Annotated in this window: 54 protein-coding genes and 4 pseudogenes (2 of these 58 running past the window's edge); 24 read left to right on the top strand and 34 right to left on the bottom strand. The window is 40.3% G+C overall.

All coding sequences use genetic code 11. The annotated features are described in order from the left end of the window. From RQ359_RS05875 to RQ359_RS05850, 6 genes are all read right to left on the bottom strand, one after another. Positions 1 to 536, bottom strand: the 5' portion of a protein-coding gene (locus RQ359_RS05875; protein ID WP_457921262.1) for an NAD(P)/FAD-dependent oxidoreductase. The gene continues 496 nt to the left of window position 1, outside the view; only the first 536 of its 1,032 coding nucleotides appear in the window; the start codon lies at positions 534 to 536; its stop codon lies beyond the left edge, outside the window. After that, a complete protein-coding gene (locus RQ359_RS05870) occupies positions 533 to 685 on the bottom strand; it encodes a tryptophan 7-halogenase (RefSeq protein WP_457921261.1) in 153 nt (50 codons plus the stop codon). The genes RQ359_RS05875 and RQ359_RS05870 overlap by 4 nt, the downstream gene beginning before the upstream one ends. Positions 686 to 1,571: 886 nt before the next feature. Then, positions 1,572 to 1,868, bottom strand: a complete 297-nt coding sequence (locus tag RQ359_RS05865; protein WP_054838926.1) for a hypothetical protein — start codon at positions 1,866 to 1,868, stop codon at positions 1,572 to 1,574. A 136-nt stretch (positions 1,869 to 2,004) separates the two neighbouring features. Continuing rightward, positions 2,005 to 2,697 carry a hypothetical protein gene (locus tag RQ359_RS05860; protein ID WP_054838927.1) on the bottom strand — a complete coding sequence of 231 codons (693 nt, stop codon included), beginning with the start codon at positions 2,695 to 2,697 and terminating at the stop codon, positions 2,005 to 2,007. A gap of 591 nt (positions 2,698 to 3,288) precedes the next feature. After that, positions 3,289 to 4,353, bottom strand: coding sequence for a hypothetical protein (locus tag RQ359_RS05855; RefSeq protein WP_156017490.1), 1,065 nt, complete (start codon positions 4,351 to 4,353; stop codon positions 3,289 to 3,291). A gap of 63 nt (positions 4,354 to 4,416) precedes the next feature. Further along, on the bottom strand, positions 4,417 to 5,850 hold the full coding sequence (locus RQ359_RS05850; protein ID WP_457921260.1) for a cytochrome ubiquinol oxidase subunit I: 1,434 nt from the start codon (positions 5,848 to 5,850) through the stop codon (positions 4,417 to 4,419). Positions 5,851 to 6,138: 288 nt separating this feature from the next. Between RQ359_RS05850 and RQ359_RS05845 the strand changes: the two genes are divergently transcribed. From RQ359_RS05845 to RQ359_RS05835, 3 genes are all read left to right on the top strand, one after another. After that, the gene (locus tag RQ359_RS05845) at positions 6,139 to 6,606 is read left to right on the top strand and encodes a hypothetical protein (RefSeq protein WP_054838930.1); all 468 of its coding nucleotides are present in this window, start codon (positions 6,139 to 6,141) and stop codon (positions 6,604 to 6,606) included. Beyond that, positions 6,596 to 6,895 carry a hypothetical protein gene (locus RQ359_RS05840; RefSeq protein ID WP_054838931.1) on the top strand — a complete coding sequence of 100 codons (300 nt, stop codon included), beginning with the start codon at positions 6,596 to 6,598 and terminating at the stop codon, positions 6,893 to 6,895. Before RQ359_RS05845 ends, RQ359_RS05840 begins: the two co-directional genes overlap by 11 nt. Before the next feature lie 268 nt (positions 6,896 to 7,163). Further along, entirely contained in the window at positions 7,164 to 7,454 is a 291-nt protein-coding gene (locus RQ359_RS05835) for an antibiotic biosynthesis monooxygenase family protein (protein ID WP_054838932.1), read from the top strand. A 1,124-nt stretch (positions 7,455 to 8,578) separates the two neighbouring features. Here RQ359_RS05835 and RQ359_RS05830 read toward each other — a convergent pair. Continuing rightward, on the bottom strand, positions 8,579 to 9,697 hold the full coding sequence (locus RQ359_RS05830) for an MFS transporter (RefSeq protein WP_054838933.1): 1,119 nt from the start codon (positions 9,695 to 9,697) through the stop codon (positions 8,579 to 8,581). 759 nt (positions 9,698 to 10,456) lie between these two features. Next, a complete protein-coding gene (locus RQ359_RS05825) occupies positions 10,457 to 11,407 on the bottom strand; it encodes a coiled-coil domain-containing protein (protein WP_156017493.1) in 951 nt (316 codons plus the stop codon). Positions 11,408 to 11,549: 142 nt separating this feature from the next. Between RQ359_RS05825 and RQ359_RS05820 the strand changes: the two genes are divergently transcribed. Then, positions 11,550 to 12,182 (top strand): plastocyanin/azurin family copper-binding protein, encoded by a 633-nt coding sequence (locus RQ359_RS05820; protein WP_156017496.1) that lies wholly within the window; start codon positions 11,550 to 11,552, stop codon positions 12,180 to 12,182. 1 nt (position 12,183) lies between these two features. Further along, positions 12,184 to 12,495 carry a hypothetical protein gene (locus RQ359_RS05815; RefSeq protein ID WP_054838937.1) on the top strand — a complete coding sequence of 104 codons (312 nt, stop codon included), beginning with the start codon at positions 12,184 to 12,186 and terminating at the stop codon, positions 12,493 to 12,495. Positions 12,496 to 13,496: 1,001 nt separating this feature from the next. Here the strand turns inward: RQ359_RS05815 and RQ359_RS05810 are convergent. From RQ359_RS05810 to RQ359_RS05800, 3 genes are all read right to left on the bottom strand, one after another. Beyond that, on the bottom strand, positions 13,497 to 13,913 hold the full coding sequence (locus RQ359_RS05810; protein ID WP_054838938.1) for a type II toxin-antitoxin system VapC family toxin: 417 nt from the start codon (positions 13,911 to 13,913) through the stop codon (positions 13,497 to 13,499). Continuing rightward, on the bottom strand, positions 13,904 to 14,158 hold the full coding sequence (locus tag RQ359_RS05805; protein WP_156017502.1) for a VapB-type antitoxin: 255 nt from the start codon (positions 14,156 to 14,158) through the stop codon (positions 13,904 to 13,906). Before RQ359_RS05805 ends, RQ359_RS05810 begins: the two co-directional genes overlap by 10 nt. A 280-nt stretch (positions 14,159 to 14,438) precedes the next feature. Beyond that, positions 14,439 to 14,633, bottom strand: a complete 195-nt coding sequence (locus RQ359_RS05800; RefSeq protein WP_157043028.1) for a hypothetical protein — start codon at positions 14,631 to 14,633, stop codon at positions 14,439 to 14,441. Positions 14,634 to 14,737: 104 nt separating this feature from the next. Here RQ359_RS05800 and RQ359_RS05795 point away from each other — a divergent pair, with 104 nt between their 5' ends. Continuing rightward, positions 14,738 to 14,875 carry a hypothetical protein gene (locus tag RQ359_RS05795; RefSeq protein ID WP_457921259.1) on the top strand — a complete coding sequence of 46 codons (138 nt, stop codon included), beginning with the start codon at positions 14,738 to 14,740 and terminating at the stop codon, positions 14,873 to 14,875. Positions 14,876 to 15,699: 824 nt separating this feature from the next. Here RQ359_RS05795 and RQ359_RS05790 read toward each other — a convergent pair. Beyond that, entirely contained in the window at positions 15,700 to 15,888 is a 189-nt protein-coding gene (locus RQ359_RS05790) for a hypothetical protein (RefSeq protein WP_457921258.1), read from the bottom strand. A gap of 446 nt (positions 15,889 to 16,334) precedes the next feature. Here RQ359_RS05790 and RQ359_RS05785 point away from each other — a divergent pair, with 446 nt between their 5' ends. The 3 genes from RQ359_RS05785 (at position 16,335) to RQ359_RS05775 (ending at position 17,968) form a co-directional block, all read left to right on the top strand. Next, positions 16,335 to 16,790, top strand: coding sequence for a PIN domain-containing protein (locus RQ359_RS05785; RefSeq protein ID WP_420856783.1), 456 nt, complete (start codon positions 16,335 to 16,337; stop codon positions 16,788 to 16,790). Positions 16,791 to 17,364: 574 nt separating this feature from the next. After that, complete coding sequence (locus tag RQ359_RS05780) at positions 17,365 to 17,622, top strand: antitoxin VapB family protein (protein ID WP_156017511.1); 258 nt, start codon at positions 17,365 to 17,367, stop codon at positions 17,620 to 17,622. Continuing rightward, on the top strand, positions 17,588 to 17,968 hold the full coding sequence (locus RQ359_RS05775; protein ID WP_054838942.1) for a type II toxin-antitoxin system VapC family toxin: 381 nt from the start codon (positions 17,588 to 17,590) through the stop codon (positions 17,966 to 17,968). Before RQ359_RS05780 ends, RQ359_RS05775 begins: the two co-directional genes overlap by 35 nt. A gap of 272 nt (positions 17,969 to 18,240) precedes the next feature. Here the strand turns inward: RQ359_RS05775 and RQ359_RS05770 are convergent. The 4 genes and pseudogenes from RQ359_RS05770 to RQ359_RS05755 form a co-directional block, all read right to left on the bottom strand. Continuing rightward, a pseudogene (locus tag RQ359_RS05770) lies at positions 18,241 to 19,060 on the bottom strand (IS5/IS1182 family transposase). A 489-nt stretch (positions 19,061 to 19,549) separates the two neighbouring features. Next, entirely contained in the window at positions 19,550 to 19,927 is a 378-nt protein-coding gene (locus tag RQ359_RS05765; RefSeq protein WP_338117001.1) for a type II toxin-antitoxin system VapC family toxin, read from the bottom strand. Further along, positions 19,908 to 20,141: an AbrB/MazE/SpoVT family DNA-binding domain-containing protein gene (locus RQ359_RS05760; RefSeq protein WP_156017516.1), complete on the bottom strand. Its 234-nt coding sequence runs from the start codon at positions 20,139 to 20,141 to the stop codon at positions 19,908 to 19,910. Before RQ359_RS05760 ends, RQ359_RS05765 begins: the two co-directional genes overlap by 20 nt. Positions 20,142 to 21,207: 1,066 nt before the next feature. Then, entirely contained in the window at positions 21,208 to 21,372 is a 165-nt protein-coding gene (locus RQ359_RS05755) for a hypothetical protein (protein ID WP_206338993.1), read from the bottom strand. A gap of 110 nt (positions 21,373 to 21,482) precedes the next feature. Between RQ359_RS05755 and RQ359_RS05750 the strand changes: the two genes are divergently transcribed. From RQ359_RS05750 to RQ359_RS05735, 4 genes are all read left to right on the top strand, one after another. Then, complete coding sequence (locus tag RQ359_RS05750; protein ID WP_054839090.1) at positions 21,483 to 21,707, top strand: type II toxin-antitoxin system CcdA family antitoxin; 225 nt, start codon at positions 21,483 to 21,485, stop codon at positions 21,705 to 21,707. After that, positions 21,697 to 22,089: a type II toxin-antitoxin system VapC family toxin gene (locus RQ359_RS05745; protein ID WP_054839091.1), complete on the top strand. Its 393-nt coding sequence runs from the start codon at positions 21,697 to 21,699 to the stop codon at positions 22,087 to 22,089. The genes RQ359_RS05750 and RQ359_RS05745 overlap by 11 nt, the downstream gene beginning before the upstream one ends. Positions 22,090 to 22,613: 524 nt before the next feature. After that, complete coding sequence (locus tag RQ359_RS05740) at positions 22,614 to 22,802, top strand: hypothetical protein (protein ID WP_156017519.1); 189 nt, start codon at positions 22,614 to 22,616, stop codon at positions 22,800 to 22,802. Positions 22,803 to 22,960: 158 nt separating this feature from the next. Beyond that, positions 22,961 to 23,254 carry a hypothetical protein gene (locus RQ359_RS05735; protein ID WP_054839092.1) on the top strand — a complete coding sequence of 98 codons (294 nt, stop codon included), beginning with the start codon at positions 22,961 to 22,963 and terminating at the stop codon, positions 23,252 to 23,254. Between the two features lie 754 nt (positions 23,255 to 24,008). Here the strand turns inward: RQ359_RS05735 and csx1 are convergent. After that, entirely contained in the window at positions 24,009 to 25,283 is a 1,275-nt protein-coding gene (csx1, locus tag RQ359_RS05730) for a CRISPR-associated CARF protein Csx1 (RefSeq protein WP_054839093.1), read from the bottom strand. Between the two features lie 488 nt (positions 25,284 to 25,771). On the opposite strand from csx1, the gene RQ359_RS05725 reads away from it, so the two are divergent. Then, positions 25,772 to 25,942 carry a hypothetical protein gene (locus RQ359_RS05725; RefSeq protein WP_156017525.1) on the top strand — a complete coding sequence of 57 codons (171 nt, stop codon included), beginning with the start codon at positions 25,772 to 25,774 and terminating at the stop codon, positions 25,940 to 25,942. Between the two features lie 270 nt (positions 25,943 to 26,212). Here the strand turns inward: RQ359_RS05725 and RQ359_RS05720 are convergent, their stop codons facing one another. Beyond that, the gene (locus tag RQ359_RS05720; RefSeq protein WP_338117002.1) at positions 26,213 to 26,950 is read right to left on the bottom strand and encodes a CorA family divalent cation transporter; all 738 of its coding nucleotides are present in this window, start codon (positions 26,948 to 26,950) and stop codon (positions 26,213 to 26,215) included. Positions 26,951 to 27,634: 684 nt separating this feature from the next. Then, complete coding sequence (locus RQ359_RS05715) at positions 27,635 to 28,207, bottom strand: hypothetical protein (protein ID WP_240900194.1); 573 nt, start codon at positions 28,205 to 28,207, stop codon at positions 27,635 to 27,637. Positions 28,208 to 28,304: 97 nt separating this feature from the next. Here RQ359_RS05715 and RQ359_RS05710 point away from each other — a divergent pair, with 97 nt between their 5' ends. Beyond that, on the top strand, positions 28,305 to 28,967 hold the full coding sequence (locus RQ359_RS05710; RefSeq protein WP_054839095.1) for a DUF72 domain-containing protein: 663 nt from the start codon (positions 28,305 to 28,307) through the stop codon (positions 28,965 to 28,967). A gap of 164 nt (positions 28,968 to 29,131) precedes the next feature. Here RQ359_RS05710 and RQ359_RS05705 read toward each other — a convergent pair whose 3' ends face one another. Further along, positions 29,132 to 29,992 carry an NAD(P)-dependent oxidoreductase gene (locus RQ359_RS05705; RefSeq protein WP_054839096.1) on the bottom strand — a complete coding sequence of 287 codons (861 nt, stop codon included), beginning with the start codon at positions 29,990 to 29,992 and terminating at the stop codon, positions 29,132 to 29,134. 236 nt (positions 29,993 to 30,228) lie between these two features. After that, positions 30,229 to 30,711 carry a hypothetical protein gene (locus tag RQ359_RS05700; RefSeq protein ID WP_054839097.1) on the bottom strand — a complete coding sequence of 161 codons (483 nt, stop codon included), beginning with the start codon at positions 30,709 to 30,711 and terminating at the stop codon, positions 30,229 to 30,231. Between the two features lie 628 nt (positions 30,712 to 31,339). Here RQ359_RS05700 and RQ359_RS05695 point away from each other — a divergent pair. From RQ359_RS05695 to RQ359_RS05685, 3 genes and pseudogenes are all read left to right on the top strand, one after another. Next, complete coding sequence (locus RQ359_RS05695; protein WP_457921257.1) at positions 31,340 to 32,146, top strand: hypothetical protein; 807 nt, start codon at positions 31,340 to 31,342, stop codon at positions 32,144 to 32,146. After that, positions 32,046 to 33,074, top strand: a complete 1,029-nt coding sequence (locus RQ359_RS05690) for an outer membrane protein assembly factor BamB family protein (RefSeq protein ID WP_457921256.1) — start codon at positions 32,046 to 32,048, stop codon at positions 33,072 to 33,074. The genes RQ359_RS05695 and RQ359_RS05690 overlap by 101 nt, the downstream gene beginning before the upstream one ends. 437 nt (positions 33,075 to 33,511) lie before the next feature. Then, a pseudogene (locus tag RQ359_RS05685) lies at positions 33,512 to 35,123 on the top strand (thiamine pyrophosphate-requiring protein). A 477-nt stretch (positions 35,124 to 35,600) separates the two neighbouring features. On the opposite strand, the gene RQ359_RS05680 reads toward RQ359_RS05685, so the two are convergent. The 3 genes from RQ359_RS05680 to RQ359_RS05670 form a co-directional block, all read right to left on the bottom strand. Continuing rightward, positions 35,601 to 36,572, bottom strand: coding sequence for a DUF973 family protein (locus RQ359_RS05680; RefSeq protein ID WP_156017532.1), 972 nt, complete (start codon positions 36,570 to 36,572; stop codon positions 35,601 to 35,603). 527 nt (positions 36,573 to 37,099) lie between these two features. Beyond that, positions 37,100 to 38,134, bottom strand: coding sequence for a thermopsin (locus tag RQ359_RS05675; protein ID WP_054838864.1), 1,035 nt, complete (start codon positions 38,132 to 38,134; stop codon positions 37,100 to 37,102). A 211-nt stretch (positions 38,135 to 38,345) separates the two neighbouring features. Beyond that, a complete protein-coding gene (locus tag RQ359_RS05670; RefSeq protein WP_170267530.1) occupies positions 38,346 to 39,587 on the bottom strand; it encodes an MFS transporter in 1,242 nt (413 codons plus the stop codon). A gap of 126 nt (positions 39,588 to 39,713) precedes the next feature. Between RQ359_RS05670 and RQ359_RS05665 the strand changes: the two genes are divergently transcribed. After that, positions 39,714 to 41,657 (top strand): hydantoinase/oxoprolinase family protein, encoded by a 1,944-nt coding sequence (locus RQ359_RS05665; protein ID WP_054838876.1) that lies wholly within the window; start codon positions 39,714 to 39,716, stop codon positions 41,655 to 41,657. A gap of 1 nt (position 41,658) precedes the next feature. Beyond that, positions 41,659 to 43,185, top strand: a complete 1,527-nt coding sequence (locus RQ359_RS05660) for a hydantoinase B/oxoprolinase family protein (RefSeq protein WP_338117003.1) — start codon at positions 41,659 to 41,661, stop codon at positions 43,183 to 43,185. A gap of 460 nt (positions 43,186 to 43,645) precedes the next feature. On the opposite strand, the gene RQ359_RS05655 is transcribed toward RQ359_RS05660, so the two are convergent. The 3 genes from RQ359_RS05655 to RQ359_RS05645 all read right to left on the bottom strand — a co-directional run bounded on the left by RQ359_RS05655 (position 43,646) and on the right by RQ359_RS05645 (position 46,509). Further along, positions 43,646 to 44,617 (bottom strand): hypothetical protein, encoded by a 972-nt coding sequence (locus RQ359_RS05655; RefSeq protein ID WP_083476998.1) that lies wholly within the window; start codon positions 44,615 to 44,617, stop codon positions 43,646 to 43,648. 546 nt (positions 44,618 to 45,163) lie between these two features. Continuing rightward, complete coding sequence (locus RQ359_RS05650) at positions 45,164 to 45,427, bottom strand: hydrogenase maturation protease (RefSeq protein ID WP_054838865.1); 264 nt, start codon at positions 45,425 to 45,427, stop codon at positions 45,164 to 45,166. A 248-nt stretch (positions 45,428 to 45,675) separates the two neighbouring features. Beyond that, positions 45,676 to 46,509, bottom strand: a complete 834-nt coding sequence (locus RQ359_RS05645; RefSeq protein WP_054838866.1) for an MBL fold metallo-hydrolase — start codon at positions 46,507 to 46,509, stop codon at positions 45,676 to 45,678. Between the two features lie 282 nt (positions 46,510 to 46,791). On the opposite strand from RQ359_RS05645, the pseudogene RQ359_RS05640 reads away from it, so the two are divergent. The 3 genes and pseudogenes from RQ359_RS05640 to RQ359_RS05630 form a co-directional block, all read left to right on the top strand. Further along, positions 46,792 to 47,017 (top strand): annotated as a pseudogene (locus tag RQ359_RS05640) (zinc ribbon domain-containing protein); the annotation flags it as partial. A gap of 84 nt (positions 47,018 to 47,101) precedes the next feature. After that, positions 47,102 to 48,280 carry a cation:proton antiporter gene (locus RQ359_RS05635; RefSeq protein WP_054838867.1) on the top strand — a complete coding sequence of 393 codons (1,179 nt, stop codon included), beginning with the start codon at positions 47,102 to 47,104 and terminating at the stop codon, positions 48,278 to 48,280. 523 nt (positions 48,281 to 48,803) lie between these two features. Beyond that, positions 48,804 to 49,082, top strand: coding sequence for a hypothetical protein (locus tag RQ359_RS05630; RefSeq protein WP_156017535.1), 279 nt, complete (start codon positions 48,804 to 48,806; stop codon positions 49,080 to 49,082). A gap of 293 nt (positions 49,083 to 49,375) precedes the next feature. Here RQ359_RS05630 and cutA read toward each other — a convergent pair whose 3' ends face one another. Genes cutA through cutB form a run of 3 tightly spaced genes read right to left on the bottom strand, consistent with a single transcriptional unit; the run spans position 49,376 to position 52,940 of the window. Next, positions 49,376 to 51,619, bottom strand: a complete 2,244-nt coding sequence (cutA, locus tag RQ359_RS05625) for a glyceraldehyde dehydrogenase subunit alpha (RefSeq protein ID WP_054838868.1) — start codon at positions 51,617 to 51,619, stop codon at positions 49,376 to 49,378. Continuing rightward, positions 51,616 to 52,098: a (2Fe-2S)-binding protein gene (locus RQ359_RS05620; RefSeq protein ID WP_054838869.1), complete on the bottom strand. Its 483-nt coding sequence runs from the start codon at positions 52,096 to 52,098 to the stop codon at positions 51,616 to 51,618. The genes cutA and RQ359_RS05620 overlap by 4 nt, the downstream gene beginning before the upstream one ends. Further along, positions 52,098 to 52,940, bottom strand: coding sequence for a glyceraldehyde dehydrogenase subunit beta (gene cutB / locus RQ359_RS05615; protein WP_054838870.1), 843 nt, complete (start codon positions 52,938 to 52,940; stop codon positions 52,098 to 52,100). The genes RQ359_RS05620 and cutB overlap by 1 nt, the downstream gene beginning before the upstream one ends. Before the next feature lie 247 nt (positions 52,941 to 53,187). On the opposite strand from cutB, the gene RQ359_RS05610 reads away from it, so the two are divergent. Then, the gene (locus RQ359_RS05610) at positions 53,188 to 54,366 is read left to right on the top strand and encodes a PIN domain-containing protein (protein WP_054838871.1); all 1,179 of its coding nucleotides are present in this window, start codon (positions 53,188 to 53,190) and stop codon (positions 54,364 to 54,366) included. Positions 54,367 to 54,925: 559 nt separating this feature from the next. On the opposite strand, the gene RQ359_RS05605 is transcribed toward RQ359_RS05610, so the two are convergent. From RQ359_RS05605 to fdhF, 4 genes and pseudogenes are all read right to left on the bottom strand, one after another. After that, complete coding sequence (locus RQ359_RS05605) at positions 54,926 to 55,183, bottom strand: hypothetical protein (RefSeq protein ID WP_156017538.1); 258 nt, start codon at positions 55,181 to 55,183, stop codon at positions 54,926 to 54,928. 272 nt (positions 55,184 to 55,455) lie between these two features. Then, entirely contained in the window at positions 55,456 to 56,220 is a 765-nt protein-coding gene (gene fdhD / locus RQ359_RS05600) for a formate dehydrogenase accessory sulfurtransferase FdhD (protein WP_054838873.1), read from the bottom strand. Next, complete coding sequence (locus RQ359_RS05595; protein WP_054838874.1) at positions 56,213 to 56,533, bottom strand: helical membrane plugin domain-containing protein; 321 nt, start codon at positions 56,531 to 56,533, stop codon at positions 56,213 to 56,215. The genes fdhD and RQ359_RS05595 overlap by 8 nt, the downstream gene beginning before the upstream one ends. Further along, positions 56,534 to 57,671: pseudogene (gene fdhF / locus RQ359_RS05590) on the bottom strand (formate dehydrogenase subunit alpha) (it continues 1,770 nt past the right edge of the window).

Below are 57,671 nucleotides of genomic sequence, written 5' to 3'. Positions count from 1 at the left end.
TCTGACAACTCTTGGTTAGTAGCCAATTGAATACCAGCCTTCTCGTAGGTCTGTTTTAACACGTCCATTATGAATGGAGGTTGAGTCTTATCGTTAGCATCAATGTGAACTATGTTGAACTTACCTCTCACCCCCCTATTTGAGAGGACAGTGTGAGCCAGCATTGCCGTCTCCGTTGGTGCTGGAGCACATCTGTAAGGAGCCTTAGGCGCATAAATCACCACAGACCCTTCATTGTCACTCCAGAGCTTGGATTTGAGCACGTTAACCTTTCCCGGGTCATATACGTTAGTGTTCTTCCACCACCACTTGTCATATCCTACAATGTCAGAGCCGTCAAATACTATTCCTGGGGCTAGAACTAGATAGTCATAACTTACCTCACCTACCTTGTTACCGAAGGTTGATTCTGCAACGTAAACTTTCCTGTTATCAGGATCCACCTTGTTTACGTTTCCTGTCATTACTTTTATACCCTTGCTGCCTACGTTTTCATAGCCCCTGATAATTCTTCCGTATTGTTGCTCCCCGGTCAATAGCAGAGCCTACTTGGACCTGATATATAGAAGTCCTCCTTGTTTATAACCGTGATCTCCGCCTTATCCTTCATCTTTTCGGATAAGGTGTTCGCTACTCCCATTCCTGCAATTCCTCCTCCAACCACAACTATCTTCTTTTTCGCCATATGTTAAACTGGCTTTCAAAACTATTTAGAATTTCTCTGGGTAAATGTTATGACGAAAACTTAAATTCGTCCAAAAGATAATTAAGACATTTAAACGATTTCGAATACATTTATAAGTAAAATTCAATGATTAAAGAATTTTAATTAAAGTATAGCAGTTTCCCTACTTTCTCTCGGAAGTAATGACTTTCTGGTTTCTCTAATGTGGTATTCAAGTAAGAGATCTCATGTCTGAACATAAAGAAAATTAACGTCTATTTTCGCCGGAGACTTTTAGTTGACTTGCATTTTGTAATCATATCGATTCAAACAGAATTATATAATATAATTTACTATCTAAAATTTTTTTAATCTATATATTAATAAATATTATGAATACTTTTAAAAGTATTTAGAAAAACAGTCACATAAGAATAATATTTTTAATTTTTTAGTTGATAAGCATAACCGATTAACATATGATTGAAATCTAGGTCTATCAATACTAACTATAAAACGCCAATAGTTAGCGAAGCTCACATAAATCTTCTGACACAAGAGCTTTTGATCTCTTTATCCGTGTATAGTTTACATTCACACCCACTACATCTACTTTTCTTTAAGTTGAATTAATAACAGAAATCTTTACATATTACATAGCTTAAGCGTATAACCTTAAGCTATTTCAGTTAAATTGTTAGTGTTATCCCCACAAAGATAACATATGTCTAAGATATCCCTTCTACTGATGAATTTCAGGTAGAGTATGGAAACGGACTTAATGATTGTTTTGAAATAATTGAAATAGTATAAGTTTGACTAAAAATAATAAAATAGGAATAAATGACACGAACTATTATTGTTTATCTTATTTTCATTCAAAGAAGAAGAGAAAATTTATAAAGGTTTAGGTCGAACATGCACCAATTAGGACTATTGCTTCAAAAGCTAGGAGGACTAATCCTATAAAGAAGTTTAGTGTAGGAACTATAAGGGAAAAGAAGTGTTTCTTCTTCAGGAAATAAAGAGAGAACAATAAAGCGTAGACGGAAGCACTGAAATCTACGTAAAGCATTGTAGAAAAACCGGGGTAAAAGACCTTTTCATAAAGAGCCATAAATAGACCTACGTCTAGTACCCATGATAAGAAGAAAATCCCTACGTAACTCAAAGCCCTAAACCATGGCTTTTGAATTAAAGACATATAGAGAATGTAAGAAAAAAGGATTTTATTTCTATATGACTAATCTTGACATTAAGCTTTGATAATGACATGGAAGATACGTCGTTTTTATGATTTTTCAGCACAAGTTCTACTTAGAAGGCTCTTCTTTCTCAACTCATTTAAACGCTAACACAGAAGTGATAATCAGGATCACTAGGAAGATTGCGTCCCTCTTCGCTATATTCCTTCCCATAGTCGAAATCTCTTTTGTAGACTTTAATTTATCCCCTGGATTTAGGAACCGAATGGAAGGTTCAATCAAGGAAATGAGAAGGAGAGGACTGTCTAAGCTAAGGTAGATTAGCATTGATACAACAACCATCCATACAATTGATGTAACCTTCTTATCAAGGTTCCTGAAGGGTATCTTATACTCCACGTAAAGCGCACCAGTGAGAATATATAATATCCAGTAAACATCAGGTAACAAAAATGGGTTCTCCACGAAATTTCCCCACACGAGGGAGAGCGATACCACAAAGGTAGTACCCATAACGTTTCCCAGCATAGTGTTTCTCTCTTTGAAAAGAAGAAGGGAAAGGAAAAGCGAAAAGACGGGCACAACCATGAGGGGAGATATCATGAAAATGTATGGAACTCCAGCCACTATAGCTAATCCAGCATCCGTCCACCTCATTCTGAGGGACATCACCTTGGGCTGAAGGTACTCCAACACAGGGAGGTTTATCAACACGACGGGAAGCAGAAGGAGAGCCCTTTCGAAGTTGACGTGAAAGGGAACTAGGGACACTATGTATGAGAAAATTCCTACGAAATATAATGCGTGATTCCTTATCTTAATCTTCAAGAGTCACTCCCTCCTGCTTGGATTTGATGTCTTCAACAAGGTATCAATGCCTTGTTTTATATCGGTTTTTATAATATTATAATTTCCGCTGTGTATAATCTTGCTCATACCTTCCGATGATATATCTCATTTTATTAGCAGGTTAATTAAGGAATTCAGAAATTTAGAAATGTCGACCTTCTCACTTGAGTAACTACCCGGGAGAATACAATTGGATGGAACTCCTCCTCGTTACCGACTTCATCGTTATTAAGATCTTAGTTCTGGTTTTTACGCTTATAAAATATCTTAAGGGATAGAAAACTCCACCAAGGTGAGAATCTACCTTCCCTATCTTCCTTCGAATGTAGTCCAAAACTTAGTTGTTAATAGTCGAGTATACATGCATGTCTTTTCCTTCTTTGAGGGCAGAGGAGTTTCTGTGGGCATAATGGATAAGGTTACACATGCATACCATAGGGTATAAACATAAAAATGACTAACAAGAAGAAAAAAATCTAAAGAAGACTAATAAAAATAGATAATATTTCTTTAAAAAAGTGAAAAAACAAAGAAGCTTAGATTTGTAACGTCGCTTTCTTCTTTTGTGACTTAGCTCTGCTGTGTCTTTCTAGTTTCCATTTTTTCTAGAGAATTCTTGAATAATATTTCGTATGAAACGGCAGTTACTCCTCCCATAGCTAGAATCCCTATGAGAACAACCATAATTGCTCCGGCTTCAAGCATGGATGGGTTGGTTAACAACAATGATGCCGGTATACCTCCCTTTACAGTGTCCACCAGTATATTACCCTCTGTGAATAGCCCGAACATCATTCCGCCTAAGAACGTGAGCGTGAATACCCAAGCTTGTTTGAAAGGTAACATGTCGTGGGTAGACAAGTAAAGTACTATGTAAAGCGACACAATATAAATCCAGAAACCAACGTTTCCAACTGCGTTTTGGAAAACTAAAGGTAACCAAAGGTAACTGCTAGCGAGGAAGAGCACGTTAGCTAAGCTCAAGGATAACGCACCTAAAGCGAACCTTTCCTTGATTCCATAGAAAGCCACCGTGAAGAAGACTACGTACATTACAACGCCTAAGAAGAACACCCAGTTAAACGCGTTAAATATCATGGTCATATATTCTGGGTAAAAGACTTGAACTCCAGGAGAGTTATGCATAACCACTGAGAGCTGATGATTCTCCAACACACTTGCCACAGTGGAGAGCGGTAAGCTTAGCCCTATCCCATAACCGCTGAACACTGAGGTGAAGAGACTGTTACCTATGAGAGCTACAATTAATGCAAATGGAGTTGCAAGCAACAGATACTTTTTGGAGCTTTCGTCCTTCTCAACGGATTCGGCTCCTTCAGCCGACCCTATAAGGTAATGATGGAAAGCCAAAATCACTATAAGAACCATGAGAAGTCCGAACAGAGCCTCACCGGTTGCGAACATAACAGGAGCAAAGAGTCCGTCCAATGAAACCACAAGGTAAACTAGCGATGTTGCAATTATAGCCCATATTGAACCTACAACCAGGTTCATCTTCTCCTTGTACTTATCAAACTTGCACACTGGCAGCATAACAAGGGAGCCTACTTCCATCATGAACATGGCGACGAACCAGGAGAGTGGAACGAAGAACAGTAAAACGTAAGGATTCATTTTATCTCACCCTTATCCTTCATTTCTCCTTTATCCTCAACGGTACTCCCCTGTATAGACGTCCTAGGGGCCTGCAGTCTTTACGGATACATCCAATTCATTTTCGCTGATCTTAACGTCCTTGCTCACGTCCCTTCCCATGAACAACTTCCTTAGCATATAAAGAGTTCCCAACACTGCAAGAACTAGAGCTGCCATGATTGCTATTCCTATTGGCAGAACGTCGGGATTGTTGTTGAAACCCTGAGTGGTAAGCATTCCAGCTTGTATGGTATATAAACCGCTTGAGGTCTCCTCCATAGGTCCCCAGATGACGAAGGGTTGTCTTCCTGTCTCAGCTGCTACCCATCCAGACTCCCACGCTAAAAGTTGAAGCCATCCCACAACTAGTGCAACGTATAGAGGAAGCTTCTTCTCTAGCGGGTTGTCAAGACCAAGGAAGCCGAAAGCCTTCTTCATCCTGGGTAGCCTGAAGAACGTGAAAGACGCCAGAATCCAGAACACTAGGGCACCAACAATTCCAAGAGTTGCATGAAGGTCGTAAGCGTCATGAGATATCCACCATATTGGGTCCTGAACTGCTTTTACGAAGCTAGAGTAACCTAGCACTACAGCGTTTGGGTTCGGAGGCCAAGTGGACAATAGACTCAATACACCTGGTATGGAAATTGGACCCACAGTCATAGGAACTCCTGCACCGGTCTTCATAACTCCCTCAAGAGTAGCTAGCTTCAACGGTTGTTCGGAATAAAGTACCTTTCCAGCGTTGTCTCCACTCCAACCAAGGAGGAAAGCGTCAAGAGAAGCAAGGAAGAGTGAAAGCTTAAGTCCTCTATTGTAGTACTCGTTCTGGTCTCGATTTAGTTTACTGAAGAGCTTCCTGAAGGCGAAGTATCCCGTTAAACTGCCGAAGCCAACAAACCATGCGCCTGCTATTACCATTGGGACCTCGGCGCTTGCTGCAGGAGGCCACAGGGAAGCTATGGGATTCACATCGGTTATCTTCCCCGTAGTGACGAACTCCTCCACGTTGAAACCGTTAGGAGTATTCATCCATGAATTCACCAACACTATCAACACGGCTGACATGGTGGAACCAACTCCCACCATGAGCCCAAGTACCATGTGGGCAGTCCTGCTTAGTCTGTCCCATCCGTACAAGTAAAGCGACAGAAATATTACCTCTGAGAAGAAAGCCATTACCTCTATCTCGAAGGGTAGGATGTCGACTTCGTTCACAATGTACATCCATCTATACCAAACTGTTATGAACTCTACTGCGATTGCTGCGCCTGCTGCTGAACCGACAGCGAACAACACAGCCATGACCACGGAAAACCTCTTGGCTAGAGCCATGTAATAGGGATCGTTCCTCTTATAAGCTAAATACTCAGCAGTAACGATGAATATAGGCAAAGAGATAGCCCAGTAAGTGAACAGCATATGAGTTCCCATTGTGAATGCAGCCAGCACTCTATCGAACACGAATAAACCCATTTTCTTTCACCATCTCTAAATTTAGTAAAAATGAATTCGTCATTATAAACTTTTAAAATGATAACACGTTGAACTTGAAGGTAATTTATCCTGTATTAGTCCTACGTCTTTCTGAAAAATTTTTGATTAAGTATACAAAGATTATTTAATTCATTTCTTGAGGTGAGTTACCTTAATTAACTAGATAAAATTAAACTAGGAGATCAATATTATTTTTAATAGAAACCAAAATTTATAGAGAAGAAAGTAATAAAAATCTATAATGAGAAATAGTTATATGTTGTTGCAATGCAGGAGCTATGTTATCAGTTGAGAAGGGAGAAGATAGAGAAAGCCGGTTTGGTTATGTTGAACAGGGAAGAGTTCAGGAAAATAATGGAGAACGAGATTTTCATGAAGGTTTTGGCTGAGCCCGATTACAGGGAGCTTAACATAAGTAAGAGCTACTATTACTACGTCTTGGAGAGGCTTGGAAAGGACAAACTAGTGGAGGACGGGAAGGTGAACTTCAAGGTTGCTGTGTCTTACGAATTCGACTACAGAAATGAGATGTTGAAACTGGACCCATTGTACCTAATAGTGAGAAGAGACGTTGTCCACTTGGTTGACCTAAGGAGAGACTGCAGGATAGATTACGCTCTCCTTGCTGAGCTGGGTTTTTCAGAGGATAGAAGTCCCTCATTATGCAGAAAAGTTAGGAGAGCTCTATGCGAAGAGATAAAGCAATATTTCAAGGGTGCTATTCTTGCCTTCTAAACTGTGGATTGTTGGAGGTGCCATAGCCGGACTTGGCTATGTTGTAGCAATCTTCTACTTCCTCCTCTCTAAGAGGGAGCCATATAGATGGTTAGGTCTCACGTTCTTTCTGGGTCCAGTTGGCTCTGTAGTTAACTACTTGATGACAAGGAAGGATGAACGTGACATAGCCGTCACTTCCCTGTTCCTTCTCTACGGGTTCCTAATATGGATTGTTGTGGCTCTAATGATTGGGATCAACCCGTTCTATCAAGTGTGGGGATATGTTCACGGCTGGATAGGGATTTAATGAAATAAGAATCCAATCCCATTAAGTCTCTCTTGAGACTTCTTTGCAGCGAGGCACGAGGATCACCTATAACATCATTTCCCGAATTCACGTAATGAAAAATTAAGCATATAGACAAGATATATGTCAAGACGTGAAGATGGCACGAACTTCATCTTCCGTACTCTTTAATTTAATAAGTTAGAAATTATAAATTACTAAATAATGTTTATACTATGTTACAATCAATATAGAAAAATTTATAAACTTTAAGGAGATAACTCTTGTTATGATAAATGTAGGTCTTTATTATAGAGTAAAGAAAGGTCATGAAGAGGAATTTGAGAAGTCATTTCAAGGAGTCGTCAACTTCCTCAAGGGCTTTCACGGTTTCATTGACGCTAAACTTTACAAAAGGGTTGACGATCCTCAAGAGTACTTAATATACAGCGAGTGGGACTCCCTTGAGACGTTTAAGAAGTTCGTCTCAAGCAAGGAATACAAGGACACCACTGGATACGGTAAGTCTATACTGGAGGGTATACCTAAACATAGGATCCTGCAGGAGATAAACGGATAACTTTTTCGTCATGATTATCTTTACTTCTTTTCTCCTTAACTAATACTAACAATTTTTGATTCGATTAACATAATTCTGGTGTAAGCCCTTGTTCTCCACATATACCTTCATTCACTTTATAGAGACGTTTACCTACTAATTGAGAGTAATGTTTTACTCTAATCTTTACAGAGAAGGGGGGTTAAGGGGGCGGAAAGCCTCGCCCTTTAGGGCGGGGAGGAAGTCAGTTACTTGTTAATGCAAAACGTAAAACGAATAAGTTAACTCCTCTCTAAGTTGCCAAGGGCAGAGTTTTCATACCTTAAATTAATAATTTTAAGGTATTTCAAAGTTTTAATATTAATGTGTCAAAGAACTTTAACATGATGTAATGCCATAATAATAATTTCTCATGTGTATATGTGTATAAAAAATAATACTTTGAATACAGAAAAACTTGATCATAGTTGTATTACCTTAATGAATCATACTTCTACAAGTTTTCTCTCACGATATAGCCCTCGTCTGTATTCAAATGAATGAAAAAGCCTTGTTTTTGCACGTTCTAGAATTTGATGGATTTCCTCGACTTCTCTCTGTAGTTAAGTTAATTCTTTTCATGAGGATTTTCTCACATAGTAGAGGAACTTTCTTTCATCTAATGACCTTTGTAACCTTTCCTCAGAACTTCGGAGGTCTTAGTGTATCAATCAATTGACCGGTATACTTATACATTGAGTTACAGATAAAGAAACTAGCTGCCTTTCTTCTCTGCTTACATGAGGACAGTTAAAGTAAACAATAGAATGAATTTAGGTAATCTATTTCATAAGGCTTTTTGAAATGAAACTTCAACTCCACTTTTCTAAATCGATTTCATGTCTTTTAACGTAAGCCAGATACGAACCTTTTCATGATTGAATGGTTAAATTCTCGATACTATATTGCCCCTTAAATGAACATATAACGTGTGTACAGCAATCTCAATATTTTGCATTCGAAAAAAGCACATAAAAATACTATTAAGTGGAGTGTCACTTAGAGATTGATGACTTAATCGAAGACAGCGGAGGAGAGTAAAGAAAAAGGAAAGAAAGAAAGAAAAAGAGAAAAAATACATAAACATAGAGAAAAAGTATGTTCGCCTATAACCACCAAGCCAATGCCAGAGCCACTAACTGCATTACCGATATGACTAAGAATCCTTCCAGCGGGAATGACAGGAACACTAAGGTGAGCTCTGACGGAATCAACGCTACGCCTAAGTTACTTACAACGCTATACATGGAGGTGGCAAATCCACTGAGGGTAGGGTCCTTCACGTACTTGATTACGGACGATAGCGCTAACGACCAGAAGGCATTGCCGAAGAACCCGTAAAGAAAGTAAGATACAATTAAGACGAAATTTTCAGGTGCAAACAGTAGGGAGTAACTTATAACGATAGCGAACACGAAGGCTAGAAATGCGCTCAAGATCATCCCGCCTTTCACGAACTTCTTTATTTCAAAGATTGGTAATAGTACAGCTGCGCCGAGTCCCGATCCAACGAAGGAAAGGCCTCCTAAAAGGCCTCCAAAAGAAACCGCGTTAGGCACATGATGCACGTTCAAAAGAGTAGACGCAACTCCGCCGAAAAATACGGAGAACGTAGCTATTACTAACCCAACATACCAGTTCCTTACCATTAACGGAGAGAATGAACCTCTCAAGTTCCTGGTGTAGTTCTTAGGATAACCTCTGGTGAATACCAACACCAACGCTAAAGAGATCAGCGACAGCACAGTGGCAAATCCCAGATCGCCTTGCACACCGAAGGTAAGAAGTAGAGGAGAGATGAAGCTTCCAACCCCCATACCTATAAAGAGAATTCCCACGCTTAAACCGGTCACAGTTCTCTGGTTCTTGAAGGAAGATGCTACCGATCCCACGGGCGCTATTGCAAGGGGGTATCCCACAGCTGCCAACGTCTGCATGATAAGGAAGAGGAAGAAGTTGTGAAGGAAAAACAACCTCAAGGTAAGGCCTAAAAAGGTGAAAATGGATGACGCTATAAGCACATTCCTCACCGTGAACCTAGCCGAGATGTAACCTGCAAGTAGGCCTACCAAAACAACTGCATAACCGTAGATTGAGATCAGTAAAATAACTGAAGCGATGCTTACATAAAAATCAGCTGATAGGATGGGAACTAGGGGAGCAATTATGAACCAACCGAAACCTATTGTGAAGAGAAGAAACAAGTAAGGGAAAAGCTTTGGCATGAAAAGGAAAAAATAGATTTCGTCTTATAAAGTTTAGTGTTGAAGAGTGGAAAGCTTATGTAAAACTGAATGGTTTAAACGTGATCACCTTATTTAGTCGCAAGTTACGTTACGATGCACATATAGATAACAAAGGAAGCATTGAACAGATCTATTCGGAGAAAGTTTATTATTTATTGTGTAATAATAACGTAGAGAAATACGACATTAACATTAGGATGTTAAATATAGCTATCTTAGATGTTATGCTGGAAACTTTGTTTGATTGTACCAAAACTTGATGAGATGTCACAAGAATAATGTAAAGATATTGAAGATGTATTAACACAAGTAAACTACCCTCACCCTAAAGGACGTCAGTGAGAAGATGAAAAGGCAAAGATTGATGTTTTAGCGCCGAAGAGAATTCTTGAGAATAGATGTTATGCTAGAGGGCTTTATATAGAAACGAAATTATAAGGAAAGTTGAAAAGAGTGTTGGAGCCCTTTGACTCAAATTCGTGTTTTCTTCAAGGTTTGACCAAGAAAAAAAATGACGATATCTTATGGGCTCAATGTTAGTTAAGATATATAAACACATCTCCTTTTATTGTATATTTTTATTTATATCGTATTTTTCTTCCTCTCCTATTGTCTATACAAATTGAGGTAAAGGGAGAGCAAAGTCTGGTCTTTGAAGGTTTTCAAATACTATCAATTAAATCTTATATCATGTCAGTTATGCAAGAAAAGAGTATTCCAATATAATGTCTAAAACCCTCATTTCACTTCATAGGAGTAAATTATTTCAACTCCCTCTTTCTCTAGTATGTTCTTAATTTCCCTTTCTACGTAATTTGCCACAACAAAGGCTTTCACGGGCTTCATGAATTTAGCTTCCAATAGCTTCCTCCTAATGAGAATCTGTTCTATAACTCCTTCATCAGCGAAATTCTTGACCTCAAATATGTAGACGTGGTCGTTAGTCTCGTAAAAGTCTATTTCAAATGATTTGCCCTTCTCAATTAAGCCCATCTCATCAACCACATTGCCATGTCTAATTTTGCTAATATCAACATGGTGGAGCTTCAAAGCCTTCTTGTAAATGTTAAGTATAGTTTTCTCTAATCCTTTTCCTGCCCTGGAAGTAAAACTACCTATTTCCACGGATAGCTTCTTTTGTTCCTTCATTAGCCTAAGAATGGCTTTAGAATGCTTCTTAACTGCCTCTTGTAACGAGGCAATGGCTTCTCCTTGCTTCTTAACTGCCTCTTGTAACGAGGCAATGGCTTCTCCTTGCTTCTTAACTGCCTCTTGTAACGACTCTATTGCCTCGGTATGTTTATTGACGGTTTCTTGAAGAGACTTGACGGTCTCTTGTAACGAGGCAATGGCTTCTCCTTGCTTCTTAACTGCCTCTTGTAACGACTCTATTGCCTCGGTATGTTTATTGACGGTTTCTTGAAGAGACTTGACGGTCTCTTGTAACGAGGCAATGGCTTCTCCTTGCTTCTTAACTGCCTCTTGTAACGACTCTATTGCCTCGGTATGTTTATTGACGGTTTCTTGAAGAGACTTGACGGTTTCTTCAAGTGCCTTAATAGCGCTACTGTTCTCCTCTAATTTCTTTATTACGATTTCATCCTTCAGTTTATCGTAAACCTTATCTGCTAAGGCTGATATAAGCTCTGGATTCTTAAGGATCTCGTCAATTACCCTCTCTCCACTCATAGCTTAATATCTAAACCTTAGCTTAATAAAAAATTATGAGACTAAAAACATAAAACTTAACAACGTGAAATGGGACTATCCGTTAGCGCTTGGGGAAAAATAAATTATAAGCGTATTAATCTCGAACCACAATATTACCTTTATGAAACCGGTTTTCATTATTATGGTAATTGCTATAGTGCTAGGAGCCTTAGGCGCAAGTTATATCTTCTTCCAACACGAAGGCAACAATTATTCCCCAGGTTCCACCTACGGCACTTTAGTTCCCATCGATCAGGCAATCTCACTCATGAGATCTCCTCCTTCATACGCCCATGTATTTTCCAAGAATGACTCAATCGTGTTCACCTCCCATCAAATTGACCTTGTAGTCCTTACCATGGGACATAAGAGGGCTGAGAACCTAACTGGGATGAATGCAAGCGGTAACGTATTCGTAATCTATGGGTTGGTTAATCCTACGCTTATCATGCCTAGCAACGCTCAAATCCACGTGACGGTGATCAATCTTGACGCAGGAGATTATCACAACTTTGTTGTGACCTCTCAACCCCCGCCTTATCAGTATAACGTAATGATGGGAGGAATGCAGATGATGGGAGGAGGGAAAATGGATACTATGATGCCATATTTACCCCCAGCTGACTATAGCACCGAACAAGCTCATCAATATCAGTACACTTTCACGCTAAATCAAGGTGAATTCTGGTACATTTGTACATTTCCTGGACACGCAGAGAACGGGATGTACGGTGAAATCGTTGTAGGTGAATGAAATGGAGAATTATCAGATTCTGGGATTGGTAGGATCGCTTCTCTTGATCCTAACCTTCTTTATTCATCCCTTCTTCAACGGAATGATGGGTATGATGGGTGGCTTCGGCTACATGACCTTCTTCCCCATGTTCCTCGGGATTCCGGCTCTAGTCTTAGGAATTGTGGGTTCACTAATAGACAATAGAGAGGCAGGGGGAATATTGCTTCTGATTGCAGCATTCCTATCCCTTCCGGCGTTCTTCGGGTTCTTCGGAATATCATTCGTCCTCCTTCTTCTGGCTGGAATTTTTGCATTAACTAAGAGAAATTGATACCTCTCCTACATAACTCTTAATTTTGACGTTTAAATGATGAACTAGATTTTTGCGATCCATAAGACAATATTCTCCTGATAACCGTGAGCTAACCTAATTACAAAGGATATTAACTTCTTTACTGACATGTACAAGTTGCTGAAAGAATCAGCTATTTCTCTCTATTTATTAAATTTTAATCCTTCAATGTTTTACTTTATTTCTTCATTTTATTGTCTTCTTTATTTCTTTTCATGAGCCTTGAATAGAAGGGTTTCTAGACTCTGCTCTCTTCGAATTGACGTCTTTGTAACTCTTCTCATAGAGTAGAATTGGATTTTCACTCATTTTTTCTTCAATCTCTAGTAACCTACCTTATCTCAACTAAAAAAGGAGAGAAATCCTTTTATACTCTTTTTTTCATACTCTTATCGAGCCTTCCACTGGAACAAGTCAAACCCCTAGCCCACACGTAAACTTCGTCACTGCAAGGTTGTCCCTCGGTTTGACTCCTTGAGATTTTCACCCCTTATTTTGTCTAGATAACTGGTAGTTAACTATACCAAATATTACCCTTTTGAGGGCAATCCCTAACATAACGTGAACTCCACAGGAAGAGGGGGTTTTCTTAATCTCTTCAAGATTTGAAAGTAATACGCTCCTGAGGTATTCCCGGGGGTTTTCTGCAGTTTGGGCTATCCCGCAAGTGATAGAGAATAGAAGGGATAAAAACAGAAGAGGGAAAGAAAAAGATAGAATTCTTCATGAAGGGATTTTTACTTCTCTCTCACCGTCTTGACGCTTTATCTAAAAACTTTCCGTTTTCTTTTTTCCACCTTAGTCTCGTTATCTCCCTTGATAACATGAACTAATCACGTCAAAAATGATACATCAACTCCTGCTGGAGTCCATATATTAAACCGTTAATTTAGAATTTTAATGTAAATCCATAGACCCAACCCCTGAAGAAATTGAAGCTACCCATAAAGCACAATTTTAAACCTTGAACACTGTTGGACTCACGTTATTTTAAAGTCCTTTATATGTTTAACAAACTGTAATTCTTTAACTTTTCTGAGGAGCTTTTCGTCTGCAGTATATATAACGTCATTAAGTACCTTTCCTAACGCTATATACGCTGAGTCGTAGACTGTGATACCGTAAGCCGAGGAAAAGGAAATTGCTTCATCGATTATCTTCTCAAAATCGTGGAGACTAAATTGAAAATCCTTCAATATTTTTCCTATATCGCTCAGCTCTTTCTCCCCTAGATTATAGGTGTATTTCAGACCATTAATCACTTCAAAAGGGAGTATACAAGGGGCAGATAGGTCTATAGCTCCGTTTACGTAGGCTTCCTTCAACAATAAGGCCTCTTTGCTATGTTCCTCATTCACTAACCATTTTATCACTACCGAAGCATCGACTACTGCCAATTCCTGTCACGCCACTCCCTTATCGTCTCTTCGCTCTTCTTTCCACCATAGTTAGAGAAATACTCATAGGACTTGATTGAAGCTTCCTTTATCCTCCTGAGATCTTTCTTCCTGCCTTTCTTCCTCTCCTCTTCTTCGATTACTTCTTCAATTTTCATCCTTATTATCTCGCTCCAGTTGATGTAACTTAATTCGTCCATCTTCTTCTTTAAGTCGTTATTTATCCTAAAGCTGATGGTTGGCATTTATATCCTTTTATCATGTGTGTATATAAAAAGCTTTACTCTATTGTATTACATGTATTACGATAAGAGATCATCACGTTAAGAGAGCTTTAGGACCAAAAGTACACATGCAGAAGCACGTTAGAGATCTCGTAAAAAGAGATGGCGAGTATAAGGTCTGAAGATCTTATAGTAACAAGTTCATGCTTGGCTCTTCATTTTGATAGATCATAGAAATATTAAATTTTTTAAATTTCTCAATTATAATCGAAAATATATGGTCAGTTTTGTCAATTTTTATCTACCTATTCTCCCCAGGAGAGGAAAAAAGCGTTAAACATAAAGAAGTCAAGACAGCTGCACTGTTACCGCACGGTTTGTCTTCATCTGAAAACAAGCTCGGAACGCCCTGAATATTGTGGAATGCTCCCTCTCCCGTGTAGCTAAGTCCATTTAAGTCCTTCACGTTTATGCCCTCACTTTGAAGTTCAAGCAAGGATCTGCAACTATGACCACGCTGTACGAGCTGGTGACACTGGTTAAAGGAAGTACATGGAAATGATGAAACGAGGTCGCAAAGACAGGGTGATTGGATATATTATGTTCCTGAACGTAGTCATGAACGACGTTAAGGGATCATTGATAGAGATCACTGAGGCCGACGTTTTACAGTCAGTTCATATCGTCTTTGAAAGAGAGATCAGCGTCGGTGACGCTATAAAGCGTCACCGAGTCTAAAAGGAACGGGATGAAGATCATGAGTAATGACGAGAACTATGACAGAGTAAGCGACTTGGTAGGAATAATTAGACCTTCGACTTTCTGTTGATAAGGAGATTCTGTGGCACCTCAAGGACAATGTCTATTCCTCTTTTAGCGCTAGGTTCTGCTTTGTGAGCTTTTCTATTATTTCGGATGTTAAGCTCATTGTTACGTATCTAGTTTTCTGAATGAAACCCTTAAAAGACAGTTTCACGATGATTGGAGTTACCCACGAATGCTCCGAAAGGGCCAATCCCACGGCATGACTGGGGTTTCCAAGTAGGTGCGATTTGCCCCTTTACAAGGTAAAATTTGTGTGCCGGTGTAGATCTCAATCTTAGAGACATTCGACCCTTATTAAGGTGATCACATAATAGGTCCATACTCAGACAGTGGTATATGTTGCTAGAGTTGTAACTTTATTTAGCATGTTGTCTATTTTACAACAAGATATGGCAGGAGGACAAGGGATTTTCACATTTCCCTATTATGATTATCCTTAAAACTATAGCGATCATAAAGACTTCGTATTATTTAAGCTATCATTATTTATTATGTTAGATATAATCTCTTCTTAGATATATTTTTTTAAACAATTTATAAAAATCTTTTATATATTTTATATTGATGCCGTATTACGATCATGGGGAATACTCCTGAAACTTTCTGCTCGCGGGCTATATCATGTGAGTGAAGATTTTATAGGAATAAATTTTGAACAATTACTTGAAACTGCGGCTGATCTCCATCCAGTGGAGATGAAGTGTACTGGTAAACCTACAAGTATACTGGTTGATTAATTACTGCTTAAAATACTCGTTTCCTTCTCCAAGAAAAACGTCAACAAAAAAAGGTAATAAGGAGGTGACTTGGTATAGAATGGAAGCAAAGTGGATGAAAAGCAACAGCTTGTTTAAGGAATTGAGGTTGTGCGAAAAGCCTACTTGAGATGGAGCCGTAACTCTCAACCAGTGTGGAGGATGAGACAATTATTATCTCTGAGATGAATTGAGCTCGCCCTGAGACCGGAGATTCCTATCACGAATGAAGGTATTCTTAACTACGGGAAAGGAAGTTCCTCACTTTTGCTCTATTTCAAGCTGATGATGTGAAGATGAAGTTAACCCCCGAACACCACCACAAGCACGCTACACATGAGGGGTATGGAGATGACTTATAACGGGTTTACTATATACGTGGAATATAGTTTCCTACTTACCGTGTAAGATTACTGCGATATCGACTCCTTTTCGGCGACTATGACGGAAGATAGCTGAGAGTCTCCTTAATCCCATCAAGTCATTGATAAGTCAGAGGAGTTTTATATTAGCTCCATTAGTGTCTTTGAAGTGTTAATCTAAGAATCAGGGAATGCTATTTACTTTTTGTCAGCATTTAAAGTTCTACTTGTGGGTTAGGGACTCTATATGGATCTATACAAAAGAGACATGAGAAGAATGTAGGGTCTTTTGATGTGTTAATCTCAGCGCAAGCAATGAATAGAGGTTTAACCATTGTTACTAAGGACACTGACTTCTTAAGGGTAAGGGAGGAGCTTCATGACCTCAAGCTCATTATGCCAATGGATGCTCTTTTTCTTGCTACTAGTGTTAAAAACTCACTCAGTTATCCCTATGCCAAACAGAATAAGGGTATTGAAATGCTGGAATCCATTTTGAGATTTGGGCACTGTATAAGCATGGTTAGGAAACAAGGAGTGACCCTCCATAAACCTATTTCTTTGAACTCCTTGATATCTTTCAAGTTTAGTTCAAATCCTACCTCAGGGGATACAATAGTAATTAACGTTTCAAAGATACCATATAGATGCTCCATGGCTTCTCTCGAAGTCACCATGATTCTGGAAGAAATGATAAAGAAGCGTGGATAACAGTTCAAATCCCATCCGGACAAACTGCTCCTAACCTACCTGAAAGAAGTTTGGGAGAGCGCAGAGATACTCGTACCCCCTGACCTAAAGGTCGTGGATTATAAAAGACTAAAATCCTCGCCCTTTACGGTAGACTCAAAACCGTTTAGCTACATGTAATAACGCTCTATTATTAAAATCTCTATACTATCCTATGCATGCTGACTTCCTCCCCGCCCTAAAGGGCGAGGCTTTCCGCCCCCTTAACCCCCTTCTCTGTAAAATACCTTGAGAGAGAATGAGTCTATCTAAATTTTCTTGAAATAAAGGATTTCTTCCCTATTCCTACTAGAACTTGGAGCAAAATAAGAAAATCTTCATGAATTATGACATTCTCCTTTTAAATAATATATGGGTTGAAGTATTTAGATCATAGATTTTGCTTTAAATTTTTATTTGTTATTAAAGATTTACAAACTAGATTACCAAATCTATGGATATTTTAGTTTTGGGTTATTTTTAAGAAAAGATTTTGGACTTGGTAAGGGCTGGATAGCTCGCTAGGAAAAATAGTTACAAACTTATTACCTATAACATGTATACAGTATATAGGATGAAAACTATAATGGTAAGGGATGACGTATATAAGAAATTGCTTGAAATAAAAGGAGAAAAGAGCTTTAGCCAAATCATTGACGAGCTAATAGAAGAGTCCTTAAGTGTGAGGAGGAGAAAAATGGAGAGATACTTCGGTACTTTAGGGGAAGATGACGCTGAGGCGTGGTTAAGGGAGATAGGAAACATGAGGAAAAAAGCAGATGAAAGTATTAATAGAAAGTTCGGCCATCATTGAATACCTAAAGGGAAACAGGGAAGTCAAGGAAATCATTGATAAGTCAGAGGAGTTTTATATTAGCTCCATTAGTGTCTTTGAAGTGTTAATTGGAAGGATAGAGGAGAGGAAGGTTATGGACTTTCTATCGGCATTTAAAGTTCTAAATGTAAGCAAGAGGGATTCTATAATGGGATCAAGGATTTATAAAAGGCTCAGGGATAAGGGAAAGAATGTAGGGTCTTTTGATGTGTTAATCTCAGCGCAAGCAATGAATAGAGGTTTAACCATTGTTACTAAGGACACTGACTTCTTAAGGGTAAGGGAGGAGCTTCATGACCTCAATCTAGTCATGATCACTGGATGACTTTTTCCTCCCTAAATATCGAACTCAGTCATTATAATGGGATAATCGTAGAATGATATTAATAAAGTTAGGATCTTCTGTTGGTTAGGAATACAAGTACGTATTGGTAGGGTGGCTATGACTGTCGCGGAGTAAGGTCTTCCTTAATAAGTTTCCAAGGTTAATGGATTAAGATCGCTTAGTGTATCTCTTCACATTATTTCAAATAAATGATACAGTATAAATGGGTGTATTCAATAGATATTTCTGCTTCCTTTGGTTAGGTCCTGATTTCAGGCTCTGTCCACCACCAAGTCAGCGTTGTGGGTCATCCAAGCTTATAGCCTGACTGAGTATAGCCTCCTTAGTCTGACAGGGGAAGGACTTGGCTCTCACGGGTTCCCGAAGCTTTCACGGAGAAGAGAGACCCCACGGGACACCTAGATCCGTATCCCTTTCTCTCCGGCTGTCATAAACGTCCTGAACTCACGGATAGCCTTGTGGGTTCACCTCTACTGAAAGAGTTACTCCTGGGAGGGGTTCACATCCACTCCCGTCTGTAGACCTTATTAATGTCGTATGCCTTGTCGCCGTGAATTCGTCACGTGTTTACCCTTGTGCTGGAGTTCCTTCACTGCGTTGACTGCAGACTTCACCTCGTTGGTGATCTTCACTACCTTCAACTCACCTCTCTCCTATTACTTCCACCTTGAGGAAGCGTAAGTCCATGTCCTTCCCCCTACTACCACGTACTGCCCACCAATGAAGGTGCTGATCCCGATCCAGTCTGCGATCATCTCGACCTAGTCCTCAGCTTCCGGGAAGTGAGTACCCATGTCCTTAATCCTCATCCTGACTGTGGAGTAGTCGTTAGCGGGATGACCTGAGCTCAAGGACAACGAGGACTCTTCACTTCCCTGTAGGAAGCCATGGAGGAAGGCAAGGAAAGTGTTGAACTCCTTCGTCCTTGTAAAACTTCTTATCGTCCCTGTTCTCCTGCAGTAACTCCAGTCAGTGCAAATATGTGGAAGGGAAACATGAGAACTACATTATGACTACGTTCTCGTCGTACTTGCTCAAATCCCCGGTGCTCGGCGTGAAGAAAGACTTCACTTTGTCTGACCTCTCTCATGTCCAACACGTGATTAGACGTAGACAATAAACGATGATGCTTCTCTCATTTTAAAGAGTTAGGCAATTTTCAGTGTGGAGCTTAAGCCCTTCGTCTCCGACTCTCCGCTATTCGCTAGGTATATCTGGAAATTGAAAGCTCTGCCCTTTAACAAGTAGTTCACGAGAGTGTTAGGAATGGGGACCTCTTCCCCCGCGAGAATCCCAGTGGGTTTTAGTTCTCATCGTCTAGGCAGTTCTCTCTAGATAACACCAAGGCTGGAACCCCGCTTAACTTTATGTGTAGACAGGGAGGTGACGCTATCATACCTCAGCACCTCCTTACCATGGCTAGGGAAGAACGTTATTAACGTCACCAAAAAATATCTGAGAAGGGAGTAATGAAGTGATATCTTCCTCTCACAGGCCTTCCGCCCTTTACCCATTAAAATCATAGTTAACGGTTAGATCGAGTTTATACGCTTGATAAATTCACAAAGAAACTACTAGAACTTTTACCTCTTTTACGTCCTTGAGCTCATGGTCGCTAGTTACTGCAACTCCTTTAACATGTTTAGCTGATGCTAAAAGGAAAGAGTCCCCCAGAGAAAGGTTATACCTAATTTTTAACTTAGCAGAAGTAGTAATTATATCATCTTTATTTACATCAATCAGTTTAAAGGAGTTTCTTATGATACTGTATTTGAATAGTCCTTCTTTCCATCCTTTAGCTCTGGCGTAAGCATAAAGGAACTCTGTGAGATTTACAGAATTAACGTAAACTTCACTATTTTCTATTATCTCCTTCAGTTTCTCATTCCCATAGAAATATAGCATAATTGCCGATGCGTCAAGCATTACTTTTCTCACGTTCTTTTCTCCTCTCTTCCTCCAAAATTTTTAGAGCATCTATTGCACCTTTATCGCTTCCGAAATATTTTTCAATAGTCTGCATAGGAAATATATAAATACCTTTATCGTCGACTATAACGTTTACCTCGTCACCCTCTTTTATGTTGAACTTATCTCTAATCTCTTTGGGTATTACTATAATCCCCTTTTTATGAACTTTTAACCTATACATAGAGACATATCCTACACTACGACATTTAAGTTTAACTTTACGTAACGATAAGTTTAACAATACCTCTTATATTTATCTATGATTGTGTTCTTAAAGGGATATTGAAAATCCGGACCGTTTACGGCCCATCACGAATCCAGTTTATTTAAAGTGACGTAACAAATTTAATTAAACGTTGAAGCGTAGGCGAGGTAGAGGTTTACGTTCAGCAGTTTACTTTATTCGTAAAATATACTCGCAAAAGAAACTTGGACCGCCTTAATCCTCCTGAGTTATCTTCTTGTCCTAGTCGCTGTACAAAATGTGAATGTGTATGTCAAAGCTTTTCCTCGTCACCTTTCTAGAAGCACATGAACACAAGGCATCCGGGGAGAGGGACTTATATGGAAAGGGTTGGGCCTAAAACTGAGGCTCGATAATGTACAAGCACTTCCCTCAAAACGCCAGTAATTTCAATATTGAGGTGGGTGAAGGCGTCATTCACTGATAGAATCTCTTACTAAGGTGGATGAAATTGTTGGACAAGCTCCTTCAAGGTAGGAAGAGATGTAGGAATGCTGGTAGTTGAATTTTTTAAAATTATTTTAACATATATCTGTTTCCTTCTGCTAATAGGTCCATCCAGTGTTCGAAGATGTAGAAGGGGAACGTTAAACTTGTATATAGTCATTACGTCCTCGTCACGCTCCAATCTCTAGTGTACTTCTTTCCCGTAGGTAATACTTTATAATTGCTTAAAATTTTTGTATAATTCTGAAGCGACTTACAACGTAGATGAGTTAGTAAACCGTATATACTTTGTAACAAAGTAACAAAATAATGTCAGAAACAACAAGGGTATCAAAGGAAGTAAAACGGGAGTTGATTAAGATTATGGGTGAACTGTAGATAGAGAGAGGGGAGAAAGTAGACTTTAACGACGTAATAGAATTCTTACTTTCTCTTTATAGAAGGAAGAACCCAGAGATTTTAAGAAGTTTATATGATAAAGTAAGCTGTTGAGGGTAAACCCTACCTTGCCGATCTTATAATGTTCAATTAAATTCGTTACACTTCTTCAAGTGAACTACCACGCCCTTACGGACGGAGCTTCCTGCTTCACGCTTGAGGCTTGCCCATTAAGGGTAGAGGTCTCAGATCCACAAGCGCTGTCGTTCCAACCCCTACTCAGGATGTTGAGGGAAGCATTATAGTCACGGTCTAATAGTCCAACTACAATTAGGACAAACAAAAAATACGATAAGACAAAGTTAGATCCCTCTTAACATGAGTCATTTAGAATAGTGACATAAAGCGCATGCATACGGAACTCTTATATACGAAGATCTCGTATATGTATCCATGTCTGACGTAATTAGCGTGAGAGTAGCAAAGGAGATAAAGAAGAGAGCTGAGGAATTAGGAATCAACATTAGAAAAGTAGTGGAAAAGGCTTTGGAGGATGCGATAAGGGAAAAAGAAAAGGAAGAAATTAAAGAGACAGTAATGAAAATTAAAGAATTAATGTCAGACGTAAGTGAAGACGATTGGATAACAGATATTAGGGAGAGTAGAAATGAAAGATAAGGGGTTTCTTTTCGATGCCTCAGCTTTGTATCCACTCTTAAACTATGTAGACAAGATAGATCCTAGCAAAATTCACGTGCTTAGCCTGACTTTCTACGAGGTAGGTAATGCAATATGGAAGGAGCATTACCTACGTAAAAAGGTTAAAGACCCTATAGCCCTTGCGATGTTTTTTCATAAATTTTTGAGAAAATTTAATGTAATAGAAGACCCTCCTCTTGAAGAAGTGATGAAAACTGCAGTGGAAGGAGGTTTAACTTATTACGACGCGTCCTACCTTTATGCCGCTACATCTTTAGGACTTATTTTAGTGTCCAACGATAAGGACTTAATAGGAAAGATGAACACTATTTCTTTAGAAGATTTCATAAAATCTATATAGATTTACATAAGTTATCTCATGCCAGTTTTCACGTTAATTATAACTTAGTTATTTATTAAAGCTATTAATAAAAAATTCTTACTATACCTCCACTGGATAACATTGAAGTGGACATTCCTAAACTCCCTTATGAACGTGGAGAGCTCTACACTTAGACATAAGGAGATTGTGAGTCCATCAGCTTAAGCTTTGCCTTCCTACAACTTTTCTACCGCATGTGAGGTACTCTATTCTCTACTAAATGTCGAGGAAGTCACTTCCTGTTTTATGTGGATCTTCGATTTTTATCTAGGGTGATGCGTAACTTCTTTATATTATTATGTAATCTAGAATTTAACTCCAATAATTTGAATAGTATCTGAAAAATTCTGCTAATATACAAAATATCTAAGCCAAAACTGACATACATAAGATAAAAGGCTTAAAATTCTATCAATACAAATAAAGAAAGGGATTTTAGATATTGTATTTGAAAAGAGTAGAGTTTCTAACCGCTTGTTAATTAAAATATAGTCGTCTCATTCATGACAATAAATACAAGCAAGGCAATGAAGGAAATTGAGGAGGCTAAGTTGCCGAAGCAAAAAACTATACCGTGTACGCTGAATAACTCTATCCTCCTTCAGAAAGGGGAGTACGACCTTGCCTTAAAGAAAGCAGATCAAGTCGTGAAACTCTACAACAAAAAGACTATGAGTCTCGCTTCAGCGTAAACTCGAGAAGATTTTCATTCAATTGATAAAAATTAATTTAGTTTATCAAGTATATCTTTATATTATTTAATTTTTTTATTAAGTTTTTGGATTATATCTATTACTATGAATAGGGAAAGGTTTAATAATTGAGAAATCGAAAGATAATCAGTGATAAAATGTATGGAAGACTAGTACAAGAAGGAGGATACCAGATATTAAATAGCCTAAAAAATGGCCCAGTTAAAATATCTCAGTTAAAGGCTAACGTTCCATTGTACGGAGACGCGTTTGATTTCGTGTTAAGTCAGTTAATGATGAATGGATTAGTAAGAAGGTTCGAAAGGGACGGAGAAGATTACGTAGAGATCAGTGAAATGGGAAGAAACCTACCATACCAGGGATATGAAGCTTATCAAGGATATGGATACCACGGATGCGGTCACCATCACCATCATGGTCATTGGTGGTAAAACTACAAAAATATACATAATGTAACAGAAATCCAATTCATCGATTTTACTATGGAAAGTACTTTCTTTTCTTTTTCCCACTCTTTTTTATGATTATTTGTTTGATATCTTTTATATATAAGTGATTTTTTCCTTCTATTTAACCTAATGACACAGCCATCAATGGAATGGGTAGTTTACGTTGAGACTTTTCACATAAATAGTGAAAGCCGACCGCTAATTGAGACGCGAAGATGTAACTCCTATTAAAAAGCTAGACTTAGATAAAGTGCAAAGAAGAAGGAGAAAGAGCTTTTCTCCATTTTAACAAAATCGGAGAAAAAGAGAAACGAGAAGAAATTCTATATCTCTTTTTCCATACTTTGCATCTTGACGAAAGTTCCAAAGGGAGAGTGTTTTTATCTTAACGGAGGTTAAGGGGGACGGAAGACCATCACCGTGAGGATAGATAGCCCCCTTATAAAGTGTTTAAATATGAGCTCACGAGAAACCATATCAATGATAGTCACCGAGGGGTAAGCGTCACTTAGATGCCTTGGTTAAAGCGGAGGTCAATGTAGTACGTTTCTGCCCCATCCGAAGGCCCTTAGTGGGCATCAGCAGGACTGGGGTCGAATGGTAGATCGGAGACCGGAACCGCCATCACTGTGGGGCTCCGCCTTCTACCCCTCTTGGGGCAAGGTAGGACCATGAAGCAGGAAGCCCCCGTCCTGACGGGGGTAGCTCACCGAATTATCATTTTCAATTATTAAGGTCATCCGAGGAAAGATTTCACCTTTCCCAGCATATCCCTGGAGTACCTAACTCTTACCGCTCGATCTCTCCTTACCTCTGTGAATCCTCCCGGAAGTCCAGCGTGGGCATAGAAAGTTCTTTCGTCCGGATTATCCTTAGTATTGAGGATCTTGCTGAGGGGAGTCCAATTCTCACGGTCAACTTTTTGTAGTGAGTGTAGCTCATTATTTATTATTGTAAACAGTAATGGTTGACTCTTGCAGTAAATTTCAGATAACTTCTGGATCTCATCTATTGAAACTCCGTCATCAAGGTTCTGCTGGTTGGGGAAACCGTGTAGCTTCTTAAGCATGTTCGCTACAACGTAAGACTGGAACGTCTCTGTGAATGATAGTCTCTGAATCACGGTCAATGGATTTACGCTATTCACGACAATGTTACTCTCGAACAAGTCCACGGCTTTCTTCACACACAATTCGAAATCATCATTGAAATAGAAGGCTGAGAGCAGGGATCCCCTATTCAACGAGTTCACGAAATGTTTGCTTTCTACCTTAGGTAGTCCATCATTTACTTGTTCACCCCTTACTTGATCGTATACTCCCTTCTTTTCCATGTCGGGAATAACAGAGGAAGGACGGAGGGACTTAACACATCCCTCACCCACCGGATAGGAAAATGACGGCTTAACGTCTAGATTCATTACTTCGTTGATGTTTAAAATAGGAGTTTCCATAAACCATAGCGGAAAGGGATCTGAGTTTACCACCCGCATCCTCACAGAAAATTTCGTTGACATAACGTCTGCAACTAGACTAACTGCGTCAAACGTGAGATATCCCATGTAATTAATTCCGTGAGTTAGATCAAGAACGATCTCTATGTCATCGTTGTCCATTCCCTTAACGTGATCCAAGAAGATGTTAGCCAGAGAATGAAGGGTATATCCATAGAAGTTGTATATATCACCCTTGTAAAAGGCATTGGGAGAGCCTTTCTTATCGTACTCCGATACCACTCCGGGAGAAACGATGATTTGATAATCGTCCAGTTGCAGACTTTCTTTCATGGTTTCTAAGGAGAGATCCTGCAGATCCTTCATTGAAACATCCTTAGATAATGTTCTCTTCTCATGAGCTAGGGTAAACTGTCCTATCAACACACTAACATCAGGCTTCTCCAATTCCTTGACCAGCGAAGAGGAGAAATTTGATTTCTTCTCGGCACCTTTATAGACATATTTAACATTCTTATATCCAGAAGGTTTACCTACTATGCTAATCAGAAATTTCATGAATGAATTAAGTTATTGATACATTAAAAAGAGTTTCTATTTGACGAAAAATAGCAATTGCATGTATATACACAGGAAATTAAATAATTTTTTTAAAAAAAATAAACTACAAACAAAAATCATCCACAAGTTTATGCTAGTCTTACCTGAAAATGTGCTCTCATTAGTTGAACAGAGAGCAAATTACCTCAACCATTTCTGAGGGGTCTCCTTTGTTAGAAGATAAAAAAAAGCCTCTTGAACGTAAGATAGCTGAGAATAGAATTCCGTTAAAATTATCATCTATGTTCCTGAAAAATACATAGCAGGAACTAACCTTGAATGAACTGATGTTAAGAAGATAGTTAACAACTATCATATTTTTTACATATTCCCTTGCAGGTATTAACAAGTACTTCTGGAGCGATAAGGAAGCGATTGATGTGCTTCGCATACTGGAGGAATAGAGGAGAAAAGAACGTGAAAGCAATACTTGATCTATCAATCACTTGAGGAGGCTTGTTAAGAAGGGACTAGTTAAAGAAGGAAACTATCTTTCTCTTACAGAAAAAGGAACTGAGGTAGCAATGAAAGTAGAAAAACTTTACCAAATAGCCTCAATTATAAAGGACCTGAAAAAGGAAATAAGAAAATTAATGAAAGTTGAGGATAGCAGATAGAGAAGGTTTAACACATATGAAGAATTTTTTCTTTTGGTGTTAACTCGACACACATTTTTAATGCGAAGATATAAAAATATCATATTAATCTAAATATATACATATTGTATTATAATAATATATTTTATACATAAAAATATTATAAATTTATACAGCTTTTCGCTTATGACGTGAAGAAACAAAAACATGATGCAATTTCACGTTAGCTTTTCTTGTTTTTTATTTACTGTCAAAATCGCTTCTGATGTTGATGGAGCCGAGAGAACCGTCTCATAACCAATTTATCTTCTTCAAATAAACGAGTAGAACCACGCCCAGGATCAACAGAGGGGTGAGGAAATATAAAGTGTCCAAAGAGTCTAGACTGGATGGAAGGGAAGAATAGGACACGGCATATAAGCTTGCGATAGCAGTAATGGGAAGGAAGATGAAGGATATTGAGGTCAACTTCTTGATTATCACGTTTAATTCATTTTGGACTGCTGTAAGGTAAATATTGTACAAGTCGCCAGACCTAGTGATCAGAATCTCAGCCCTCTCGTACGCGAATGCCACGTCGTCCAACGTGTCCTTGGTCACGAACTTGTAGAGCTTTTTCGCCACATAATACAAGGAAGATGAGTCAGAGTAAACAGTTTGGATGCTCTTCCTTAGACTCTCTATTTCCTTTAGATCCTTCACCTTGCCCTCCGTTATTCTATCGAAGAGTTGGTCGAAGCTTTCAAAGAGCTTGGTTCTCTTAACCCCTAGGTAGAACACAATCTCATCAATTATCCCATTAACCAAGGAGGAAGGCTCACAACTGTCCCAATCTGTGTCCTTCAATAGATCGTAGAGCTCTTGGTCATAAACGGTAAGTTGACCGTCAGAAACAGATAGATAGTGGGGCTTTCCCTCTAAGTCCACCCTAATTAAGATATGATCTGAGAAAATCACCCTGTAAATGTTAAGCTCCTCCAAAGGTAGCTTTTCCCTGTCTGCAGAGTTCAAGGTTAATTTACATTTCACGATGTGAAGATTTAAGGTGAAGATAAAAAGCTAGTGGGTTGCTTTAATTTTATAGAAAAAACATTCCTTACTTATTGGGGAAAAAGTTAATGGTTTCCTTTTAAATCTCGCCAATATGAAGAAAGTTTAAAGCAAGTAAATAGATTTTAATATAAATATTTTAATATAAATAAAATCTGATGATATCACGTTATCTACCTAGAATCTGACTTTGACAAAATATAACTCTTCTTGATCTCTTTCCTGTCCACTTCGTCGTCCACATTAATCACATAAATCGCTTCCTTATCTTTCTAGTCAATTTTCTAACTAAAGCTCTCCTTTTTCCATTATACTCTTTCTCATTCCTGAAATTAGAGAACTCATCGAAAACTTTTACAGTCCTAATGAAATTTATCATTCTTTTGTAATCTAATCTATATTCTTTATCGAGATAAATTAAAGAAAATTTTCACTTATTAATAAATATTATTCTATTTCTTCTATATTGATTAATATCACTACATATAATATATAAAAACTATCCAGCTACCTGGTTTGCCATTTAGGTGTTTAGTTCTATTTGAATTAATTGTTAATAGAAAGAAAAATTTGTATGATTTGCGTATATTCATTTTTACTATTTTTATGAAAATTTAGTTAATTATTGTATAAATTTTAATATAAAATTTTATGAAATTCGTTTTAACATCTTTCTACTATCTTAGGTAAGTAAAGTAGACCTTCTCCAACTCTAACAAACTCTATTACTCCCAGTCTGTAAATATGATGATCTTTAAGTATCATGATCCATACGACAGGAATTTCTGTTATATTAAAGCCTCGGCTTAGTATAACGCCATGTCCATTAGAGACTACTGCTATACTAGCGCTGATCTTAAAGGTTTCGTTTTCACCATACACTGTTGCGTTCAAAAGCTCTACTGCACCATATGGCATATGAGTAGGTGATAACGATGGTGGAAGATAAGTACAAGGGTTTGCTCCTAAGGGAATTGCTCCCGTGGCAAGAAAAATGTTTCCTAAATAACCAGGGACGTTAACTTTAATGTAAAAACATAAATAAAGAGATTGAGATTTAATACTATCTATATAAACGCTAGGTGTTGTAATACTTACACTAAAATTCTCTCTCATCTCTTTCACACTAGGCGGAAATATATATGAAGATATGTATGAAATATTAATCCAAACCAGCGAAGCTATAATAACAATGAATATCAGAAGGCCAAGATATGTTAATTTTCTTGTAGCCATAATTTACTAGCCTTAAATTTTAAATTTAAGATTTTTCCTTAGTAATGCTGAAAACGAATCAAAATACGTTTTTACCTCTATTGTTTTCTCTTCAATAATGGAGATTTACGTAGGAACTTCGGGATGGTCTTATCCCTGGAATCCAAAGAGATCGATGAAATGGTACGTAGAGCAGGGTTTTAATGCTGTGGAGCTAAACTATAGCTTCTATAGATTTCCCTCTTCTAAACAAGTTGAGACGTGGAGTAAGTACTCCCTTAGATGGTCGGTGAAGGTCAACAAGATAATAACTCATGTAAAGAGGTTGACTGATGTAGAGGCTTGGAGGAACTTCAGGAAGATAATGGAGCCATTAAGACCTGATTTTTACCTCTTTCAAATGCCTCCTTCCTTCAAAGCAAGCGACGAGAACGTGAGAAGAGTGGAGCAGTTCGCTAAAGAGATTCAGGACAGAATGGTGATTGAGTTCAGGGATCCGGAGTGGTTCTCTCTGGATGTGGGAGTGAATGTGGTATCCTTGGACTCTCCCATAGGGATTTTCTTAATAAGGGGCAAGATCATTTACCTGAGAATGCACGGAAGGGGAAAGGTATGGTATGATTATCATTACGGAAAGAAGGAGATGGAGGAAGATCTTGAAAAGCTGATAGAGATGAAGCCACAAGTGATTTACGTGTTCTTCAACAACACTAATATGCTTCAAGACGCATTGACGTTCAGGGAATTAGTAAAGGAGAAGGTGGGCGACGCTAGGAAGTGAAGGAATAATAAAGAGAAGGAGAAAATCGTGGTTGAGAGTTAAACCATTAGAAACGCTTGTCTTAGCCTAACATGCTTTTCCTTGTTTTGTCCTTTGGATTTTCCTTGTTTTGCTATTCTTTACATTTCTCTCCCTTTCTTTCCATTTCATATGTCTCTCTTCATTCATTTCTTTTCTACTTCCTTTCTCGTAGAATTTATCAAGTCCATAAGCTTCGAAACCTCAGACACATCCTTCCTTCCGAAGCCTAAGGATTTGGCCGTTATCATGAGTCCGTTAGCAAGCTCAGTTAAGGGAAGATATTTAACTCCATACCTCTTGCTGGATTCTATCGCCATCTCCACCACATGTTGAGCCAGATCCAATGAGAAGGACTCTTGATGCTCTCCGCGAACTTGCCACACCAGCCTGAAAAGTTGGGCGTTATTAGCACCTCCCATTGAGAGAGCCCTTGCAGCGAGCTCTGGATCCAACCCGATGCTCCTCATTATTGAGGATATCTCCCCGTTGAGGACCACCATGACCGTACCTATGATGTTTCCCAGTAACTTAACCATGGTAGCCTGCACATGACTTCCTAGATATACATGTTCACCTAGATCACTCAGGAGAGGAGAAAGTTTCTCATAAGTTTGCCTATCCCCTCCACAATAGAGGGCAAGAGTTCCCTCATTTGCCTCTTTTGGTCCCCTCTCTAGTCTACAAGTGAAATAGTCTAAACAGAAGCTTATTTGATCCAGTATCTGAAGGGTCTCATCAACGCTAAGGGTTGTTGTATCAACGATAGTGCCCTTAAACCCCTTAAGCTTCTCTAATGCTTGTTTTACCTCAGCTCCAGTGGGAAGAGACAGGATTATAACGTCGGCTTGTTCTGCCATTTGAGAAATTTCTACTGGAATGACGTGACACCTATTGTAGGAGTCTGGGTTAACATCATAGCCCAGAACTTGATATCCCTTTCTGGATAGATTGTTACACATGCCCGAACCCATCCTTCCTAAGCCAACTATTCCAATAGTTTTCATACAATAATTAGGCATCCGAACATTTTATGTGTTAATGATAAAGAGGAATAAGGTTGAAAATACGAAATAGAATGATGAGTTGAATAACGATAAATATATGTAGAAACTAGAGGATAAGAGAGTTAAAAAAACAATACTGCGAATCTTTTATAAAATATTGTAAAATATGGATCTCTATCTTCTTATGACCGATATTAAGAAAAAAGGGAAGTAATAAAGGATTTATAAGAAAATATCTAATTTCCTTGAGATATACTATAAGCTCTTTTTCTTACAACGCTCATCAATGTATGTAGTATCTCAAATGCGTCTGGATTAAAATTTTTTGAAAACTTATCCTTTTTAGCTAATATAGAGTACCAATATAGATTTTCTTGTATCAAACCTGCTACATAGTATAACAAAGATACGCTAATTTTTTTCTCAGAAAATTGAATTGATTGAAGCTGTGAATAAGAGTACGTAATATCACCTTTATTAAGGTCTTTGATTAGAGTATAATCTGGTAAGTCTTTACCATTCGCTATATAGTCGTCCATTTTATCCAAAATTTCTATTATTTTTGAATAATTTTCCTTCCATTCTGTATCATAATTTTGTAAAATTGAAAATATAGACGCTATTTGCAATTCCTTACCAAAATAAACCTCTACTTCAGAATCATAACCTTCTTTTTCGCCTGTTATTAAACAGTCAAACTTTGGAAAATCTTTTATCATAGTAAAACTTATAGAAGGATATATATAAAGTTGTGGGCAACGTGATATGGAAAGTATTCAATGAGGCTCTATAAAGGAAGGATCAAGTAGACGTCACAGAAATTGGAATAAAGAGTATAAAACCATATATTAATATAAATTTATTTATAATGAGTTTTTAAAAAATAATAAACTATTATTATTAGAAATATACTAAATAAAATATTTTATAAAAATATATAAAATATTAACGTAATCATATAACTAAAACATATATTCCCTCTTCCTGCATGTGTTCCTGATTATAGAATTTTTAATCTCAAAATAGTCCTTATCCCACTTAGATGTAGGTTAATTTTGGCCATCATAACACCGTTTCAAGAACTATCTTTTCTCTAGATAACAGTTCTTATTCCCCTAAATTAATATTTGTAAATTTCATTGATTTACTCGTTCTACCTTCTGCTGTCCCTATCATATATTCTGCTCATAACGAGCTTTCTTCGATCTTTCTACCCCGTTTCCTTTTCCTTTTAAATATTACGTTAATTTCATTTCCTTAGTTTATGATTAATTCTGTTAATTATAAGAAAATAAACTATACAAGTTAAATTTTAAATCTATTAAGAGATAGGTAACTCGGATACCTATGAAAAATGGCTCAACGGTATTGGCCATAGTCTTGCTTGTAGTAGGACTTGTAGTAGGTGCAGGAATAGGTTTTCTTCTCCACTCTCCCGCACCGGTGAGTACAATAACTAAAACGTCAATCTCTACGTCAATCTCTACCACGACGGTTACTAAGACAGTCCCGCAGAACGTAACCTCACCTTCGATTATAGGCACAATCTCCTCATCTAAAAACGAGGTAATGACTTCACCCACTGGAATGACCGAAAACGTTACGTTCATAACGTACAGGAACTCCACCTCCACTTGGTATCAATATACCTTCCACAACTACGGTAGCTGTCTATTGCCCGTTTGGAGCACAGTGACATATTATCCTTTTAACGCGCCTAACGCAACCTCGTCACATGATTGGGACGTATACGCATTTACGCAGAACCATGAAAGCTACTTAAACACATCCTTCCCAGCAGAGTCTTGGTCTTTCCAACAGATGAATGCTCTCCCCTTAAATGCACCGTTCCCGGCTTATCAAGTATTGGGAAATAAGTCCTCCGCAGTAACGCTAACGCAAATGGTAGGTGACGCAGTAGGTGTCTCCTACTACGGGGGAATAGTATATGTTCCCGCAGACTCCAACACATTATACGCCATCAACGCATACAATGGTCACTTGGTATGGATGGCTACCACTGCTAACTCGGTGATGAGTAATCCATTAGTGGTTGGTACTTCTAAGGGGGCCACTCGTCATATCCTCGGTTGGAGACGCTGGGTTCTCAGCTTCCCACGGGATTTTCGCAGTTTTAACAGGAAACTTGGCTAATGTAGTTAGGGGATACAGTTACGGTGCAGTTTACGCGTTCAACGGAACCACCGGATCCCTCATTTGGGTACACTTCGACAGAGGCAACGTGATGCCAACTCCAGCAGTGGTGGACGGTCTTGTGGTATATGGCGACGGTTCCGGACATATTGTCGCATTGAATTTAAGTTCTGGAAAGGTAGTTTGGAGAACTTATGTGGGGACATCAGCCTTCGACTCAATGAGTTCCACAAACTATTACATTTTCCCTAACGGAACTGCTATTGCAGTAATGGGATTCACCTTGGCCAAGGCACCGTTCGGAGAGATGGTCGCAGTAAACGTGAACAACGGACACTTAGTATGGAATTTCTCTCTGCCATCTGGATACACTCCATTTAACACGGGAATGGGAGATGTGTCTCCTGCAGTTGATCAAAGCAACGGAATCCTTGTCCAGAGCACTATAGTTAACTTCGTAAAAGAGAACAAGACTATAGGCTTAGGAGTGTTCGCGTTAAACGTGACTAACGGACATCTGCTCTGGATAGAGCAGATAGGAAGAGGATATGTACCTCCTGCGTTCAAAGGTGGTGTTCCAACCATAGTTGACGGAGTTGTTTACGTTGGATCTCCAGTAACAAACTCTCTCTTTGCCCTTAACGAAAGCAATGGAAAGATAGTTTGGGAAGCGCAAATACCTAATGTACAAGGACCACCGCAGGGAGCTGGAGGAGGAAGAGCTAACCCAGTAGTTGTGAACGGATATGTGATAGAACCAGCAGGAAGTTACGTAAATGTGTATAATGCAACTAACGGAATGCTAATCAAGAATTATTACGTTGGAGGAAGGTTCGGAATCGTTAACGCAGTAGTGGTAGGAAACACCGTATTCTTGGATAACAGTTATAGCTGGGCTTTCGCCATACCGCTGTCTAACATACTATGAAAGATTTCATCTTTAAAGGAAATATCATATGCAGGAGATACATGATGTCATTAGAAGAAAATGATGATGGCACAACATATATTAATATATAATATATCTTTTCAAGTTATTTTATATATATAATGTCATATAAATATAATAAGAACCAAAAAGCTTATGTATGGAAAAGGTACAGAAAGAATAATAGATGTATAGAGTTAATACATTCGTTACCTATATTTACATAACCCATACCTAATTTCATCCTCTTCTTCTTTTCTTTTTATGTCAATTTATTATTAATAATAAATAAGATTAAGGAAATTACGTCTTCTAATGTAACAGACTTTAAAATTACTTAATATAAAACAACTAGGTTGATTTCTTTAGCTTAGTTTATAAAGTTGTGCAATAAAATATAAATTAGAGGTGAGATTCTTGAGTAGTGGGCGGTGGAAATGTTAGGAGCTGGAGTAGTTCTCAGGGGACTCAAGGAAATGGGAGTTGACAGGATGTTCATAGTGTCGGGGACAGATTACCCAGCATTCATAGAGGAGAAGGTGAGAGACAAGGATGACGCTCCAGATTTCATAGTTGTCCCTCATGAGATCACTGCCACTTCTGTTGCTATGGGTTATTCCATGGCCGAAAAGCTTGGAGTCGTTGCGGTCCATACTACCCCCAGGAACCGCTAATGCGGTGGGAATAATTGCTAACGCATTTTACGCTAGACGACCACTACTTGTAATTGCAGGAAGGTCTCCCTACACCGAAGAAGGTCATCCTGCAAGCAGATCGCTCAGATCTCAGTGGGCACAGGAGATAGCGGACCAAGGAGGTCTTGTAAGACAGATGGTGAAGTGGGACTTTGAGGTGAGGAGAACTGAGCAAATACCCGGAGCTCTGGCTAGAGCTATCCACTTAGCCACCAGCGAACCCAGAGGACCGGTTTACCTGATCTTCCCCAGGGAAGTTACCTTGGAGGAAGGTAAATGGAGAAATGTTATTATGTCCACCTACGAGCCCGATCCGAGAGAGGATGACGTTAGGGAAGCTGCGAAGATGATAGAGGATAGCGACAGACCAGTGATAGTGACATGGAGGGCTGGAAGGAGGAAGGAATGGTTTGATTCCTTGAAGAATTTCGCAGACACCGTTGGAATTCCCGTGTTGAACTATGTGGGGGAGACCGTGAATTACACTGGCGACATGGGATTGGACCAATTTGACTTATCATCTGCTGATCTTATTATAGCAGTTGAGACTGAGGTACCTTGGACTCCCAAGAAGATGAAGGTTAAGGGAAGGGTGATAAAGGTAGACGTAGATCCTGGCTACTCCAGGATATCATTCTATGACTTCCCGTGTGACTTATGTGTGATGTCAAACTTGAAAGATTTCTTCGACAGAATAACTCCCTTGGTTTCAAAGAAGAATGAATGGAAGATGAGGACCCTAGAAATTAGAAGGGAACAGGAGAGAAGAAAGGAGGAGAAAGTTAAGACATTCATGAGTGAAAAGAAAGTTAAACCTGACCTTGTCTCCTGGTATGTGGGAAGGATGGGATTAACAGTTTTCAACGAGTATCCTTTCAACTTCCACTTTGGCAATTTCTCATGGGGTCAATACTTTGGAGATATTACCTTCGGTCATTTGGGATGGGCTATGGGGGCATCCTTCGGCTACTCTTTGGCTACAGGGAGAGGAACTGTTGCGACTGTTGGTGATGGGTCATTCATTTTCGGAGTTCCTGAGGCTTTCTACTATGCGGTGAAAACTTACGACGCTGATTGCAAGGTCGTAATATACGACAACGGAGGATGGTTAGCGTCGGAAGAAGCCTTAGATGACGTGTTTCAAAAGAGTGTGGCAAAGGAAAGAGGCGAGTTTCCAGGTGCAGAGATGAGGAGATATAACAGCGGGGAAGGAGTAAAGGCTTATGGTGGATACTATAGGCTTGTGGAGTCTCCTTGGGAACTGCAGGAAGCCTTCAATGAATTGAAAGGAAACAAGCTGGGAGTCCTGCAAGTGATTACGGAGAAGAGGGATCCTGAGGACGAGATATATTAGGGATATAAGTGATAGTGATAATGAATTAATGAATTATTGCTTACTAAGTTACGTAAAGCATGAAAAGTAAAAATATTGTTTCTCTTTTTTTCTTTCTTTGTTTTTTCATATTATTTTATTTTTACATTGCCTATCTTTTGGATCTTTTATTACTTTTCTTAGTTAGTGAGTATAAAACTATGGTCTAGGAGTTTACATGAATTATTCCGCCTTTAAGGATGAGGATATTTTCCCCTTAACCCACAACTAGATAAATGAATTCTATATTTAACATGATTAAAACTATGTGTATATATATATAATATTTATATAGATAATTTTCTTATAATACATTATACATAATATATTATGAAAAAGGTATTCCAATGTTATTTTTAACCATTAGACTTATCCAACTCGAGGAAAAATTTAGCATTTAGTGGAGGTAAGTACTTTTTTAACTTTTCTTTGTAAAAACTATTATTCAATTCTGCCTTTTCACTGAGTACCGTAAGCCCTAACTATGAATCTAGACGAGATGTTACCTGAGACGTAGTTAACAATCACGTTATACACGTAGTTCGGCGACACTTGAAGTGGACCAAAGTTGACCGTAACGTTGTTCACTCCGCTGGACAGAAGCGATGGAGATATGTTGCTGGAGGCTACGTTTAAACCCTCAATTACTACCGAAGTGAGCTGAATAGGGACGTTAGCGAAAACTTGAAAAGTGAGCATTCCGTCCGACCTCAGTGTTCCGTATGGACCGGTCTGGTAGGCTTGTGGCTGATACTGTGGCTGAGGGACATTCGTTTGTTGTGGAGGCTGATATACTATAGGCTGTTGGGATGCCAAGTTGTACAGAGCTATGGAATATGGAATGAAGAAAATATTGACGATAGGAACAAGAACTAGAATGGAAGATACGGCAAGTATAAGAGCTAGGAGAGCGTCCCTTCTATAGATGTTTATTAAGTTCCAATATCCATTCCTCAACACATCTTGTACGCTCCCTTCAACAGTTAGTGCAGGGATCAGCAAAACTATAACCACTAAGGTGATGAGCGTACCTAATGCTCCCAGTGTAACTGCGCCCAATAGGTAATCCACAAGATATGCACCCACTATTGAAAACACTACTCCCGATGATCTAGATAGATTGACCCCATTCATTGATAAAGAAGGGGATATTCCTCTCATGGAGGAGGTTATCATACCTTGAGTCATTAATAAGGCTCCTGCTAAAACAACACCTACCAATAGACCTATGATTGCCGATACCGCTAAACCAAGGGAGACAGAGACCAAAAAAGCAGGAAGAACAAATAAGGTCAGAATTATGGAGATTACCAAGTAAGCTACTGAAGGAACAAAAACAACGGGATTAGCTAATATTAAATCTAAAGCCCTAAGGTATAGTGGTCTATCACCTTTTGGATTATCGTAGTAGTTGAAATTTGGTTGTGTCATAAGTAAATGAACAATTAATATGAATTTAAAACTATTGAAGATCAACTAATTTTCTATAAAATAATTTGTTTTATTTATTATTAATAGTATATATCTTCTTTGTTCTCCAAGTACTTAAGTTTGATCAAGGTTCTATTATTTATCTCCCTTGTTTTGAGAAAGAATTTATTTGTTAAGTATTTTACCAAAAACTCAATGTCCTTATTAACACATCGAAATCGCTAATCATGCCTTTCCTCTCGCAACTTTCTTGGCAAAATTAAGACTGAGAGATAAGAGAGATATTTGTCATTTCATGGCGCTATCACGAATTCCTTATCATAAAATTAAAGAACGATTAACCTTGTCATTTATTTTCTCATAACATTTATTTTAGGCTTTCTATTAAATGTAAGCTTATATAATATATATATAATTACTATTATTAAAATATTAATAAAATATTCATAAGAGATGTAAATGAGAACTTGATTCTAACTAAACAATGAATAAAAAAAAGTGTTTTCCGTTAAACCTAGTCAAGGACCTTAATTCCATATACAACCAAGGGAACCTTGTCCAGCTGTGAGTTCAGCGTACAGATAGCCATTCTGATATCCTTGGTCTATTACGTTGTTAGATGTTTCTCCTGTATCTGAACCAAAGTTATACGCATTACCTATCTCATGAGTTCCAGTGGAATTTACGTAGTACAACTGGAACGCCACTTGAGCTGACTCTACATATGCGCAGGATCCTCCCCCTGGTCCCACTAGATCTAATTCGAGGTCGTAGAAATTACCAGATCCAGTATAGTTATATCCATTAATTGTGAAGTATGGGACTGCAGATTGGGCACTCACTTGTACTGTATCGTACTTTATCCATCCTTGTCCCTCATTATACCAGAAACATATCTCTGGTCCCTGACTATTGGATGACAATGTAATCATCATTTCTAAGTTTAGAGGATAGGAGAATTGAGTTGGGCTTCCTAAAGTGTTTGTGTCACAATAATAATAGAAGGAGATTCCTCCCGATGATGAAACTTGTCCGTTTCCTGTTACAGATACTCCCGCATTAGGTGAAGACATGTTCCATACATTGTCTATGAACTCTAGATTATTGGAATTTATTAACGCAACGTCCTGAGCCCAGAGCGCATTGATCTGCCCTTGATAGTTATAAGTTAAGACTGCGTTAAGTTGTATCGTGAAACAGTCGTTACCAGAACCGGAAGCATAGACTTGTATGTTACTAGCGTTTATAACTCCTATTACTTCAGACGCATATCTAGAGTATGGACCGTTCGGTCCTATTCCATAATCTGCTAAACCCATTGGAGCTGGCTCAGAGGAATAAGAAGAATATACGTTCACTGCTTGGTCCTTTTTCCTTGCATGTCCATGATGAGGAGGAAATATATGAGGATGATGAAGTTGAAAGTGTATATTATTAGCTTCCTGAAGTTGATCTTGTTGCTGTCCCTGAACTAAAGAGGCACTGGACTGTAAGGAAAGGAGGAAAAACGTCATGAGGACCATTGATCCAATCAGTCTGAAGCTTGAAAGGACTACCGTCATGGTTAGCCTCGATGTGTTTCATTTCTTAAAAAGATTTCCATAAGTTCTATATATCCTTTACAAGTTTACGTTAGAATTGTTAGGAGAAACATTAAATGTTTTTAGGAAAAAAATGTCGTTAGATTACCTTTCAAGTATTTACGAGAGCTCAAGAATTCTCGTGTGAAAATGTGTTTATCCCTCTATTTTCCCCATATTGATGAAATTGACGCTAAACTTCCATTTCTATTCCCTTACTCTCCTTTGACTTCAATAGGAACGCTATTGTAGCAATTATCAATATTGCAGTGTATACAGGATAAAGCAGGTAGTTTATGGTTCCGAGATCTGCTGACACGTAACTTGCTGGGCCACCTAAGAAGGAGTTCCCGAACTGATATGCCGACGATGATCCGGTGTATCTGACGTTTGTGGGAAATATCTCGGATATCATTGCAGCTAAGGGAGAGTAGCCCATACCGTGAAATATGCCGAACATTACCAAAGCCACGAAAAAGATGTCCTGAGACCTGAAAATGAAGACAGGATAAACACTGACCAAGGCCAACAAGTTTGAGAGAAGTAAGAGGGGTCTTCTGCCTACTTTGTCAGAGATCAGACCGCCTGCGAAGACCATGGCTATGTCGGCTAAGGCGAAAAGTATTATACCCTCAAATGAAGTTGTTGAGGAGATAACCTTGGACAGAGTATAGAAAACTGGCAAGAGGACTGCACCTACATAGAAGATGGTACCTAACGCGCCTGCAACTACGGTGCCAAGAAGGAGTTCCCTCCAATATTTCCTAAACATTTCCCCTGAAGGGAAGGACAAGATCATTCCCCTGGCTTTTATCTGGTTGAAGAGAGAAGTCTCGTCTACCTTCAGCCTTATGGTTACTCCTATGACGACCATGATAAATGAAAGCAGAAATGGTATTCTCCATCCGAAGCTGAACATTTGGCCCTTGGTGAGTACTGATGACAAAGCAAGGAAAACCAAGCTACCTAGTAACAAACCTATACCCACTGTAGATTGAACGAAAGCACTAAAGAAAGCCCTCCTCTTGCTGGTGTTCTCCACAGCCAACAGAATTGCTCCTCCCCATTCGCCTCCTAGTCCTAAGCCCAAGGCTAGCCTGAGGATCACCAGTAGAACCACAGTCACCAGACCAGCTTGTTGATAAGTGGGTAAAGTCCCTACAAGTCCCGATGATATGCCTGATATTAACAAGGTGTAAATGAGTGAGTATTTTCTGCCTATTCTGTCACCATAATGACCGAACAGAATAGCACCAATAGGCCTAGTTACGAAACCTAAAGCAAATACCAACAACACGTCAAGGATAGAGGTAATTGGATTAGTGGAGGAGAAGAGTTCCTTGCCTATGTAAAGAGCTCCGGAACTAAAAATGAAAACATCATACCATTCCACTAATGTACCTATCATTGAAGCAGATATGGTTAACTTTCTCATGGAACTTCAATTGATGAAAGCTATTAAAAAACGTTACTATAGATTCAATTTACTGTTCAACAGATAGGGGTTTCTTCAGTGAAGGCAAACATAAAATCTTTTTATTCCATGAAAATATATTACCGCATGATAATCTCCGTTGATGTTGGTGGAACCTTCACTGATGTCGTGGGCGTGGAGTCGGGAAAGTTGATAGTATACAAAGGTCCTACCACACCTAGGGCGCCAGAGATAGGAGTCATGGAGGGAGTCAAGAAGGTGGGAGTACCGCAGACCGTGGTTCACGCTACTACTATTGCAACCAACGCTTTGTTGGGTCAAGTTAACTTGGAGTTGCCAAAGATTGCGTTAATTACAACCAAGGGTTTCAGAGACGTTATAGAGATAGGAAGACAGAACAGACCAGAGCTTTACAATCCTTTCTTCCAAAAGCCAACTCCATTGGTTCCGAGGAATCTGAGGTATGAGGTATCTGAGAGGGTTGGACCAGAAGGTGAGGTGATTGAGGAATTGAAGGAAAAGGAAGTGAACGAGGCTTTGGACCGTGCAAAAACTGAGGGAGTTACATCAATCGCAATCTCGTTCCTTCACTCATATCTTAACCCGTCTAACGAGAGGAGGGCAAAGGAGTTGGCTGAGCGGCAATTTAAGTACGTCTCAGTGTCGCATGAGGTGTCCCCAGCTCCCAGGGAGTATGAGAGGACTTCTACCACGGTTGTGAACGCAGCGTTGATGCCTGTAGTTAAGAGTTACTTGGATTCCCTCTTCAACGCCCTGAAGTCTCAGGGAACCTCCTCCTTGTTCGTCATGTCTAGCTCGGGAGGACTCATTGATGTAGAGGAAGCTGGCAGAAGACCGGTCCAGATCATAGAGTCTGGACCTGCAGCTGGAGTGGTTGGAGTTTCAGCTCTTTCGCGACTCATGGGAGAGTCAAACGCAATAAGCTTCGATATGGGAGGAACTACAGCTAAGGCTGGCACTGTAGTGAATTATCAAGTGGAGACAACTCAGGAGTATGAGGTTGGAGGAAGAACACACTATGGAAGACTCGTTAAGGGATCTGGGTATCCCGTCAGATTTCCCTTTGTGGATCTGGCTGAGGTCTCTGCAGGAGGAGGAACTATAATATGGGTTGATGAATCTGGAGGACTTAGAGTTGGGCCACTTAGCGCGGGAGCTGATCCTGGGCCCATGTGTTACGATAAGGGAGGAGACAAACCCACACTAACGGATGCTAGCCTATTCCTTGGTAGAATAGGGGACACCCTCTCTGAGGGTATGAAGCTGAGGAAGGATTTGGCTGAGAGAGGACTAAGAGCTCTGGGGGATCCTGTGGAGGTTTCCTCCAAGGCAATTGCTCTTGCTACCTTGGAAATGGCTAGAGCAATAAGGTTGGTTACGGTGGAGAGGGGATACGATCCGTCATCCTTCACAATGTTTGCTTTCGGCGGCGCTGGTCCACAGTTCGCGGTGGAACTTGCAGAGGAGATGGGAGTTAAGAAGGTTGTAGTGACCCCGCATCCTGGACTATTTAGTGCGTTGGGAATGCTGATGGCAGACATGAAGTTCGAAGCGTCTATAGCTTACCCAAGGGACATAAAGGCTGGATTCCTGGAGATAGAGGATGAAATGCGTAAGGCATTTCCAAACGCGACGTTTCAACGCTTTGCTGACGTGAGGTATGAGGGTCAAGGCTGGGAGTTGACAATTCCAGTGAACGACCCTGAAAAGGTGGAGGAGGAATTTAAGCAGAAACACTTCTCGACTTACGGCTTCCTTCTGGACAGGAGAATAGAAGTGGTGACAATAAGATCCTTCGCTGTCATGCAAGGAGTGTCATTATCCCTACCTTCGCCTAGGAGGGAAGGAAATCCCTCAGTAAGGTGGAGGGATGTCTTCCTTGACGGTCAGTGGGTTAAGACCAAGATATTAAGAAGGGAGGAAATTCCCTTAGGTTACGTGGTTGAAGGACCTGCCATAGTGGAGGAGTACTCCTCTACTACCTTAATAAAGGAGGGATGGAGCGCAGAGGTTCATGAAACCGGATCCCTTGTAATTAAGGTGAACTAAAGTGAACTGGGAGATAATTAACAAGGCGACAATATTCATAGCTGAAGAAATGGGAGTATCCCTTAAGAAGAGCGCGTTGTCTCCCAACATAAGGGAGAGAATGGATCATAGCTGTGCAATAGTGGACGTTAACGGTAGGATCGTAGCACAGGCTGAACACATACCTGTTCATTTAGGATCATTCAGGGTAGGGATAAAGAACGTTCTCTCCCTCCTGGAGGACGTTAAAGAGGGCGACGCCTTTTTGTTTAATGACCCCTACATTTCTGGAACTCACCTCAATGACGTGGGTGTACTTACGCCGATCTTCATAAGGGATAAGTTATTAGGTTACGCAGTCAATAAGGCACATCATGTGGACGTAGGAGGACCCGTTCCGGGGAGCATTAATCCATCAGCCACAACCCTCTTCGAGGAAGGTCTGGTTATCCCAGTTGTGAAGTTGATGAGAAAAGGTGAAATGGTGAAGGACGTAGTAAACATGATAAAGGAAAACTTCAAGGTGCCTGAGTTCTCCTTGGGAGACCTCAATGCTCAGATCGCATCAAATAGAATAGGAGTTCAGAGAGTTGCCCAACTGGTGGACAAGTTCGGCATGGAGGAGACCCTTCAGGGCTGGGATGAGACTATCTCCCGCACCGAATCACTCGTTAGAAGCAAGATGAAGGATTGGCCAAGGGGAAATTATGAGGCCGAGGACTTCTTGGAGTGGGGAGACGAGATGTTGAGGATAAAGGTTAGGTTGGAGATTGGAGATAAAGTTAAGGCAGACTTCACCGGCACGCATCCCCAGATAGAGGGTCCGTTAAACGCAGTCTTGGGTGTCACTTATTCTTCTACATCCTTCGCTATCAGATCAATGCTAGAGGACGTTCCAACCAACGAGGGTTTCTACTCCAACGTCGAAGTTGTCACAGAGGAGGGAACGTTGTTGAATCCGAGAAAGCCAGCTGCAGTAGGAGGAGGAAACGTGGAGACGTCACAAAGAGTTGCAGACGTGGTATTCTTGGCTTTGTCCAAGGCGTTGCCAGATCGCGTTCCCGCAGCTTCTCATGGGACTATGATGAATGTGATGATGGGAGGAGTTATAAACGGAAAATATTGGTCGTATTATGAGACCGTGGGAGGGGGAGCCGGAGCTAGGCCTAACGGTGACGGACCCAGTGCAGTTCACGTTAACATGAGCAACACCTTGAACACACCAATAGAGATAGCCGAGAGGCAATTCCCCATCACATTCACAACGTACAAGATAAGGGAGGGAAGTGGAGGAGAAGGAAAGTTCAGAGGAGGTGACGGAATCGTAAGGGGATTCAAGGTAAAGTATCCAACTAAGGTTTCTATCCTGGCGGATAGGTGCATCATGGGGCCTTGGGGTCTCATGGGAGGAGAGAGGGGTAAGCCTTGTAGGGTAACGGTTAACGGAAAAGAGATGCCTGGAAAGATAACGCTGAGCCTTAAAGCTGGGGATGAGTTAGTGGTTGAGACCCCGGGTGGAGGAGGATACGGCAAGAAGACTCAAGAGTAAGACTGAAGGGAAAAAAGTAATTATTACCTCTTGAATAATTTCTTTTCCTTCTCTCAGTATATATTCAAGTTTTTTTGCATAACAAATAATTCAGGGAATTACATTATGTTTAAGTGATGTTACGTTCAACCTTCACAGACGGAAATTCAAGATATTCTGGAGTCTATGATACCGTTATCTCCTTTTTAGATGAAGAATGTAAAAGCTGGAATAATTTGTGAATAAAGGAAGTATGTTTATACGTTTTCCCTGTTCTCCCTTTATGTCATCCCAGGAAAAAAAACGTCCAGCAGCTTCAAGGAAATGTCACGACATTAAACAAAGGGAAAGGAAAACAAGAGAAGTAAGAAAGTTTTTTAAAAAATATATCTCTTACGTTGAAATACTTTTAATCTCATTCTTATAGAAAACAATATTCATAAAAATATAAAAACAATTTACATATACTAAACGTAACAACTTAATTCTCTTTTACAAATCCCATCTCCTTTGCCTTCTTAACTCCCTGCTTATACCCATAAATCCCGAAGACAATTACCGTAATTATTACCAGGAAGAACCCTATTCCCAGCGAGTGAAGGTTATGAACCTTTATTGGAGTCACGAAGTTGTAATTTAACAGAGGTGGATATAGAAGGATAGCTATTCCTGCAACTATGAAAGCTATTCCTCCGTACTCTAACACTGTTCTGGTGATCGTCTTTCCAACTACTACAATTCCCTCCAAAGTAAGGTTCTTCATCCTGGTTAACCAAGTTGCAAATACAGTTCCGAACATTACTTGAGCAGTCAAAGTGCCTAAACCGAACAGCGCTCCAGGGAGCCAACCCAATAATGGACTTGGCATGGAGGGAGCAAGTACGGTGTAAATGATAAGGGCAAACGCTCCGAAACCGAAGCCAGCTATGAATCCATGTAAGAATGCTAACTTGATTGGAACGGGTTTAGTTAGGTCCTTCTCATTCACGTAGGCTGGATTGATCTTGTGCTGTAATTCCTCCTCTTGTACTTGGCTTCCTTTACCGTGTATTCCACTCAATTCTCCAAGCTTCCTTTCCAAGTAGTGCCAATGTAAGTATCCCCCTTTCTTGGCAATATATATTCCAGCTCCAAACATGGCTATTCCTACAATAACGTATGTTACTCCGAAGGCAAAGGTGGTCATGAAAACTCCAGCGAGGGCTAGATAGGCAAGCTCTGACAGAATAGCTCTCTGTAAGGTAAACCCTGATGAGAAGGTTAAGCCGGTCTTTGCTCCTCCTTTACTACTAAACGAACCTACGGAATAAGAAAAGGTTATAGGCCATGTATGTTCGTCTGGAGTAACCCCGTGAAGTATTCCAAGCAGGTAAGCTATCACTAGAGCACTTACAAAGTCAACCTCCTGAGGATTCCAAAGATTTATCGTCACCATTTCAAACTCACTATTCATATTAGGGTAACCCTAATTAAAAACTTTACTGTCGTAGTGAAGTCGTTTTTTACTCCTCAAATAGATTAAAAATGTGATATATATAGTTCCTGCTGCCCGTAGTAGAGCAAGTAAAGAAATCGTTTAGAAAGAGACTGAGTTTTGAAGTGATAGTGCATAAATAATGCATGATTAACTTTCAACTCGTCCTAAAGGACTAGAGTTTCCCCCATCGGTTATGGTTTTGCATGATTCATTAAGGAACGATCTTTATAACCTTATATAACTTTGATATAACTTTTTATTTTATTCATATAGATAAAAATAATATGTAATAAGGATTATATTTTGAATTAAGAGGAGAATTTTGAATTGAAACAATATATTAAAACATGGTTCATCTATAAATTAAGTCTTAAACCTTTGTGAACACAAAAATAGGTTAATGATAACGAACTCATAACCTAGAATGAATAAGAGGAAAAGGAACTCTTGGTTCGTTTTTAATAAATTCTACAAGTTATATAATCAGCAAAAATGCTAGTTGTTTTCGATTGTGAAATATCCTTAGATCGAGAGAACAGTTTCCACTACTTTATCTTCGTTAAAGTCATCTACCTCGAATACCTTTACCTTCTCGTCTATAGCCGCAACGTCCAAGATTATGACGACATCGTAACTTTGGAGCTCGTCCGTTAATGAGATACCTCCTGTTCCGTAGTCCCTAACGTCTGCACCCTTTACTTTTCCCTCCAATACACCTGCCATAATGCTTCCACATCCATCGTCCTTCATGAATACGTTGCCTACACCTACAACCAGAATCTTCATTGGAGATAGGTTGATCCCTAAAGGATAATTTTTTTCTGGACGATGATCCACATGAGACGTAGATTGACTTATGAAGATAGAGATACTATATCAATAATTGTCAATGTGAAAAGAGTTACTGAGCATTATCATTTGAATGTTAAATTCCTCTTTCATCTCTTCTTACCTTAACGCCAGTGAGAAAGAAAAAAAAGTTAAGGTCTCATGTTCTCTTTATCCTTTTCAAGATGTCAACCTCCTTTCAACTTTTACAGTCCCTTTCCAACCCCTGCGTCGATCCATCTCTTGCTATCGCTTCCCACTATGGACTTTATCACGTTACCACTACAGTGTGCAGGACCTATCTTAGTTACGTTATTCATCAGTTCAGTAGTGACCTTCTCCACGTGATCCCTCGATGAAGAGAGAAGATGAAATCCGCCTATTGCAGCGTAAATCTTATCATTCATAACCTCCTTTGCATGATTCATTATGTTAAGGATACCAGAATGTCCGCAACCTGTCAGGATCACGGTTCCCTCACTTGTTTTCACGTATAAAGCAGCGTCATCGCTCATATGATCCTCTACGACACCATCGTTGGAAACCTTGAACAGTCCTGACACGTACTCGTCGTAACCATACCTCTTTACCTCTCCGCTGAAATACACTCCCTTGGACAGCTCCACCGGCTTCTTGGTTAGTATAAGGTGAAATTTCCTCTCCATCTCGTCAACAGTGAGAGGTAGACCTATATATTGTAATTTCCCGCTCCAATTTAGGAATTTTTTCTCAAAAATAGAAGGATGAGCTACTAAAACTTTACCCTCCAATTTGCGAAGAAGTTTTGAATTCCCTAATCCGCCCGTATGATCCAAATGTCCATGACTGAGAACAACGTAGTCCACTTGTTCCAGTCTGATTCCTAACTTCTCTGCGTTATGTAGCACGGGTATTCCAGAGTTTCCCACATCATATAATATCTTGACATCTTCAGTTTCCAGATAAGCAGAGAAACCCCACTCTCCCAGAAGGGGAGGAATGATCGTAGAAGAAAAATTATCGCTTAACACGGTCAACATTCTTATCTTAGTGGAGTCCATGCCTTAGTATTTAGAGGACATAGATAATAAACACAGAGAAACAAAACGTTTATAACAGATAACCGTGGATAATAAAAAGTTTAAATTTTCATATTTTAAGGAGTTTTTCGCATTTTCTTCGTTCATTGCCCCGTTAGGAAAGACGTTTGGCTTTGCAATGTCTCCTGCTCCTTAAACGTTAGTTTAACCTCTAAAAACTGAAAGTCCATCATAACTCCTATATTTCCTGTAGATAATGCTAAATCTATGTAGAACCTAACGCAGTCAACTCCTAATGAATGACAAGTAAAGAAGCGTGGTATGGTTATTAAGTTCGTTAATCCCAGTTATTCTTCAGTCTCATGTCCCAAGTGCGGGCAGAAGATGAAAAAAGTTGCCTATTTGTACTTTAGCTGTATGAATTACTGTTATAAGAATAACTGTGATATTCTTACAATTATAAATCTAAATGGGGTCTCTGACCCTCTCGACTGCCCATCAAATGAGAGATGTAGTTCCGAATCCATGAGGGAAACCTCGCTATCTATGGGGGAAAGTCAGTTTGACCTCATAGTAACCTTAATTTTTAATTAAGTTGTTAGAAACCTAATCCATGGATAATCAGGTTACCTTAACTCTTTTGGAGATGTCGCTCCTCATATTCACAGCTGAGGCAGTCAGGAGCTTCATGGGGAAATACGGTCTACCTCTCATAGTGGGTGAGATACTAACAGGCATTGTCCTAAGTCCTTTCGCCTTGGGAGGTGCGATAAATATGATCTCTGGTACAGACATCTTTTCCTTGAACCAGTACGTTCTCTTCCTGTCCGAGTTCTCAATGATTCTGCTTATATTCGCCTCTGGACTGGAGCATGGTACGTCGAGCATCAGGAGTGCTGGGGTAATGGGTTTCCTAGGAGCTAGCGTAGGAGCAGTACTTCCCTTCGCTGTGGCGTTCATCGTCTATAAGGAGACATTGGGTTTCACCCCGTCCCTTATCGTGGGTACAGCATTGGGAGCCACGAGTCTAGCCGCAGTTGTTTCAACGTTAATGGAGATGAGGCTTCATGGGAGGGCTATCAATTATCTTATTGCAGCCTCCTCCACAGACGATATAGTTGACTTGATTCTCTTCTCTGTTGTCCTGGCCTCAATCAGTAGTACAGGATTGACAGCAATCCAGCTAATTAGAACAATAACCTTCTACCTATTGGCTTGGGTTACTATTTTCCTTGTATCTGTCATACTGATTCCAAGAATAGCAAACAGGATAGGCACACAGTACGTGGAGGAGTTCCCTTTCGTCGTCCTTTTCGGCCTCACTGCAATTATGACAGCCCTTGGGTTCTCGCCAATTATATCAGCCTTCGTGGCTGGTGTAGCCCTGGCCGAGAGCACCAAAAGGGAGGAGATAAGGAGGATCTCGGAGACCCTACTCAGCGTTTTCGGGTCTATTTTCTTTGTCGTGGTAGGTTTACAAGTTGATGTTTTACGAATAAGCTTTAATGTCCTAGAGTTAGGTTTAGAGCTCACCATCATAGCGATGGTCTTTAAGATGATAGGGGTATTCCCCTTTGCCTACTTTAGTTTGAGGAATTTTAGGTCATCATTAGCAGTTTCAGTGGGCATGACCCCTAGGGGAGAGACAGGCTTAGTGGTAGCCTCCATAGGCGAGTCATTTGGTGCAGTTTCACAAGGTGAGTTCACTGCTTTAGTATTAATGGCAATACTCACCACGTTGCTGGGAGCCATGGCGTTTAAGAGGTTAGCCATTTGGTTAGAGCCCCAATGATATTTGAGTAACGTACAACTTCAGCCTTGCTTTCGGCAGATATTTAGCCGTTTAGATTCATTGAAACTTCTTTTCAGGAACGGGATATTATCTTAATGATGCTTTGTGGAATTCTTCAATTTCCTTAGATGTTAAATTTATCATCTAACTTTCTTAAAATTCGATAGATGTTAGATTAAAGGTAGGTAAAATATCAAAGTACGATAAAAATTTTTAAAGTAAGTCACAAGATAATTTACTATCGGGAAATAGTAAAATATAACCTTTGCGACCGGTTATAGGCTTAACCAGCGGCTTAGTAACTCCTATCTTATCTTAACTCTCTCAGTTTATCCTCTACTGTCCTGATGTCTTCTACCAGTCTTTCCTCGCCTTTATGCCCATTTGTCCAATCCTCCACAATCTCAGTCGCAACGTCAGCGTGGAACTATAGGTCCACTGTCCTTCTCCCCCTGAAGATCCGAAATATTTTTCACTATATGCTGGCAAGATTTATTCCTATGACAAAGGCTAACGTATCATCATGCCAGTGAAATACATTCTCCTCTTTCCTAGCCTACTTAACTCTCCTTCAAACTTGATCTCCTACTCCCCATTCTATCTCGAAGCCACTCTCTTTGTTACTGATCCTCTTAAAGAAGGCGAGAGAAGCTGTTCTCCCCAAACATACTTCGAGAACCTTCTTTCCATTCCCTACGAACTTTCTGTGCGGCTTGATCTCTTCCTTCAGGAAGAGATACCCATCTACCTCATATACCTCATTGGACCAACCATCAAGGCTGAATGTCGTATCTACCGGTAGTTAGTGGAATTGGGTCCCTTGTGCAAGAAGACTGACAAGAAGGACTCAATAAGACCACTAATAGTCTACGCAGCAAAAAAGACACAGAGAAAAAAATGAGCTGTTTATCCAGCTAATTCTCTAAGAGGCCTAAAATTTAAAAGAAAGACTAGTTTGAGGAAAAATGGAGTTGCAATCATTCTGAACTTTAAGCCCTACATATTTTCTACATTATGAAAAAGACAAGAAAACTTGCATTTATAGAGATAAAACGTTATATACATGTCTCTATTTTCTTATTGCTTTCATTTCTTCTATTTTATCAAACTCTTGTATACTTCCTCAGGTGTCACTGGAGTCTTGTTGAACCTCTTACCAGTGGCGTTCTCTATTGCCCTCACTATTGCTGCTGGTCCCACAATAAGGGCAGCCTCCCCTACTCCCTTGGTCCCAGTTGCGTAGTTTGAAGGGAAAGGTCTATCCGTGAAATAGGACGTGTAGTGGGGGCTCTCCATGATCGTGGGCACGAAATATTCAGCGTAGCTCACAGCCAATTGACCTTCGTCGTTTATTCTGGCTTCCTCGTATAACGCCTGCCCTACTCCCTGCATCGCACCTCCATGAATCTGTGCCTCCGCCAACGCTGGATTTATCACGCGACCTATATCATCGTAGGCTCTGTACTCCTTAACTCTCACAATTCCAGTATCGTCAATCTCAACTATTGCCATATGAAGACCATAAGGATATGTTACATCACCTTCAAGGGTCACCGATGCGTAAAGGCCCGGATCCTTTCCGCTATACGCTGCCTTAGCAACCTCATCCCATTTCACCGACTTGCCCTCCTTCTTATACTTGAACTCACAGCTGGAGTATTCCACCTCCTCCACATCTGCATTAAGCATCTTCGCAGCAACATACTTCATTTTCTCTAAAACCTGCCTTGAAGCTGACTTAGCCGCACTTCCTGCTATTGAAATGGTCCTAGAACCGTAACTTCCCATTCCCGACGCCACCACCTGCGTGTCTCCCCAGACAACGTTGATCCTGCCTATGTCTATCTGTAGCTCGTCCGCCACAACTTGTGCTATTGCAGTGTCAGTCCCTTGACCGTGAGGGGTTCCTCCAGTCACCACTGTCACATCACCTCTCTCGTCTACCCTTATCTCGCCATATTCCCACGGTCCAAAGCCGGAGATCTCTAGGTAGAACGCCGTTCCTACGCCGATCCTTTTTCCTTTAGTCCTCTCAGCCTCAGCCCACGTCAGCGTCTCGTGATACTTGAGTTTCTCTTTGGCCTCCCTCAAGAAGGATAGGTAATCCCCAGAGTCGTAAACTAGCCCAAACGGGTTCTTGTAGGGCATCTCGTCAGCTCTAACCATGTTCTTTTCCCTTAACTCCAAGTCGTCCATATGCAGTTCGTCAGCAACAGTACTCATGATTCTCTCTATGATGAAAGTCGCCTCAGGTCTACTTGCACCTCTGTACATAGTGATGGGAGGAGTGTTGGTGTAAACCGCTGTGCTTCTCACTAGAATATCCCTTATCTTGTATGGACCTGGAATCATCAGAGGAATTATGGCAGGCTGAAGTCCCTCGGTGTAGGTCAGGTAAGCTCCAAGGTCAACAGTGAGATCTCCCCTAATTCCCAAGATGGTTCCATCTCTCTTCACCGCAACCTCTCCCTTGAATGTGTTGTGTCTTGCATTTGAGGAGATTAGCTCCTCGCTCCTAGTTGCAGTCCATCTCACTGTCCTGCCAAGCTTGATGGAGGAAGCCACAACTGCGAGGTCTTCAGCCACGAAGTGCGCTTTGCTTCCGAAGGCTCCTCCCACGTCTGGCATGATCACTCTTATTCTGCTTGACGGAATTCCAAAGTCCTTGCTGAACTCCTCCCTAGCGAAGTGTGGTATCTGAGTTGAATACCACACAGTCAGTGATCCTCCCTCCCACCTTGACACGATCCCCCTAGGCTCCATGGGTGAGGGAATCAGCCTGGTGTTTGATGCTTCCACTGGTATCACCTTGTCAGCTGACTTAAAGGCTGACTCCACATTCCCAGCTGAAAAGTCCTTCTTGTATCCCACGTTGGTTCCGAGCTCCTTGTGAACCAGTGCTTCTCCCTTGAGTGCGTCCTCCAAGGCTATAGCTGAGGGCAACTCCTCGTAGTCCACGTTGACCTTGTCCACCGCATCCCTGACGGAGTACTTGTCAATGCCTATAACTATTGCCACAGGATCTCCAACGTATCTGGCTTCCTCTGTCAATGGTTTCCTAGGGACGAATTTCCATTCCGCTTGATTGATGTAAGTAACCCAAGGTCCCGGCCCGTCACTGGTCATGGGGTTCAAGTCCTTTGCAGTAAAGACAGCTACTATTCCCTTAGTTTTTAAGGCATCCGAGGCGTCAACAGATTTAACCCTCGCGTGAGCATACGGACTCCTGACGAAGGCAGCGTTGAGAGATGAGATCTGTAAATCGTCTATATATACGCTTTTTCCCGTGATGAACTTTGAGTCGTTTAACCTCTTAACTGGTTTTCCAACGTAGTTCATGATCTCACCTTTGAAGCTTCCTCTACAGCTTTAATTATATTCTGATAACCGGTGCACCTACATATGTTTCCATGTAATCCGTCCCTGATTTCCTCCTCGCTAATTTCACTTCCTTTCTCTTTCAAGAGATAGTAGGTCTGCATTATCATTCCTGGTGTGCAAAAGCCGCACTGAAGAGCGAAGTTGTTGGAGAAAGCCTCCTGTATGCGATGAAGCTTACCGTTACCAAGACCTTCGATTGTAAGTATTTCGCCTCCGTCAGCCTGAACTGCAAGGAGGGTGCACGACTTCACCGATTTACCGTTCAGTATAACGGTGCATGCACCACACGTAGTGGTGTCGCATCCTACTTTCGTGCCAGTGAGACCTAGGTCGTCCCTAAGAAAGTGCACTAACAACTTCCTCGGAGGAACCTCACCTTCATATTGAACTCCGTTTACCTTGACCTTGATCTTTACCTTCTCTCCAGGCTTCACCATCACTTCATATCACCTAAAGTCTTAACCGTAATTACCTTCATGACTTCCTTTCTATACCATGAGGAACCTCTCACGTCAGAGGGGGGATTAGCTCCAGAAGCCGCAACCTCTGCAGCCTTCTTGATGTTTTCCTCGTTTAGTTCTCTTTCCATGAGAACCTTCTCAGCCTCCTTGGCTCTGTATGGAGTGTCTGAGACACCAGAGTAAGACAAACGAACATCTTCCACCTTTCCCTCCTTTAACCTTAACGCAACTGCAATGGAGACCATGGCGTAATCCCCTGCTCTCCTGACCACCTTCACGTAAGAGGTCTTGTACCCATTAAGTTTGGGGAACACGATCTCCTTCACCAGCTCTCCCTCATTGAGGGATGTAGTGAAGGGACCCTTGAAGAAGTTCAATGCGTTGATTTCTCTGGAACCTCCCTTTGAGGTTGTAACAATCTTTGCATCTAACGCAGTAAGAACCGATGGGTAATCTGCTGCGGGATCTGCGTTGCTCACGCTACCGCCTATGGTACCTACGTTCCTTACCTGAACGTCTCCAACTTGCCTTGAAGCTTCGTAAAGAAGAGGCACTTCCGTCTTGATCATGGTATTCGAGGTTATTTCCGCATGTCTTGTGAGAGCACCTACCCTGACTTGACTTCCCTCGTCTTTAACGAAGGAGAGGGACGACAAGGGATTTAAGTCAACTAGGTAGCCCGTGCTTATAATCCTTAACTTGAGCATAGGTATCAAGCTCTGTCCTCCAGCCAATGGTCTGGCGTCCTCCTTCTCGAGGAAGTCCAACGCCTCCTCGAGGCTTTGCGGTTTAAAATATCCAAATTCTGGGGGATACATATTTACTTCTCTTTTTTTACTTATATAAGTTAATCCACCTAAAAAAGCTTCCAAAATCCTTAAAATAATTATAAATGAAGAGAAATATAACTAGTTATAGATAGTTTTATCTCGGATTCTCATCTTCTCATAGTTGGAAGTACATGGTCTTAAAATGCTCTTATTAGATAGTGAACTAACCCTGCATAACGAGTAATTTAGTATCCGCACGTATTTTTAACTTATTAAATGTATACTATCTGTAATTATGATCTTAGGAACCCTAGCATCGGATAAGTTGGTCACCACAGTGAACGCTATCCTCTCCGAGGTGTTCACAGAGATCTCGCCCAACAAAGTGAAGATCTTCGCTGAACAGAAACCTCAATTCGATTATCAGAAAATAAGGGAATATTTAAGAGTCCTCAACGTGGATAGTGAAGTAGAAGTCAAGGTAATTGGGACTGGGATTTCAAACTGGAAACAGCAACTTTCCACTGAGACGGTGGACGTAGCAGACGTGACGCCGGGTAGAAAATACATGGCTCTAGCCCTTCACAATTACGTGAAGGCGGGAGAAGTTAGATATGTTTACCTGCAGAACGAGAGTAAGGGGTACCGTCCCTTCGGTTACGTCCCCTTCCAAGAGATCAAAGTTGTGAACCTCAGAGACGGAAAGGAGATTCAAATGAGAGCTATTAAGACTAGGAGGGAACTAGAGAGAAGAGTGAAGCTAGGATACGTCGGTATCAGGACTACTCTAAACATGCTATCCCTACTTGGAAAGGTAGAGATTGATGGCATTCCGAGACAAGATGTGAGGGTAGATCAGGGGATAGAGGAGATGTGTTCGATATGGTCTGGGAGAAGGAGGTTCAAGGAAGAGAAAATTCTCTTCGAGACGCAGGGGAGACTGATTGCAGATACCAACGTCTATATTAATCTTGGTCCCAGGCTTCTTTCCCTTAGGAACAGAATACTGCCTGCCTCAAGCACATACGCTGAGCTTTTAAACAAGGTTACCTCGACGCAGAGGAACGACTATAACCTTATCAAGTTCCAGCTGGGGATGTATGCGTTCAGGCTTGTTCATGAGAAGCTTCCCGATCCCAATAGGAAGTTCGGCGATGCTTCCCTAGTGGGAGAGGCAAGGGCATTGAAGGGAGAGATGACAGAAAACTTGACCCTCATAACTGGTGACGCGGGAGTTATGAAGTCTGCCAGACTAAAGGGAATAAACGTTGTGTTCTTGCACGACTTGGAGAAGAGGGAAGAAGAAGACTTGGCTTCTAAGGCCTTCTGTTTGTCCGCCTTTGAAAACGTTGAAGTGAAGGTTAACGGAGATACTTTCCTCAGAATAGGAGGATGGGATACCGAGAAATCTACAGTGGAGAGTTTAAAGGAGGAATATAACTACTCATACCTTTCCAGTCTGTTAACTGGATGAGATGTGGATTGTGTAAGTACTTGTATGACAAGCTATGAGAGCTTTAGTACGATGAGATGTAAACAAAAAATACGACATCAAAACTGGAAATATGATGTACTTCCTGGTTTTTAGCTTTACCGTTGTAATTTTTTACAATTATTCTCTCAAAAATCTTGTTTATATAAATTCTTTTTAGTTTCTCAGCTTCCCTATTCTTGATATTGGCTATACTTCTTGTATAATATTTTATTTTATTTGGCTTAATTTTCCGTAAACTTAGACAATTAGCTTTCACAAACATATACGCTACTAGGAAACATAGCTTTCTTGAAATGCTATAAGCTTATTTTTCTTTAAACGAATGTAATATTCTTTTATTATCAAAATATAGTATTAAAATCTTATTATTCTAATTTTGTGAATACATGCCTGAGCATACTCGAATCAATCTTTTCTTAAATCGATAATAGAAGATACGAATATTTAATGTAAATAATAAATGATAAAGTACGAATCTCCTTACGATCGAAACGAAATCTTTAGAGTAATTTTACATTTATAAATAGGTGGGTTTCTTTTAGTTAGTGTAAAACACCATGCGACCGAGAAATAGGAGGAGATATGTAGCATAACGAGATGAGGGAGGAGTCGTAAAATTTATTATGGTCGAAAGAAGAAATCGAGTGGGGGTAAATTCCCCAACACGAATGGCATCGATAATGACATTGATCCATGACAGTATTGAAAGTGACAATAGAGATGTCAACACGAATGGCATCGATAATGACATTGATCCATGACAGTATTGAAAGTCTTCTTCGTCCATTTCAGCCAAAACAGAAGCATATTCTGCTTAATCTATAAAAATTTTTTCTCTTAAAAAATACTAAAATTAATATATCAAGAACCCAGACAGGAAGAAAATGCTAACAGAGATTAGTCTTCTGGTTCTCGTCTTTTTTATATACACTTAACGAAATGCTTAGCACTGGATTAACATAGCTATTACAGGAAGAACAGGAAGGCAGATAAAAGTATTAATAAAAAGTGAAAAATTTTGACTTTTATGTAAATATGCTCAAAAATTTACGGCAATGCAGATCATTTTCATATGTCACTAACTATCCTCTCGGGATGTGTATAGACGTTCATTCTATTTCCTCTTACGAAACCTACCAAGGAGATCCCCGTTAACTCGCACATCTTAACTGCGGAAGTTGTAGGTGCTGATACCGCAGAAAGGACAGGAAAGCCAGCCACTGCAGCCTTCTCCGCGATTTCGTATCCCGCTCTTCCGCTTACCTGAAGTATCAACGACGACGGATCAACGCCCTTCAGGAGGAGCCTCCCTATCACCTTGTCTACTGCATTATGCCTACCCACGTCCTCTTCTATGAGAAGAGGGTTACCGTTAACGTCAAACGCTCCTGCTCCGTGGAGTCCACCAGTCTCCCTAAAGATCCTCTGCATCTTGATCATCTTGTTAGGAAGATTCATCAGCACGTCAGCCTTAACCTTCACCTGAGATTTCTTGGTCATCACTTTGAGTAGGGTTGGGTTACCACAAACGCCACAGCTGGAGTTTACCAGCGCCTCCCTTTCAAAGGTAAAGGGATGATCAATCCATACTGTGATCTCCTGCCCTTTTATATCGATCCTCTTGATCTCATCCACTTTCCCGACAATACCCTGCGTGTATAAAAAACCCACAGCCAGCTCAGTGTCATGGGTAGGAGTCCTCATAATGTAGATTGTCCTCTCTTTATCCCCGTATCTTACCGTCATCTTCAGTGGTTCCTCTACGGCTATTTCATCCTCCTCCTTCGTGACTAGATCTTCGCTATACTTGAACACAGCAACTTTCTCACTCACGTAAAGTCTCACCTATGGATTTCATTAAAGAAAGAAAGAACGATATCCCCGCAAGTACGTCTGGGTCATTTAATGTCTTAAATAAGCCGATGAGTGATTTAGACTTCTTCACCTGATCTGGATCTACTTTACTCAGTGCTGCCATCAATGTGGAAACGTTCTTCATTACGTTCTGATTCTTCTGCAACCAGTTGGCTATCTCCAGGAGAGCTCCATCCTTGTTCTTTAATAAAGAAGTAAGAATGTCAAGAACGCCGGAGTCCTCCAGTTCCTTCAAGAACTCTATCATTTTCTCTTGTTCTTGCTCGCTCATTTAAATCACCTTCACATAGTCTTTCCTCTCCCACTTCTTCTCTACCATGACCCCACGTTGAGGAGTCCTCTCTGCGTTCCTGGGGTTCCATTTGGGTAGAGGAGGTTCGCAGTTAGTGCACGATTCTATCTTCTCTATCCTGACCGGCGTCTCCTTGTACGCGGGCGTCTTAGCTGCGGGATCCTTCTCATTAAGGGTAACTATGTTCACGTTCATGTCCTTGTCATCGTGAATTGAGAGGAAGACCTTATTTCCGGACACCCTGTTGGTGACCAGAACCTTCGTCATTAATTTTCCAGTCTCAGATCTCACCATCACTGTGTCGCCGTCCTTCAGCCCGTAGCTTTCAGCCAATTGAGGGGATACCTCAAGAAATGTCTCGGGTAACTTATACATAATACCTTGGGTTTTGCCTGTCATTCTCATCCAGTGGAAGTGTTCCAGCATCCTTCCATTCACAAGGTACAAGTTGTACTCCTGATCGGTCTTCAAGGGAGGTATCTCCTTGGTAACGTAAAACTTGGCCTTTCCATCAGGGAACGGGAACTTTTCCCTATAGAGGAAGCGAGAGTCCTTGTCGCCTTCCAGAGGCCAGAGGATGCTCTTGAATCCCTCCAACTTTCCATATGTAACCCCTGCATATATGGGAACCGTAGCGGATATCTCATCCATGATCTGAGAAGGGTGGACGTAGTTCCATCCCGCATCCATCTGGTTTGCTACCAACTGAATGATTTCCCAGTCAGGTTTAGAATCACCTAGCGGTTCCATGACCTTGTATAACCTTTGAATTCTTCTTTCTGTATTGGTGAATGTACCATCCTTCTCTAAGAAAGCAGCTGCTGGCAGGATTACGTGAGCGTATTTTGCTGTCTCTGTGAAGAACATGTCCTGAACTACGAGGAAGTCCAGCTTGCTTAACGCTTCCCTTGTTTTGCTCTGGTCCGAGTCAGCTAACACCTTGTCCTCACCCATAATGTACATAGCATGAATTTTCCCCTGGAGAATAGCATCTACCATGTCCGTACTAGTGAGACCAGGATTCCTGGGCAATTTCCTTCCCCATGCATCCTCCAATTTCCTAATCACCTCCTCACTATAAGGCTGATACCCAGGAAGATAGTTAGGAAGGGCTCCT

The sequence above is a fragment of the Sulfuracidifex metallicus DSM 6482 = JCM 9184 genome (genome assembly GCA_032834875.1).
GTDB lineage: Archaea > Thermoproteota > Thermoprotei_A > Sulfolobales > Sulfolobaceae > Sulfuracidifex > Sulfuracidifex metallicus.
This window is presented reverse-complemented; position numbering and strand designations above follow the sequence as displayed.

Bases quoted from the DNA above. Each gene is read 5' to 3' on its own strand.
- RQ359_RS05710 (WP_054839095.1), top strand. From the start codon at position 28,305: ATGGAGATTTACGTAGGAACTTCGGGATGGTCTTATCCCTGGAATCCA.
- RQ359_RS05630 (WP_156017535.1), top strand. From the start codon at position 48,804: ATGCCAGTGAAATACATTCTCCTCTTTCCTAGCCTACTTAACTCTCCT.
- RQ359_RS05610 (WP_054838871.1), top strand. From the start codon at position 53,188: ATGATCTTAGGAACCCTAGCATCGGATAAGTTGGTCACCACAGTGAAC.
- RQ359_RS05820 (WP_156017496.1), top strand. From the start codon at position 11,550: ATGAAACCGGTTTTCATTATTATGGTAATTGCTATAGTGCTAGGAGCC.
- RQ359_RS05760 (WP_156017516.1), bottom strand. From the start codon at position 20,141: ATGTATAGGTTAAAAGTTCATAAAAAGGGGATTATAGTAATACCCAAA.
- cutB (WP_054838870.1), bottom strand. From the start codon at position 52,940: ATGTATCCCCCAGAATTTGGATATTTTAAACCGCAAAGCCTCGAGGAG.
- cutA (WP_054838868.1), bottom strand. From the start codon at position 51,619: ATGAACTACGTTGGAAAACCAGTTAAGAGGTTAAACGACTCAAAGTTC.
- RQ359_RS05715 (WP_240900194.1), bottom strand. From the start codon at position 28,207: ATGGCTACAAGAAAATTAACATATCTTGGCCTTCTGATATTCATTGTT.
- RQ359_RS05835 (WP_054838932.1), top strand. From the start codon at position 7,164: ATGATAAATGTAGGTCTTTATTATAGAGTAAAGAAAGGTCATGAAGAG.
- RQ359_RS05595 (WP_054838874.1), bottom strand. From the start codon at position 56,533: ATGAGCGAGCAAGAACAAGAGAAAATGATAGAGTTCTTGAAGGAACTG.
- RQ359_RS05855 (WP_156017490.1), bottom strand. From the start codon at position 4,353: ATGAATCCTTACGTTTTACTGTTCTTCGTTCCACTCTCCTGGTTCGTC.
- RQ359_RS05795 (WP_457921259.1), top strand. From the start codon at position 14,738: ATGTTCCTGAACGTAGTCATGAACGACGTTAAGGGATCATTGATAGAG.
- RQ359_RS05705 (WP_054839096.1), bottom strand. From the start codon at position 29,992: ATGAAAACTATTGGAATAGTTGGCTTAGGAAGGATGGGTTCGGGCATG.
- RQ359_RS05635 (WP_054838867.1), top strand. From the start codon at position 47,102: ATGGATAATCAGGTTACCTTAACTCTTTTGGAGATGTCGCTCCTCATA.
- RQ359_RS05780 (WP_156017511.1), top strand. From the start codon at position 17,365: ATGTATACAGTATATAGGATGAAAACTATAATGGTAAGGGATGACGTA.
- RQ359_RS05700 (WP_054839097.1), bottom strand. From the start codon at position 30,711: ATGATAAAAGATTTTCCAAAGTTTGACTGTTTAATAACAGGCGAAAAA.
- RQ359_RS05870 (WP_457921261.1), bottom strand. From the start codon at position 685: ATGGCGAAAAAGAAGATAGTTGTGGTTGGAGGAGGAATTGCAGGAATG.
- RQ359_RS05750 (WP_054839090.1), top strand. From the start codon at position 21,483: ATGTCTGACGTAATTAGCGTGAGAGTAGCAAAGGAGATAAAGAAGAGA.
- RQ359_RS05845 (WP_054838930.1), top strand. From the start codon at position 6,139: ATGCAGGAGCTATGTTATCAGTTGAGAAGGGAGAAGATAGAGAAAGCC.
- RQ359_RS05655 (WP_083476998.1), bottom strand. From the start codon at position 44,617: ATGAATAGTGAGTTTGAAATGGTGACGATAAATCTTTGGAATCCTCAG.
- RQ359_RS05620 (WP_054838869.1), bottom strand. From the start codon at position 52,098: ATGGTGAAGCCTGGAGAGAAGGTAAAGATCAAGGTCAAGGTAAACGGA.
- RQ359_RS05745 (WP_054839091.1), top strand. From the start codon at position 21,697: ATGAAAGATAAGGGGTTTCTTTTCGATGCCTCAGCTTTGTATCCACTC.
- RQ359_RS05850 (WP_457921260.1), bottom strand. From the start codon at position 5,850: ATGGGTTTATTCGTGTTCGATAGAGTGCTGGCTGCATTCACAATGGGA.
- RQ359_RS05650 (WP_054838865.1), bottom strand. From the start codon at position 45,427: ATGAAGATTCTGGTTGTAGGTGTAGGCAACGTATTCATGAAGGACGAT.
- RQ359_RS05665 (WP_054838876.1), top strand. From the start codon at position 39,714: ATGATAATCTCCGTTGATGTTGGTGGAACCTTCACTGATGTCGTGGGC.
- RQ359_RS05735 (WP_054839092.1), top strand. From the start codon at position 22,961: ATGTATGGAAGACTAGTACAAGAAGGAGGATACCAGATATTAAATAGC.
- RQ359_RS05645 (WP_054838866.1), bottom strand. From the start codon at position 46,509: ATGGACTCCACTAAGATAAGAATGTTGACCGTGTTAAGCGATAATTTT.
- RQ359_RS05815 (WP_054838937.1), top strand. From the start codon at position 12,184: ATGGAGAATTATCAGATTCTGGGATTGGTAGGATCGCTTCTCTTGATC.
- RQ359_RS05825 (WP_156017493.1), bottom strand. From the start codon at position 11,407: ATGAGTGGAGAGAGGGTAATTGACGAGATCCTTAAGAATCCAGAGCTT.
- RQ359_RS05775 (WP_054838942.1), top strand. From the start codon at position 17,588: ATGAAAGTATTAATAGAAAGTTCGGCCATCATTGAATACCTAAAGGGA.
- RQ359_RS05740 (WP_156017519.1), top strand. From the start codon at position 22,614: ATGACAATAAATACAAGCAAGGCAATGAAGGAAATTGAGGAGGCTAAG.
- RQ359_RS05680 (WP_156017532.1), bottom strand. From the start codon at position 36,572: ATGACACAACCAAATTTCAACTACTACGATAATCCAAAAGGTGATAGA.
- RQ359_RS05830 (WP_054838933.1), bottom strand. From the start codon at position 9,697: ATGCCAAAGCTTTTCCCTTACTTGTTTCTTCTCTTCACAATAGGTTTC.
- RQ359_RS05695 (WP_457921257.1), top strand. From the start codon at position 31,340: ATGAAAAATGGCTCAACGGTATTGGCCATAGTCTTGCTTGTAGTAGGA.
- RQ359_RS05805 (WP_156017502.1), bottom strand. From the start codon at position 14,158: ATGCCAACCATCAGCTTTAGGATAAATAACGACTTAAAGAAGAAGATG.
- csx1 (WP_054839093.1), bottom strand. From the start codon at position 25,283: ATGAAATTTCTGATTAGCATAGTAGGTAAACCTTCTGGATATAAGAAT.
- RQ359_RS05670 (WP_170267530.1), bottom strand. From the start codon at position 39,587: ATGAGAAAGTTAACCATATCTGCTTCAATGATAGGTACATTAGTGGAA.
- RQ359_RS05675 (WP_054838864.1), bottom strand. From the start codon at position 38,134: ATGACGGTAGTCCTTTCAAGCTTCAGACTGATTGGATCAATGGTCCTC.
- RQ359_RS05865 (WP_054838926.1), bottom strand. From the start codon at position 1,868: ATGTCTTTAATTCAAAAGCCATGGTTTAGGGCTTTGAGTTACGTAGGG.